This window comes from Caulobacter sp. GW821-FHT09B08 (assembly GCF_059418225.1).
The window spans coordinates 1,059,840-1,113,520 of record NZ_JBWKPL010000001.1 but is presented as its reverse complement, the minus strand read 5'-3'; the positions used below and the strand labels follow the sequence as shown (position 1 = coordinate 1,113,520).

Below are 53,681 nucleotides of genomic sequence, written 5' to 3'. Positions count from 1 at the left end.
TCCCGCTGGCCGCCCTGGTCGGCGCGCCGCTGTGCAAGGAAGACGCGATCGGCGCCCAGACCCTGAACCAGGACGCCGTCGAGGCCCTGGTCAAGCGTTCGAGCGGCGACCAGCGGATCGTCTATCCCACCACCAATTCCGGCTACGGCGTCGGCGAGGCCGGGAAGTTCTGCACCGAGGAAACCCCGCTGAACCCGATCTCGCTGTACGGCGTGACCAAGTGCGAGGCCGAGAAGGCCGTGCTGGGTTCGGGCCGCGGCGTGACCGTGCGCCTGGCCACCGTGTTCGGCATGGCCCCGCGCATGCGCATCGACCTGCTGGTCAACGACTTCACCTACCGCGCCCTGAACGACCGCGCCGTGCTGATCTTCGAAGGCCACTTCAAGCGCAACTTCATCCACATCCGCGACGTGGCCAAGGGCTTCATCCACGCCATCGACAACTTCGACGCCATGCGCGGCGAGGCCTACAACATGGGCCTGTCGTCGGCGAACCTGTCGAAGCTGGAGCTGTGCGAGCGCATCCAGCGCCAGCTGCCCAACTTCGTCTATGTCGAGGCCCCGATCGGCGAGGATCCGGACAAGCGCGACTACATCGTCTCGAACGAGAAGTTGGAAGCGACCGGCTGGTCGCCGGACTGGACCCTGGACGCCGGCATCGCCGAGCTGATCAAGGGCTACACCATGCTGCGCAACTCGCGCTTCGCCAACGTCTAGACCGGTCATGGGCGCGCCGGGTCTCCTGTCGGCCGCCGCCAGTCTCTGGCGCCGCGCCGCGCCCGACGCGCTTCGCCGCCCCGCGGCCCGATGGATGCAGGCCCGCAAGGCCAAGGCCATCGGCCGGGGGCGCGCCGCCCGCCCCGGCGGTCCGGTCCGGACCGTCGAGGTGGCCGGCCTGCTCAGCCAGATCATCGGCGTGGGGGAGGGGGCCAGGTTGGCCGCCGCCGCCCTCGAGGACGCCGGCTACGCGGTGATCCGCACCGATCTGGCGCCGCTGTTCGGGCGCGAGCCCCAGCTGGACGTCCCACCTGGCGCCTCGGGCGCGCCCGACGTCACGATCTTTCACCTGAACGGTCCCGAGCTGCTGCACCTGGCGGTGACCCAGGGCGAGGCGCCGTTCGCCGCCCCTTGGACCATCGGCTACTGGGCCTGGGAGCTGGAGGCTCTGCCGGCCGCCTGGGATCCGGCCTTCCACCTGCTGGACGAGGTCTGGTGCCCGTCGGAGTTCACCGCCCGGGCCGTGCGGGCCCGCGCCCCGGCCCGCGTGCGCGTGCGGGTGGCGCCCCATCCGGTGCACGAGCTAGCCGTGGCCCCGCCCGACCGCGCCCGCTTCGACCTGCCGCAAGACGCGGTGGTGGTGCTGACCAGCTTCGACGTCGGCTCGACCTTCGCCCGCAAGAACCCCGACGAGGCCTTGGAAGCGTTCCGCCTGGCTGCGGCTCAGGACGGCCCGGAAAGCCTGATGGTCTGCAAGGTGGTGGGCGGCGGGCGCGATCCGGCGGCCTTGGCCGCGCTGCGGGCCCGGGCGCCGGCCAATGTGCGGCTGCTGGAGGCGTCGCTGAGCGATGCGGAGATGTCTGGCCTGATCGCCAGCGCCGACATCGTCCTGTCCCTGCACCGGGCCGAGGGCTTCGGCCTGCTGCTGGCCCGCGCCATGCTGGCCGGCAAGCCCGTGGTGGCCACCGGCTGGTCGGGCAATCTGGATTTCATGACCGACGAGACCTCGGTCCTGGTGCCCTACGACCTGCGGCCGACTCGCGATCCCCAGGGGCTCTACAAGGGCGGGCGCTGGGCCTGGCCCCGGGTCGAGCCGGCGGCGGCGGCGCTGGCCGCCCTGATCGCCGACGCCGAGCACCGCACGACCCTTGGCGCGCGGGCGCGGACCCGGGCCGAGACGCTGTTTGGCCCTGAGGCCTATCGCGGCCTGCTGCACGGCCTGCTGGGGACCCCGAGGGATCCCCAGCCCTAGGCGGGGATCAGCCGGCGGCGGCCGCCACGGCCTCGGCGGTGATGCCGAACTCCTTGTAGAGGCGCTCGTACGGGGCGCTGGCGCCGAAGTGGGTCATGCCCACGAACTTGCCGTCCTCACCGATGAAGCGCTCCCAGCCCATGCGGACGGCGGCCTCGACGGCGATGCGGACCGGGGCCTTGCCGATGACCGAGGCCTTGTAGGCGTCGCTCTGCAGCTCGAAGAGGTCCCAGCACGGGGTGGAGACCACGCGGGTCGGCTTGCCCTGGGCTTGCAGGATGTCGCGGGCGGCCACGGCCACCGAGACTTCCGTGCCCGACGAGAAGATCGTCACCTGGGCCTCGCCGCCCTCGGCGGCCAGCAGCTCGTAGGCGCCCTTGGCCGACAGGTTCTCCGAGGCGCTGCCCCGCACGGCCGGCACCTTCTGGCGCGACAGGCACATGACCGACGGCTGGGCGTCGTGTTCCAGGGCGATCTTCCAGCACTCGGCCACTTCCACGGCGTCGGCCGGACGGAAGACCAGGAGGTTGGGCATGGCGCGCAGGGACGCGACCTGCTCGACCGGCTGGTGGGTGGGGCCGTCTTCGCCCAGGCCGATGGAGTCGTGGGTCATCACGTGGATGACGCGCGCCTGCATCAGGGCGCCCAGGCGGATGGCCGGACGGCTGTAGTCGGCGAAGGCCAGGAAGGTGCCCGAATAGGGGATCACGCCGCCGTGCAGGGACATGCCGTTCATGGCCGCGGCCATGCCGAACTCGCGCACGCCGTAGTGGACGTAGCGGCCGGCGTAGTCGGGGGTGTCGAACGCGCCCATGCCCTTGACCAAGGTGTTGTTCGAGCCGGTCAGGTCGGCCGAGCCGCCGATCATTTCCGGGATGGCCGGGATCAGCTGGTCCAGGGCCGCGCCGGAGTGGACGCGGGTGGCGTTGTTCGGCTTGGCCTCGGCGGCCGAGGCCGTGTAGGCGGTCAGCTTGTCGAAGGCGCCGGTGGGCAGCTTGCCGGCCATGGCGCGCTCGAACTCGGCGGCGTTGGCGTTGGTCTTCAGTGCCGCGTCCCAGGCCTTGCGCACGCGGGCGCCGCGACGGCCGACGGCCTTCCAGGCCTTGGCGATGTCGTCGGGCACGGTGAACGGCGCGGCGTCCCAGCCCATGGCGACCCGGGCGTCGGCGATTTCCTTGTCGAACAGGGTGTAGCCGTGGCTGTGGTGGTCGCCTTCCTTGGGACCCGCGCCCTTGGAGATCAGGGTCTTGCAGGCGATCAGGGTCGGGCGGTCCTGCTTGGTGGCCCAGCGCAGGGCCGCGGCGATCTTGGCGTGGTCGTGGCCGTCGACGGCCTTGACCGCCCAGCCGGCGGCCTTGAAGCGCAGCAGCTGGTCGCCGGTCTCGGCGATGGTGGCCTCGCCGTCGATGGTGGTGTCGTTGTCGTCGAACAGGACGGTCAGCTTCGAAAGCTTCAGGCGGCCGGCCAGGCTGATGGCCTCGTGGCTGACGCCCTCCATCAGGCAGCCGTCGCCGGCGATCACCCAGGTGCGGTGGTCGACGATGTCCTTGCCGAAGCGCGAGGCCAAGTGAGCCTCGGCCATGGCCATGCCGACGGCGGTGGCCAGGCCCTGGCCCAGCGGACCGGTGGTGGTCTCCACGCCCGGGGTGTGGTGCACTTCGGGGTGGCCGGGGGTCAGCGAACCCCACTGACGGAAGTTCTCGATCTGCGCCATCGTCATGGCCTTGAAGCCGGTCAGGTGCAGCAGGGAATAGAGCAGCATCGAGCCGTGGCCGGCCGACAGCACGAAGCGGTCGCGGTCGGCCCAGTCGGGCTTGGCGGCGTCGAACTTCAGGAACTTGCCCCACAGAACCGTCGCCACGTCGGCCATGCCCATCGGCATGCCCTGGTGTCCGGACTTGGCCTTGTGGACCGCGTCCATCGAAAGGACGCGGATCGCGTCGGCCATCTTGATGGGCGAAACGGGCATGGGATTTCCGTCTTGTTCTAATGTTTTGCGGGGCTGCGCGAGGCGGCAGGTCGCACGATGCCCCCCGTGGGTCAACCCGGCAGGCGGGCCTGCGGTTCTACCGGGCGCGCCGCGTGGGCGCTATGCAACAACGTCCGGAGGCGTTATAGCTGAAGACAGACTTATGCTCACTTTTAGCATAACCTCGAAAGGCCGGGTCTCTTGAGTTCTCCGTCGTTCTTCTCGCCTTATCGTCATGGGTTCGTTCGGGTCGCCACAGCGGTCCCGAAGGTCAGGCTGGCCGACCCGGCGGCCAATGCGCAGAGCGTCCTGGCCCTGGCGCGCGAGGCCCATGCGGCGGGGGTGGCGGTGCTTGTCCTGCCCGAGCTGGGCCTGACCGGCTACACCATCGACGACCTCTTGCAACAGGACGCCCTGCTGGACGCCGTCGAGGCGGCGATCACGACCCTGGCGGAGGCCAGCGCCGATCTTGCGCCCCTACTGGTGGTCGGCGCGCCGCTGCGCGACGGCGGCCGGCTCTACAATACCGCGGTCGCGATCCAGGGCGGCCGGGTGCTGGGCGTGGTCCCCAAGAGCTTCCTGCCCAACTATCGCGAGTTCTACGAGCGCCGCTGGTTCACGCCGGGCGCGGGCGTCGTCGGCCGCACCCTGGACCTGGCCGGCCAGACGGTGCCGTTCGGGACGGACGTCCTGTTCCGGGGTAACGGCCCGACGGCCTTCACCGTCGGCGTCGAGATCTGCGAGGACGTCTGGACGCCCACCCCGCCCAGCACCGCCCAGGCCCTGGCCGGGGCCGAGATCCTGCTGAACCTGTCGGCCAGCAACATCACCATCGGCAAGTCCGAGACCCGCCGCCTGCTGTGCGCCAGCCAGTCGGCCCGGGCCATCGCGGCCTATGTCTATTCGGCGGCCGGGGCGGGCGAGAGCTCGACGGACCTGGCCTGGGACGGCCATGTCGACATCCACGAGCTGGGCGAGCTGCTGGCCGAAAGCCCGCGCTTCGCCACGGGACCGGTGATGGCCATGGCCGACGTCGATGTCGGCCGCATCCGCCAGGAGCGCATGCGGGTGGTCAGCTTCGGCGACGCCGCGGCCTTGGCCCCGCCCGCTGCGCCGTTCCGGATCGCGACCTTCGACTTCACGCCGCCCGCCGGCGACCTGGCCCTCAAGCGCAAGATCGAGCGCTTCCCCTTCACCCCGTCAGACCCGGCCAAGCTGGCCGAGAACTGCTACGAGGCCTACAACATCCAGGTCCAGGGCCTGGCTCGGCGCCTCGAGGCCTCGGGCCTGAAGAAGCTGGTGATCGGCGTCTCGGGCGGCCTCGACTCGACCCACGCCCTGATCGTCGCCGCCAAGGCCATGGACCAGTTGGGCCTGCCGCGCGGCAATATCCTGGCCTACACCCTGCCGGGCTTCGCCACCTCCGACCGCACCAAGTCCAACGCCTGGTCATTGATGAAGGCCATGGGCGCTGGCGCCGACGAGATCGACATCCGCCCCGCCGCCCTGCAGATGCTGAAGGACCTGGACCACCCCTATTCGCGGGGCGAGCCGGTCTATGACGTCACTTTCGAGAACGTCCAGGCGGGGCTGCGCACCGACTATCTGTTCCGCCTGGCCAACCACAACGGCGCCCTGGTGGTGGGCACCGGCGACCTGTCGGAACTGGCCCTGGGCTGGTGCACCTACGGCGTCGGCGACCAGATGAGCCACTACAACCCCAACAGCGGCGTGCCCAAGACCCTGATCCAGCACCTGATCCGCTTCGTGGCCGCCTCGGGCGACGTGGACGAAGCCACGGGCGATCTGCTGGAAGACATCCTGGCCACCGAGATCTCGCCGGAACTGGTGCCGGGCGAGCAGGTGCAGGCCACCGAGAGCTTCGTGGGCCCCTACGCCCTGCAGGACTTCAACCTCTATTACATGACCCGCTACGGCATGGCGCCGTCCAAGATCGCCTTCCTGGCCTGGAGCGCCTGGCACGACGCGGCGGCCGGCGCCTGGCCGGTCGGCACGCCGGAGACGGCGCGGCGGGCCTATGACCTGGCCGAGATCAAGCGCTGGCTGGAGCTGTTCCTCAAGCGGTTCTTCGCCAACCAGTTCAAGCGCTCGGCCATCCCCAACGGGCCGAAGATCTCGTCGGGCGGGGCCCTGTCGCCGCGCGGCGACTGGCGCATGCCGTCCGACGCCTCGGCCGACACCTGGCTGGCGGAACTGCGCGCCGGAACCCCGACTTGAGTTTTTACGCAACTTCAGTTTTAACGCAACTTTCGTAGGCCCACGGGCGATCTCGAGGTTTGTTGTGCTCGAAACAGGCATGATGGCGTTCAGCGACGCCCCGGCGCGGGAAATCTCGTGACCGCCATCTTCCCCGTCATCCTGTGCGGCGGCTCCGGCGCCCGCCTGTGGCCCGCCTCGCGGCCCGACCGTCCCAAGCAGTTCCTGCGGCTGCTGGGCGCCTATTCCAGCTTCCAGGAGACCCTGCTGCGGGTGCGCGACCTGGCCGGGACGCGCGACATCGTCGTGGTCACCGGCGCGGCCATGGTCGAGATGGTCCGCCAGCAGGCCGAGGAGGTCGAGGCGGCGATCACGGTGCTGGTCGAGCCCCAGGCCCGCAATTCGGCGCCCGCCGTGGCCGCCGCCGCCGTCCATGTCGAGCGGCTGGACCCGGACGGCGTGATGCTGATGCTGGCCGCCGACCACCATGTCGGCGAGCCCGAGGCTTTCCGCCAGGCGGCCCGGGTGGCGGCCACCGCCGCCGAGCAGGGCCTGATCGTCACCTTCGGCGTCCAGCCCACCGGTCCGGCCACGGGCTTCGGCTACATCCGCCCCGGCAAGCCGGCGGGCGCGGGGGTGTTCCAGGTCGCCGCCTTCGTCGAGAAGCCCGACCTGGAGACCGCCCGCCGCTATGTGGCCGAGGGCTATCTGTGGAACAGCGGCAATTTCGCCTTCAAGGCCGCGACCCTGCTGAGCGAGCTGGAACGCCTGGAGCCCAGCGTGGCCGAAGGGGTCCGCGCGGCCTTCGCCGACGCCGTCGCCGAGCCGGGCCTGACGCGGCTGGACGCGGCGGGTTTCGCCCGCGCCGCCAGCATCTCGATCGACTATGCGGTGATGGAGCGCACCGACAAGGCGGCGGTCGTGCCGGCGGCCTTCGACTGGTCCGACCTGGGGGCCTGGGACGCCATCTGGGGCGCCTCGCCCCAGGACGGGGCCGGCAACGCCGCCCAGGGCGACGTGACCCTGGTGGAGACCACCGGCGTCCTGGCCCGTTCGACGGGTCCCTTCGTCGGGGCCATCGGCGTGCACGACCTGATGATCGTGGCCGAGCCAGACGCGGTGCTGGTCTGCCGCCGCGACGACGCCCAGTCGGTCAAGGCGCTGGTCGACGGCCTGAAGGCCCGGGGCCGGGACCTGGCCCACCGTCACCCGACCACCATCGCCGGCGGCGTCGAGCGCCAGCCGGTGGCCCAGACCGATCAGGCCGGGGTCGAGCTCTGGCGCCTGGCCGCCGGGGCGACGGCCACCCTGCCGGTCGCCAGCGTGCAGGTGCTGGGCGGCGCCCTGCGGGGCGATGACCGGACCTGGGCCGTCGGCGAGCGCCTGGAGCCGGCCGCGCCGATCCTCGTCACGGCCGCGACGGCCGCGACCCTCCTGGTCACGACGTGGCGTTGACCGCCTGGTCCAGCTCCAGGATGGCGCAGACGATGTGGTAGAACGAGCTGGCCGGGGCGGCTTCGTCGACGAAGCTTCCATCGGCCTGCAGCTTATCGCGCCACAGCCCCTTCACCGGGGTGTCGAAATACTTCAGCAGAGCCTCGGCGCCGTCGGCGGCGGTGGTCCACCAGCGCGGATCGCCGGTGACCCGGGCGGCCTGGACGCCGGCCTTGATCTGCTCGGTCTGGGCCCACAGGCGCGCGATGTCGTCATGCACGCTCATGTCGTCCAGCAGGGCGAAGATCGCCACGCCGCGCTTGGGGTCCACGCCCGGACCCTGGCCGATCTCGATCATCTGTAGCGCCGCCGAAGTGGCGTCGTCGCGCCCGGCCAGCTTGCCCCAGCGCAGCAGCAGCCAGGCCCATTCGAACTGGTGGCCGGGCTCGAGGATCCGACCCTGGACGCCCGGCGCCGGGTTCCAGTCGCCGTCGTAATATTCCCGCAGGCCGCCGGTCACGGGGTCGATGAACTTGGTGAGAGCCAACTGCGCGATCTCGTCGGCCAGGGTGCGCCAGCCCGCGTCGCCGCCCGCTTCGATCCAGGCCAAGCTGGCCTCGAACAGGTGCATGTGCGGGTTGGAGAGCAGCGGCAGGCTGCGCGGGACGCTTTCCTCGAAACCCGCGACAGGGTGCTTCAGCGTGGCGTACAGAGCCGCGCGCAGGTCCGTGGCCAGGCTGGTCACGTCTTCGCGCTCGGGCAGCACCGAATGGGCCATGGCCAGGCCGAACAGGCCGAACGCCTGGTCGTAGAGATCGACCTTGTCGTCCAGCGGCGCGCCGTCGCTGGCCACCAGGGTGCGCATGAAGCCGTCGGGGCGGCGGTACTTGCTCAGATAGAAGTCCAGCCCGTGCTCCAGGGCCTGCTTCCACGGCCCTTGCCAGCCCAGCAGGCCCGCGGCGGCGTAGGAATAGATCTGCCGGGGCTGCACCCGCGCCCGGCGCGGCGCCTCGACCGGCGTTCCGTCCAGGGCGATCTTCTCGAAGAAGCCGCCATTGACCTTGTCGGCCCCGACCTCCCACCACAGCGGGAAGGCGTGGTCCAGCGCCCAGGCCTTGAGCGTGTCGCGCAGGCGGACGAGGCGGGCGAAGTCGTCGGTCATGGTATCGGTCCCTTGGAGACGGCCGGGCCGTTCTAGGCGGTCGCGGCGTGCTTCGCCAAGCCTTGGCCCCAAACCAATGCCCGAGCGGGTCGGGACTTTTCCCGACTTGGCTCCGAAGCCCCGGGCGGATAAATGACCTGCCCCCGAAATTCTAGCGAAGCACAGCGCCATGCAGATCTTCCTCGACAGCACCGACACCAAGGTCATCGCCGACCTGGCCTCCACGGGCCTCGTGGACGGGGTGACCACCAACCCGACCCTGATCGCCAAGTCGGGCCGCCCGATGCTCGAGGTGATCGCCGAGATCTGCGACCTGGTGCCCGGCCCGATCAGCGCCGAAGTGGCCGCCACCACCCACGAGGCCATGGTCGCCGAGGGCAAGAAGCTGGCCTCGATCGCCCCCAACGTGGTGGTGAAGATCCCCCTGACCCGCGACGGCCTGATCGCCTGCGCCGCCTTCGCCGGCGAGGGCATCTCGACCAACGTCACCCTGTGCTTCTCGCCGACCCAGGCCCTGCTGGCCGCCAAGGCCGGCGCGACCTACGTCTCGCCGTTCATCGGCCGCTTGGACGACTACGGCTTCGACGGCATGGACCTGATCCGCGACATCCGCGCGATCTACGACAACTACGGCTACGAGACCGAGATCCTGGCCGCCTCGATCCGCAACGCCACCCACGTCAAGGAAGCCGCCATCGTCGGCGCCGACGTGGTGACCATCCCGCCGGCCACCTTCTCCGACCTCTTCAAGCACCCGCTGACCGACAAGGGCCTGGAGCAGTTCCTGAAGGATTGGGCCGGCACGGGGCAGTCGATCCTCTAGGAAGGCGAAGCCTCTTCATTTCCTGCGCGGCCCCGGAGCAATCCGGGGCCGTTTGCATTTTGCACCTGCTAAGTTTGTTCGCATTTGCGAACTGGCGCGTTAAGCTCCCAGTATCCTTGTGGAGCGCGCCCATGAAAGCCGCCGACATCGCCGTCGAGATCTGCATCGCTTCCGCCGAGGAGGCCCTGCGCTTCTCGGTCTTCGTGCGGGAATTCCTGGCCCGCAACGGCTTCCCGTTCGTGATGATCCACAACGACCCGGACGTCGCGCCGGAACAGCCCGGCGAGCGGCGCAAGGTGGTGTTCGAGGACGCGGTGGTCAGCCGCAAGTTCGCCCGCGAATGGAGTCTGGGCGCCGCCGCGGCCTAGCTGGCGTAACGGCGTTTGCGCTTTCACAAAACCGGCCTAGATAGGGAGATCGTTTCTCTCCGTCGCCGAGTTGCGCCATGAACGACCCCAAATCCGCCCTTCCTCCGGTTGCCGCTTCCGCGCTCGACCTGATCGGCCGCACGCCGATGATGGAGGTCCGCAACCTCGACACGGGGCCGTGCCGACTGTTCCTGAAGCTGGAGAACCAGAACCCCGGCGGCTCGATCAAGGACCGGGTGGCGCGCTCGATGATCGAGGCGGCCGAGGCGGACGGCAGCCTCAAGCCGGGCGGCACGATCATCGAAGCCACCGCCGGCAATACGGGCCTGGGCCTGGCCCAGGTGGCCACCCTGAAGGGCTATAAGCTGATCCTGATCGTGCCCGACAAGATGGCGCGCGAGAAGATCCTGCACCTGCGGGCCATGGGCGTGGACGTGCGCCTGACCCGCAGCGACGTCGGCAAGGGCCATCCGGAATACTACCAGGACATGGCCCAGACCCTGGCCCAGTCGATCCCCGGCGCGCTCTACGCCAACCAGTTCGAGAACCCGGCCAATCCGCTGGCCCACGAGACCACGACCGGTCCCGAGATTTTCGAGCAGATGGGCGGCGACATCGACGCGGTGGTCGTGGGCGTCGGCTCGGGCGGCACCTTGACCGGCATCGGTCGGTTTATGGCCAAGCACTCGCCGAAGACGGAGATGGTGCTGGCCGACCCGGTCGGCTCGATCCTCTGCGACTACGTGGCGACCGGGACCTATGGCGAGGCCGGGTCGTGGATCGTCGAGGGCATCGGCGAGGATTTCATCCCGGTCAACGCCCAGATGGACTTCGTGAAGAAGGCCTATTCGATCAGCGACCGCGAGAGCGTCGACACCGCCCGCCTGCTGCTGCGCAAGGAAGGCGTGCTGGCCGGCTCGTCCTCGGGCACCCTGCTGGCGGCGGCCCTGCGCTACTGCCAGGCCCAGACCGAGCCGAAGCGGGTGGTGACCCTGGTCTGCGACACGGGCGCCAAGTACCTGACCAAGATGTTCAACGACATGTGGCTGGCCGCCCATGGCTTCGACCAGCGCGAGCTGCACGGCGACCTGCGCGACCTGATCGCCAAGCGCTACGCCGACGGCGGGGTGGTGGCCATCGGGCCCGACGATACCCTGCTGACCGCCTACAACCGCATGCGCTCGTCCGACATCAGCCAGTTGCCGGTGGTCGACCACGGCAAGCTGGTGGGCATTCTCGATGAGAGCGACATCCTGGCCGCCGTCGAGGGCGTGGAGGACGACGATCGCGGTCCCAAGTTCAAGACCCTGGTCGGGGCGGCCATGACCAAGGCGCTCAACACCCTGCAGTCGACCCAGGGCGTCGACGCCCTGCCCGACGTCTTCGACCGCGACGAGGTGGCCCTGGTCTGCGACGGCGAGGAATTCGTGGGGGTGATCACGCGGGTGGACCTGATCAACCACTTGCGGCTGAGCGCGTAGGTGTTGCGGATTTGTTCTCGCGGAGTCATGCTGTGGGCGTCGACGATACAGCCGAGGGTCGTGTGATCATGAAAGTCGAATTGACGCCCGCGCTTGAAGCCTTCGTCCAAGACAGCATCGCCGACGGCCGTTATCGCGACGCCAGCGAGGTCGTGAGTTCTGGCCTTCAGCTTCTTCAGGATCAGGACGCTCGCAAGGCGGCGTTCATGGCGATGCTGAAGGAGGCCGAAGAGGAGGCCGAACGCGACGGCTATTTCACAATCGAAGAGGTCGTGGCCGAAATGGACGCGATCATCGATGCGGTCGAGGCAGAGAAAGCCAAGGCCGCAGCCGAATAGATGCCGCCCGCCATCCTGGCCTCAGGCGCGCGACGCGACATGCGAAACGCCGTGCGCGTCATCGCTCAGGACAATGTTTCGGCCGCTCGCCGCTTTCCCAGAGCAGTGGAGGCGATCGCCCGACGGATCGGAGAATTTCCGGAGATCGGCGTCGAGCGCCTGGAACTGGCTTCGCCGCCCTATAGGTTCGTGGTTGTCTCCGGCTTCTCGTACGTCGCGGTCTATGATGCGTCCCAACGGCCGCCGGCTATCTTGCGTATCCTTCACGGCGCGCGGGATCTCCAAGACATCCTGAGGGATCTCCCTCACAACAGAACCTGAATCCTCGCCTGAAAGCCGTCCGCATGACCGACATCCCTGGCAAGAACCGCCTGGCCTTCGCCACCCGCACGATCCATGGCGGCCAGTTTCCCGACCCGACGACGGGGGCGGTGATGGTGCCGATCTACGCGACCTCGACCTACGTCCAGTCCAGTCCCGGCGAGCACAAGGGCTTCGAGTACAGCCGCAGCCATAACCCGACGCGGTTCGCCTTCGAGCGGTCCATCGCGGATCTGGAGAGCGGCACGGCTGGTTTCGCCTTCGCCTCGGGCCTGGCGGCGGCCTCGACGATCCTGGAAATCCTCGACAGCGGCGCCCACGTGATCGCCAGCGACGACCTCTACGGCGGCTCGTTCCGGCTGTTCGACAAGGTGCGCAAGCGCTCGGCCGGCCTGACCTTCAGCTTCGTCGACATGGGCGATCTGGCGGCCATCGAGGCGGCCATCACGCCGCAGACGAAGATGATCTGGGTGGAGACCCCGACCAATCCGATGCTGCGTCTGGCCGACCTGTCGGGGATCGCGGCCCTGGCCAAGAAGCACGGCCTGATCACCGTGGCCGACAACACCTTCGCCAGCCCCTATGTCCAGCGGCCGCTGGAGCTGGGTTTCGACGTGGTGATGCATTCGGCCACCAAGTACCTGAACGGCCACTCCGACGTGGTGGCCGGCGTGGCGGTGGTCGGCGAGAACGCCGAGATCGCCGACAAGCTGAAGTTCCTGCAGAACGCCGTGGGCGGGGTGCTGGGGCCGTTCGACAGCTTCCTGGCCCTGCGCGGCGTCAAGACCCTGGCCCTGCGCATGCAGCGAGCCTGCGACAGCGCCCTGGCCATCGCCAAGTGGCTGTCGACCCGCAAGGACGTCGAGCGGGTGATCTATCCGGGCCTGCCCAGCCATCCGCAGCACGAGCTGGCCAAGCGCCAGATGCACGGCGGTTTCGGCGGCATCATCTCGGTGGAGCTGAAGGGCGATGTGAACACCGCCAAGCGGATGCTGGAGCGCACGCGCCTGTTCACGCTCGCGGAAAGCCTGGGCGGGGTGGAGAGCCTGATCGAGCATCCGGCCATCATGACCCACGCCTCGATCCCGGCCGATCAGCGCGCGGCGCTGGGCATCTCCGATACGCTCATTCGGCTTTCGGTGGGGATTGAGGACTGCGACGACCTGATCGCCGACCTGTCCGAGGCTTTGGGAGTCTGAACAGGTGATGGTCCTTGTCGCCCGGCATGGCCGGCGACGGGTCCGGGGCCTTGGACTTGCGCGGCGGCGGCAGCTCCCGCGTCGGGTCCTCGGCCCACAGGTGGGCGGCCAGCATCAGGTCGGTCTTCACCGGGCCGTAGTCCTCCTTGGCCGTCCAGACGCGGATGGCGGCCTGGGCGAAGGCTTCGGAGAGATCGACGACCTCGATCATCACCGCCGGTTCCTTGCGCACCCGCGGATCGCCCTCGGCCCGCTCGCGCATCTTCTGCAGCACGGCCACCAGGTCGGTCTTCAGCGGCACCTTGAACACCACGTCGGCCCGTCGCGTGCGGTGGGTGGAGTAGTTGAGGATGACGTCGCCGAACACCTTGCTGTTGGGGATCATCACCTTGACGTTGTCGGGCGTGGCGATCTCGGTGAACAGCAGGTCCAGCGATTTGACCGTGCCGTTGCGGGTCGAGGTCTCGATCACGTCGCCCACCTTGTAGGGACGGAACAGCAGGATCATCACCCCCGCCGCCACGTTCGACAGGGCGCCCTGTAGGGCCAGGCCAATAGCCAGCGAGGCCGCGCCCAGCACCGCGATGATCGAGGTGGCCTGCACGCCCAGCTGCTGCAGCACCGCCACCAGGCCCACGGCCACCACGGCGTAGCGCACCAGGGACGACAGGAAGCTCTCCAGCGTCGGGTCGGGGTTCTTGCGATGGACGCGGCCCAGCGCCCGCCTGGCCACCCCCGCCAGCTTGCCCGCCACCCAGAAGGTGAAGGCCAGGATCAGGGCGGCGACCACCAGGTTCACCGCCACCTTGCCCAGCCAGTCGAGGAAATGCCCGAACATGGTCTCGTCGGCTTTCACGTTGGCGAGCGAGGGAAGGGTGATGTCGGACGGTACGGCGTTCGGCTTGGTCTGCATGCGTCTCTCGATGGCGCCCCCGCGCCAAGCCGTCAACGAACCAGCTTCCGCGCCGTTCCTTGGACGGCCACGCTTCGTTCCGGAGAAACACTCGGTTACATCAATTGGCTCGAAACCGTCGCAAACCGCCTCTAAGAGCGCCGCCCATGAGCATGTCCTTCATCGACCTCGCCGCGCAGCAGCGCCGGATCCGCGACAAGATCGACACGGCGATCGCCGCCGTGCTCGACAGCGGCGCCTATGTGATGGGCCCGCAGGTGCGCGAGTTCGAGGCCAAGCTGGCCGCGTTCGGCCAGGCCGAGCTGGCTCTCTCGTGCGCCAACGGCACCGACGCCATCGCCCTGCCGCTGATGGCCTGGGGCGTGGGTCCCGGCGACGCGGTGTTCTGCCCGTCCTTCACCTTCGCGGCGACGCCCGAAGTCGTGCCGTGGGTCGGCGCCACGCCGGTATTCGTCGATGTGCTCTCCGACACCTTCAACCTCGACCCCGCCAGGCTGGAAGCGGCCATCGCCGGCGTAAAGGCCGAGGGCAAGCTGACGCCCAAGGTGGTGATCGCCGTCGACCTGTTCGGTCAGCCGGCCGACTATCCGGCCATCAAGGCCATCTGCGACCGCGAAGGCCTGAAGCTGATATCCGACAGCGCCCAGGGCTTCGGCTGCACCCTGGACGGCAAGCACCCGCTGCACTGGGCGGACGTCGCCACCACCAGCTTCTTCCCGGCCAAGCCGCTGGGCTGCTACGGCGACGGCGGGGCGGTGCTGACCAACGACCAGACCCTGTGGGACCTGATGGACAGCTACCGGGTGCACGGCAAGGCCGTAACGCCCGACCTAGTGGGCCGCACCTTCGACCACGACACCAAGTACCTGAACACCCGCATCGGCATGAATTCGCGGCTGGACACGATCCAGGCCGCGATCCTGATCGAGAAGCTGGCCATCTTCCAGGAAGAGATCGACCTGCGGCAGGTCGTGGCGAACCGCTACGCCGAGGGCCTGGAGGGCGCGGTGATCGCCACGCCCAAGGTCATCGACGGCGGCGTCTCGGTCTGGGCCCAGTACGTGATCGAGCACGACAACCGCGACGGTCTGGCCGCCCACCTGAAGACGCAAGGCATCCCCACGGCCGTCTACTACCCCGTGCCCATGCACGTGCAGGCGCCCTATGCCGCCTTCCCGCGCGGCGCCGGCGGCCTGCCGGTCACCGAGGCCAAGGCCGAGACCGTGCTGGCCCTGCCGATGCACCCCTATCTGGCGCGGGACGACCAGCAGCGGATCATCGACGCGATCCGGGCGTTCAACGGCTGAGCCCGCCGCATTCCCGCCTCACCGGACGGTATGGTGAGGCGCGCGCGGCTTAGAAGGTTCAGATGCACGATCCAGTGACGTCGTTCGTGGTGGCGGTGTTCAGCATGCCTGGCGCCGCCCTGATGATGGCCGGCGCCATCCTGGTCTTCGCCATCGGACTGATCGTCCAGTCGGGCCACTTCGAATACGCCTCCCTGCGCGAGGACCTGACCCGCCGCGCCGAGATGCTGGACGGGCTGAGCGGCGACCGCCAGGCGGCCTTCGCCGAGAACTTCACGGCCATCGACAAGCGCCTCGGCGACGTCGCCCACCCCGCGCTGGAGCTGGGCTGGGCCCATTATCGCAGCCAGCTGACGCCCACCGAGGACGGACGCCTGGCGGCCTCGGTCCACGCGGCCGATGTCTTCGACCATGCCGACACGCCGGCCCGGACCCTGGAGTGGTGGGCCAACCTGATGGTGGCCATCGGCCTGGTCATCACCTTCATGGGCATCGTGGCGGCCCTGACCGAGGCCACCGCCGCCATGGCCCCCGACGCGGCCGGTTCGGGCGGCGCGGCCATGCAGGGCGCGCTGGTCCATCTGCTGACCATCGCCGCCACAAAGTTCTGGACCTCGATCGCCGGGGTGCTGGCCTCGATCATCCTGCGCCTGGCCGCGCGCCGCCGCCGCCAGGTCATCGAGGGGCTGGAGGCCCACTTCTTCGCCCTGCTGGACGCCTGCGTTCGCTTTGCCCCGCCCGAGAAGGTGATGCTGGAGCAGCTGGCGGTGCTGGGCCGGATCGAGGCGGCCCTGGCCGGGCGGCCCGCCCCGGCTCCGCGCGCGGCGGATGTGGCCTGATGCGACGCAGGCGCGGTCGCGCGGCCGACGTCGAGGAGGGCGAAAGCTACTACGTCTCGATGACCGACATGATGGTGGGGGTGATCTTCATCTTCATCATCATGCTCAGCTATTTCGCCTTCGAGTTCCGCGCCTCCACCGTCCGACTGAAGACGGCCAAACAGCCGGAGACCGCCGTCCTGCTGACCCAGGCCGCCGCGCTGCAGCCGCGCAACGCCGACATCCAGGTCGACTACAAGGCCAGGGTGCTGTGCGTGCCCGAGGCCGTGCTCAGCGAGAGCGGCGACGGCGCCCCGGGCGAGCGGCGCTGCTTCTCGTTCTCGCCGCCGGCCAAGTCGCCCGCCGCCCAGACCGTCTCGGCCGGCGACGCCCAGCGCCTGCTGCTGGAGTCGCTGGAGGCCGACCTGCGCGACGCCAAGGCCCCGCTCGCCGGCCCCGCCTCGAACGACACCCTGGCCTTCAAGGCCGGCCAGATCTTCCTGCCGGGCACGGCCACCCTGTCGCCCGACGGCCAGAGGATCGCCGGCCAGGTGGCGCAGACCCTGGCGCGCCGCCTGCCTTGCCTGGGCTACGGCGCTCCGGCCTCGGCGGCTTGCGAGCCGGGCGGCGCCAAGCTGGCGGTGGTCAATGTGGTCGGCCAGACGGCCCTGGACGCCTTCACCCCCGAGGGCCAGCAGGCCGCCGCCCTGGCCCTGCAGCGCGCGGTGGCCTTCCATCGCGGCCTGACCGCCGCCCAGCCGATGCTGGCCACCCTGCGCAACGTCCCGGCCGGCGAGACCGGATCCCAGCCCCTGTTGCGGGTCGCCAGCGTGGGCCAGTCGCAGGAAGCGGCCGCCAAGGTCGGGGATGACCAGATCGTGAGCATCCAGTTCCGGATGGCCGCCGACTAGGCGCGGGAGCCATTGGGGGTTTGGCGAGCGGGCGGCCTCGTCCTATATGCCCCCATCGCGTCTCGCGCCCGCCGGCGCTTCGGCGTTTCCGGCCCAGTGGAGAGCGTCATGTCGTCCAGTCCAGAAGCCGTCGCCCGGCCCCATGCCGGCATGGGGTTCGGCCAGTTCGTCGCCCTGATCGCGGCAATGATGGCCACCAACGCCCTGGCCATCGACTCCATGCTGCCGGCCATGCCGCAGATCGGCGAGGCCCTGGGCATCGCCTCGGCCAACGAGCGCCAGTGGATCCTGACCGCCTATCTGCTGGGCTTCGGCGTGGCCCAGATCGCCTACGGCCCCCTGGCCGACCGCTATGGGCGCAAGCCCGTGCTGATGGTCGGGCTGGGGCTCTATGTGGTGTTCGCCGCGGCTTGCGCCTTCGCCACCTCGTTCGAGATGCTGCTGGCGGCGCGGGCCCTGTGCGGCGTCGGGGCGGCGGCCACGCGGGTGCTGTCGGTGTCGATCGTGCGCGACTGCTACAGCGGCCGGCAGATGGCGCGGGTGATGTCGCTGTCGTTCATCGTCTTCCTGGGCGTGCCGATCATCGCCCCGTCGGTGGGCCAGGCCATCCTGCTGGTCGCGCCCTGGCCGTGGGTGTTCGGGGTGCTGTCGCTGTTCGGCCTGGCGGTGATCGCCTGGGCGGCGCTGAAGCTGCCCGAGACCCTGCATCCGGAAGACCGCGTGCCCCTGGCCGCTGGTCCGGTGCTGGCGGCGTTCAAGGACTGCCTGACCGACCGGATCGCCGTGGGCTACACCCTGGCCGCCACCCTGGTGCTGGGCGGGCTGTTCGGGTTCCTCAACTCGGCCCAGCAGGTATTTGTCGACGTGCTGGGCGCGGGCCGGTCTTTCCCGCTGATCTTCGCGGCCATCGCCGGCGGCATCGCGGTCTCGTCCCTGCTCAATTCCCACATCGTCGAGAAGCTGGGCATGCGGCTGGTCTCGCACACGGCCCTCGTGGCCTATATCGCCTTCGCGGTGGTCCACGCCTTCGTCGCCGTCAGCGGCCACGAGACCCTGTGGACCTTTTCGCTGCTGCAGGCGGGGATGATGTTCTGTTTCGGCCTGGTGATGGGCAATTTCGGCTCGATCGCCATGGAGCCCCTGGGCCATCTGGCGGGCACGGCGGCCTCGGTGCAGGGCTTCATCACCACCATCGGCGGGGCCCTGTTCGGCTTCTGCATCGGCCAGCTGTTCGACGGCACCACCGTGCCCCTGACCCTGGGCTTCGCGGGCTTCGGCATCGCCGGCCTGATCGCCGTGCTGATCACCGAGAAGGGCCGCATGTTCCACCCCGGCTCGGGCTCCCCGGCGGCCGAGGGGGCCGGGTTCCACTAATCCAGCATCCGCTCCAGGGTCTCGAGTTCGTCCGCCTCCCGTGAAGGCTTGTCCCAGCGGATGCGGCTGATGCGCGGAAAGCGCATGGCCACGCCCGACTTGTGGCGGGTCGAGCGTTGCAGGCCCTCGAAGGCCACCTCGAACACCAGGCCGAAGTCCTGGTCGGCGCGCACCGAGCGCACCGGCCCGAACCGCTCGACGGTGTGGTCGCGCACGAACTTGTCGATCTGCTTCAGCTCCTCGTCGGTGAAGCCGAAATAGGCCTTGCCCACGGGGGTCAGATGGCGCGCCCCGGTCTCGTCCTCGCGCCAGACCCCGAAGGTGTAGTCGGAATAGAAGCTGGAGCGCTTGCCGTGGCCGCGCTGGGCGTACATCAGCACCGCGTCGATCAGGCGGGGATCGCGCTTCCACTTGAACCACGGGCCCTTGGGACGGCCCGGCTCGTAGACGCTGTCCCAGCGCTTGAGCATCAGCCCCTCGGCGATGGCCGGGTCGCCGTCGGGCGGATCGGCGCGCAGGGCGGCCAGGCCCTCCCAGGTGTCGAACGGCTGGATCGGCGACAGGTCGACGCGGGGGCTGGCCGCTTTCGCCACGAAGGCCTCCAGCCGCTCGCGCCGCTCTCTGAACGACAGACCCCGCAGGTCGGTCTCGCCGTCCAGCAAGAGGTCGTAGGCGCGGATGCCCGCCGGGAAGTCCCGCAGCTGCCTGGCGTCCACCGTCTTGCGGTTCAGCCGCTGCTGCAGATCGCCGAAACTGGCCACGGCGCCGTCGCGCATCACCAGCAGCTCACCGTCGATGGCGCCTTCGAAGGTCAGGGCCTCCAGCACGTCGGGAAACGTAGCCGAGATGTCGTCGCCGGTGCGGGTGTAGAGCCGCCTTTCGCCGCGCTCGCTGACCGCCTGGACGCGGATGCCGTCCCACTTCCATTCGGCGGCGTAGTCGGCCGGGTTCAGCTTGCCGAAATCCACCGCCTCGTCGATCGCCTGCGCCAGCATCACCGGCCGGAAGCGTCCCGGCGCGTCAGGCGAGGGGCGCTCGGACCGGCCTTCCAGCCACGCGAAGAGGTCGCCATAGGGCGGGGCCATGGCGTGCCAGACTTCCTCGACCGCCCCGATCTCGACCCCGCCGAGATCGGCGCAGGCCTGCTTGGCCAGGCGCGCCGAGACCCCCACCCGCAGGCCGCCGGTCATCAGTTTCAGCAGCGCCCAGCGGCCGTCGGCGTCCAGCGCGTCCAGCCACCCCTCGATCAACCGCTGGACCTCGGCGCGCGAGGCGGTGCGCAAGGCTTCGACCACCTCCGAAAGGTCCGGTTCGCGATTGGCGCCGGGCCGCTCCGGCCAGGCCAGCGCGACGGTCTCGGCCAGGTCCCCGACATAGTCGTAGGACCAGGCGAACAGCTGGGCGTCCATCCGGCTCTCGACGGCCTTCCTGATGAAGGCCGGCTTGGCGGCGTTGAACGACAGCGCCCCGGTCAGGGCCGCCAGCACCCAGCCGCGCTCCGGATCGGGCGTCTGGCGCAGGAAATCCTTGATCAGGGTCAGCTTGGCGTTGCGCGAGGCGGTCAGGGACAGCCGGTCGAGAAGATGGGCGAAGGCGCGCATGGTCGCCATTCAACGCGCGAAACGGCCTTGGCGCTACGGGAGCGGTGTTTCCTCGGGCGGAGGCTTGCGGGGCAGGCGGGGCAGGCGCTTGCGCAGCACCCAGACCGCCAGGCCCAGCACCAGGAGCCAGGGCGCGGCCCAGGCGACGAACAGCACCAGGGCCGCCAGGGACCGCGCCAGGATCGAGGCGATGTCGGCCAGGGCCTGGGCCAGCGGCGCCCAGGCGCCGGTCGGGCGGGTCACCGCGCCGGATTCGTAGCGCAGGGTCAGGGCCGAGGTGGCGACCCGGGTCTTCATCACCGCCAGGGTCGACTGGGCGGAATCGATCTCGCCCTGCACCCGCGCCAGCTCCTGTTCGACCTCCAGCAGCTCCGAAAGCTTGCCGGGGCGGTCGGCCAGCAGGGCCTGCAGGCGGTCGCGCAGGGTGGTCTGGGCGCGCAGCCGGGCCTCGCCGTCGACGATGGAGCGAGTGAGGTCTTCGCTGGTGACCTGGGAGTCGGTGACCCGGCCGCCCACCGCCTTGGCGTCGGCGTCCAGTCCGCCCCTCAGCCTGGCGATCCAGGCCGGCGAGGCCCGCAGCGACAGCGTCGCCTCCGTCACCCCGCCTTCCGCGCCGCCGCGGCTGGAGGCGATCACTTGGCAGTCGGCCGTTCCGGCCGCGACGCAGGCCTTCTGGTGGGCGTCCATCAGCGGCTTGATGCGGCCGGCGGGCGCCCAGATCGTGTCGGCATAGTCGTAGGCGATCATCGGGCCGGCGGCGGTCGGCGTCTTGGCGGCCTCGGCGGCTTGCCGCGCCGAACCGGCCACCGGCGACGGCGCCTCCATCATCACGGCCGCGTCGGAATAAGACTTGTCGGCCGGGATCTGGCGGCCGCACCCTGCCAGGACGAGGCTTGCGGTCAGCAGGACGGCGAGGCGCATGGCGGATCCCCTACGAGGTCGATGCGGCCACGCTAGCAGGTCGCGCGACGCACGCCAGCATAAAATTGACAGACGTAATTTTAAAGCGTCAGCCCGCCCGCGTCTCGTCCAGCTGGCCCAGGATCATGATCTTCTGCCAAATCTTGCGGCCCAGGTCCGAGGTCAGGGTCTCGATGTCGTTGACCGCGGCGATCACCGTCGGGTCGTCGCTCTCGCCGGCATAGAGGGCGGCCAGCTTGGCGACCAGGGCCAGCATCTCGGCGCAGTAGTCCAGGTAGCGGGCCAGTTCGAAGCGGCTCATCTCGCGGGCCGGCGAGGAGCGCGTGCGCGGGCCCAGCACCAGGGTCGGGTCCTTGGTCAGCTGGTGCATGTCGATCACGTGGGCGAACGACCGCAGCTCGTGCAGGGCCTTCTGGACACGCGAGCGCTTCCACCGCGACTCCAGCGAGACCAGGAACCAGATGGCCGCCGCCGACAGCAGCAGCAGGTTGATCACCGGCTCCAGTCCCTGGGCCAGGTTCAGGGTGTCGGCCTTGCGCAGGCTGTCCAGCCAGTCCAGGCGCCCGACCAGCATGGCCTCCAGCCCGACCGCCGTCAGGGCGATGGCGGCGACCAGGGTCCGCAGCCCCAGATACGGCCGCGACAGGCGATGGGCGCGCTGGGCGGTGACCCGGGCCGTCGCCGCCAGCTGGCCGCAGACCTCGGCCAGACCCGAGTCCGGAAACCGTTCGGCCACGCGGGCCGTCAGGTGGTCCAGCGTCTGCACCACCTTGTCGGCGTTCAGCTTCAAGACGCCGTTGCGCTTGGCCATGCGGGTCCCCCGATCCGAGAGACGAGGCTAACACGGCCGCGAGGCTGGACGTCAATTCAAACGTCTGTTTAAATCCTCGCATCCGGCTTCAGGAGGACGACATGACGTTCCAGCCGCCCGAGCCCTTCGCACCCCACCCGCGCACGAGTCCGCTGACCGCGCCGTGGGAACCGATCTTCGCCGACATCCGCGAGGACCGCTGGGTGCTGGCCGTGCAGGTGCGCGAGCCCCACACCAATTCGCGCGGCAATCCCCACGGCGGCCTGATCGCGGCCCTGGCCGACAACGCCATGGGCCTGTCGTGCGGGGTGATGCTGGGCCGGCTGAAGATCCCCAGCCGGGGCCTGGTGACCATGTCCCTGGGCCTGGACTACCTGGCCGCTGCCCAGATGGGCCAGTGGCTGGCCTTCGACACCGACTTCATCAAGCCCGGCAAGTCGATCTGCTACGCCGAGGCCACTGTGCGCGCCGACGACAAGCCGGTGGCTCGGGCGCGAGCGACGTTCAAGGTGGTGTAGGGGCAACGCCGTTCATACGTTGCGCCTTCAAGGTGAAGAAGACTCTTCGCTATCTCGCGGCTCAATCAGTCTCCATGCGGTCCGCTTCCGCGCTGAATTCCCGCATCACCTCGTCAGGATGACGATGAGTGAACATATAGTCGATGGAGTTTCGCCAGAGAGTCATGTTCAGCACAGCCGGATCATCCTCCTCCTGATCGTAGTAGGCGCCATCCGGCTCGTCGTGCTCATTATCGAGCCTTAGGACACGTGTTGGGCTTAGTGGAAGTAACACTACGGTGCCAGGGTCGGAGATGCCACGAAACGTCCCCGATGGATGGGCGATAGCTACCGGATTGTCCGTTGTTATAAATAGTGGCTGCCGCATGGTAAGCATCGAGTAACGCATATCGAGAAGTTTTGGCGCTATATCGCCAGCGTTGGCGATATATGCATTCCACGAAGCCTTCATTTCCTCTTCACCGGCGTTTTGAAAAGTGGGCCAATCGCTCGGATCGACTCCCCGTCTCACGCCACCGATGGTGATGTGAGTGGGCAATTCATCGAAAGCAGAAATCTGATCCACCATCTGGCGGTGCGTTTTTTTCCACCGGTCGAATTGAAGCGGGTTGCGCACGTAAGTGGTGGCCACGATCAAGGCCAGCATCTTGCGCAGTGGTTTCCAGTTCAAATCAACTGTTTCGTTACAGAGCAAGCGCCACATGCGTTGGCCGAACCATTGCTCTAGATCACCAAGTTTTTTCTCAAGAGAATCATCACGTTTCCCATCTGTACCCAGCGGTGCGTATAGGTGATGCTTCACTGCGACTTTGTCGATCCGTTTGAGCTCTGGATCGCCGCTAGTTTTGCTGAATCGCCAAATACGATTGCGATCCCCCTCGACGCTAAACGTGCGAAGGTAAGATTGCGAAACCCAGTGGCATCGTTTTGTAGTTTGCGCCGCCATTCGTCCTACTCCCCCTCCTCCTCGTCATAGCCCACCAGCCGCAGCGCCCGCGCGGGGATGCCTTCCAGCTCGCACCAGCGCTCCAGGGCCTCTTCGCGGCCGTGGGTGATCCACACCTCGCCGGGGCGCAGTTCGTCGAGGGTGGCGGTCAGCTCGTCCCAGTCGGCGTGGTCGGAGATGACCAGCGGAAGTTCGACGCCGCGCTGGCGCGCTCTTGCCCGCACCCGCATCCAGCCCGAGGCGAAGCAGTCGACCGGGTCGGGGAAGCGCCGCGACCAGCGGTCGGCCAGGGCCGAGGGCGGGGCGACGATGATCGCGCCCTCGAAGTCCTTCTTCCTGGTGTCGGTGGTGGCCGGGGCCAGCGGTCCGAGATCCACGCCGTGGCGCTCGTAAAGGCGGTTGAGCCGGTCCATGGCCCCGTGCACATGGATGGTCCGGTCCCAGCCCGCTTCGCGCAGCAGGCGGATCACCCGCTGGGCCTTGCCCAGGGCGTAGGCGCCGACGATGTGGCTGCGCTCGGGGAACTGCTCGACCGACCGCAGCAGGGCCGCGACCTCGCCCCGGTCGTCGGGATGGCGGAACACCGGCAGGCCGAAGGTCGCCTCGGTCACGAAGACGTCGCAGGGCACCGGCTCGAAGGCCGGGCAGGTGGGGTCGCGGCGGCGCTTGTAATCGCCGGAGACGACGATGGTCATGCCCTTCCAGCGCACCACGGCCTGGGCCGAGCCCAGCACGTGGCCGGCGGGGACCAGCCCCACCTCGACGCCGTTGTGGGTGATGGTCTGGCCATAGGCCACCGGCTGGCGGCGGACGGCGAAGTCCTCGCCATAGCGCTCGGCCATGATCGCCAGGGTCTCGGGGGTGGCGGCCACCGTCCCGTGGCCCGAGCGGGCGTGGTCGGCGTGGCCATGGGTGATCACGGCCCGGCCCACGGGACGGACCGGGTCGATATAGAAGTCCCCGGGCGGGCAGTAGAGCCCGTCGGGCCTTGGACAGATCAGGTCTTGCGGCTTCATCACGGTGGATATGGGAACGCGGGCGGCTATAACCGTATCCCGATGACCGACGAAGAACACCGCGCCATAGCCCAGGCGATGAACGAGGGCAGCCCCCAGGCCAAGGCGCTGGGCCTCCAGACCCTGGAGATCGGCCACGCGGTGGCGATCCTGAAAATGCCCTATCGGCCCGAGATCGTCGGCGATCCCGAGACCGGCGTCATCGCCGGCGGGGTGATGACCACCCTCTTGGACCACACCTGTGGCCAGGCCGTGCACGCGGCGCAGTCGGAATGGGGCTTCATCGCCACCCTGGACCTGCGCATCGACTACATGCGGCCCGCCGAGCCCGGTCGCGACATCCTGGCCCGGGCCCACTGCTACAAGCTGACCCGCTCGGTCGCCTTCGTGCGGGCCGTGGCCTACGAGGACGATCCGGACAACCCGGTGGCCGCCGCCCAGGCCGCCTTCATGCTGGACTCCAGCGCCGGCCGGAAGCCGGGCGCCAATTTCAAGCCGCCGCGTGGAAGCTCCCCGACCGGCGCCTCGGGAGACATGGCATGAGCGACGCTCAGGACAAGCTGAACGCCGTCCTCGCCTCGATCCCCTATGCCCGCTTCATCGGGGTGCGGGCCGAACTGGCCGGCGACGAGATGACGGCCGTCCTGCCGTTCTCCGACACCATCGTCGGCAATCCGATCCTGCCGGCCATCCACGGCGGGGTTCTGGGCGCCTTCATGGAGATGACGGCCCTGGCCCAGCTGTCGATCCTGGAACCGTTGAAGCGCCAGCCGCGCACCATCGACGTGTCGATCGAATATCTGCGCTCGGGCCGTCCTCTGACCACCTATGCCCGCGCCAAGATCAACAAGGTCGGCCGGCGGATCGCCAACGTCCATGTCGAGGCCTGGCAGGAACAGCGCGCCGCCCCCATCGCCGCCCTGCGCGGCCATTTCCTGGTGACCTCGGCGGAAGACTGACCCGGCCCCCTGGCGGTCCATATCGACCACCGATATGCGCCGAACGCCGGTCTTCCGAGGTAAAATATTGCTAAGTGAAGCTCGATAATAGCTACATTACACTCGTGTAATGCGAGTTTCTTGCGTCAACGTTTCTTAAAAAGGCTTCATGAAGCAAAGGTAACGGGTGTTCACCATCCGCCGGGCCTATACCCCTGATCACCGGACGCGGTCGTCGCGCCGGACTTTCAGGGAACCAAGACAATGACCTTCTCCAACAACGCCTTCGCCGGTTTCGCCAGCATCGTCCTGGCCATGCTGCCCCTCGTCGTGATCGCCGGTTCGCTCGTCACGAGCTTCTAAGTGATCGCCGCGTAACTCCGCCGGATAGCGACCCTTTAGGCTTCGAGAGCCTTGCGGGCCGCCCGGTGGAGAAGGGCGTGACGATGCGCCAATCGATCGATGTCGGGGTCGTATCCGCCGCCGATCACCCCGGTCACCGGGATATTCCTTTCCAGACACGAGCCCAGGACGAACGCCTCGCGCCGCGCCAGGCCCTCGTCGCTCAGACCAAGACGCCCCAGTTTGTCGTCCGCATGCGGATCGACCCCGGCGTTGAAGAACACCAGGTCCGGCGCCGTCCGCGCCAGAAGGTCCGGCAGGATCGCCTCCAGCTTCTCCAGATAGGCCGCGTCGCCCGTGCCGTCGGCCAGGTCGATATCCAGGTCGCTGACCGCCTTGCGGGCCGGAAAGTTCTTCTCGGCATGCATCGAGAAGGTGAAGACCGCCGGCTCGTCCTCGAAGATGCGCGCCGTGCCGTCGCCCTGGTGAACGTCCAGGTCCACCACCAGCACCTTGCTCACCGCGCCTTCCGCCAGCAGCCGCCGGGCCGCCACGGCCACGTCGTTGAAGACGCAGAAGCCGGCCCCGCCTTCGGCCGAAGCATGATGGCTGCCGCCGGCGGTGTTGCAGGCGATGCCGTGCGCCAGGGCCAGGCGCGCGGCCGCCAGGGTGCCGCCCACCGCCGCCTGGGCGCGCCTGGCCACCGACTCGGTGTTGGGCAGGCCCACCCGCCGCGCCACGTCGGCCGGCAGGGTCAGGTCGATCACCCCGCGCACATAGGCCTCGTCGTGGACCAGCAACAGGCTTTCCAGGTCGATGGGCTCAGGCAGGACGAAACCGGCCGGTCCTGCCACGCCCTCGGCCTCCAGCACTGCGGCCAGGCGCGAGAACTTGTCCATCGGAAAGCGATGGCCCGGCGGCATCTCGGCGCGGAAGGCGGGGTGGTGGATGATCGGCGGGAAGCGGTCGGCCATGACCCCACGATGGGAAGCCGGACGATCTGACGCAAGGTCATGTCTTGCCCGGCTGGTCCCACAAGACTAACCAGCGATCATGCGTACCCCCGAAGACCTCGCCGAAATCCTCGACCTCGAAGCCATCGAGGTGAATCTGTTCCGGGGGACCAGCCCCAACGACGGCCCGCCCCGCATCTTCGGCGGCCTGGTCATCGCCCAGGCCCTGATGGCGGCCTACAAGACGGTGCCCGAGCGGATCTGCCATTCGCTGCACGCCTATTTCATCCGTCCCGGCGACGTGAACGCCCCGGTGCTCTACGAGGTCGAGCGGGCCCGCGACGGCGGCACCTTCACCACCCGCCGCGTCGCCGCCATCCAGCACGGCGAGCAGATCTTCAACCTGGCCGCCTCGTTCCAGACCCCGGAGGAGGGGCTGGAGCACCAGGCGACCATGCCCGCGACGGCCGATCCGGAGACCCTGCCGACCGACCTGGAATACGCTCGTTCTCTGGGCGACGAGGCGCCGCGCGCCTTCGTGCGGTTCGCCGAGTCGCCGCGCCCGATCGACCTGCGCTGGGTCGACCCGCAGCATCCGGGCAAGCCGGTGCCCAAGTCGGGCAACAAGGAGGTCTGGATGCGGGCCAAGGCGCCGATCGGCGACAATGTGCGCCTGCAGCAGTGCGCCCTGGCCTATGCGTCCGACATGGCCTTCATGGAAAGCGCCCTGCGCCCGCACGGCCTGATCTGGACCTCGCCGGGCCTGCAGGCCGCGAGCCTCGACCACGCCATGTGGTTCCACCACGGCTTCGACTTCAATGACTGGATCCTGTTCTCGCAGGACAGCCCCTCCGCCTCGCAGGGCCGGGGCCTGGTGCGCGGCCAGATGTTCAGCCGCGACGGCAAGCTGGTGGCCTCGGTGGCCCAGGAATGCCTGATGCGGGTGCGCACGAAGGACTAGGCGGATCCGAGGCGTTCCAGGACGCCGATGAACCGGTCCAGGTCGCCGCCGGTCATGGCGCGCTCGGCCTCGATCACCAGCTGAAGCTTGCGGGCCAGCAGCCGCAGCTCGATCTCGCCGGCTTCGGCCTGGGTCTTGGCGGCCGTCGCCTTGCTGGCCTCGGCCTCCGCCAGCAGCTTCGTCGCCCGGGCGGCCAGGGCCTCGTTCTCCAGACCGGTGCGCGACAGGCGATCCTTCAGGTGTTCGATGGAGCGGGTGAGCAGGTCCTGGGCCTCGTCGCGCACGGTGGTCCGCCGGTTGTGATCGACGACGGAGTCGAGCACCGCCGCGAGGGCCTGGGTCAGCTTGGGGACCAGGCTGTTGCCGACGGTCGGCAGGGCGGGCTCGTGCGAGCGACGCCGGGTGGCGACGAACACGTCGATGACCAGCTTCATCGCGGCGATCGCGGAATCCGACTTCAGGACTGTCGCCGCCATCACGACGCCATGCTCGGTGAACACCCAGGGCGTCTTGCGCCGCCCGCCCCAACTTGATGTCGCATTTTGCGACATCAAGTTCGTCGCCTCGTCCGGAGTGAGCTGGAAGGCGTAGCCTTCGAACCGGCCGGCGTTGCGGCGCACCTGTTCGTTCAACCGCCGGGTCTCGACGCCGAAGAGCGCGGCGATGGCGTCGTCGAGCACGACGCTCTCTCCGCGAACCCTATGGATCTGCGCTTGAATCGGCGGGATCGGGACGATTGTCGACATGGCGTACGCGCGAGCTATTTTGAGAACAAAATAGCAACCTTATCGCGACCGGTGTCAATCCTCAGTCGTAGTGGCGCTCGACGTCGTCTTCCTGGTCCGGCGTTTCAGGGCCTTCCGGCTCGCCCACCAGCGCCGGCGGGTCGGCCAGGACGACGCCTTCGGCGATCTTCACTTCCGGCACGGCGGCCCGGGTGAAGGGCAGGTACCAGGTCTGGCCGCCCAGGGCGGGCGTGATCTCGAGCAGGTCGTCGGCGCCGAAGTTCTGGACGCTCTTGATCTTGCCCAGCAGGGCGTCGGTGGCGACGTGGCGCACCGGCAGGCCGATCAGGTCGGCCAGGTAGAATTCGTCTTCCTCGGGCTCGGGCAGGGCCGAGCGGGGAACATAGAGCCGCAGGCCGCGCAGGGCGTCGGCGGCCTCCTTGGTGTCGATCCCGACGCAGCGGGCCACGACGCCGTCCTTGGCTACGCGGGCGCTGGTCACGGTCAGGCCGGGCGAGCCGTCCTGGCGGGTCAGCACCTTGAACCGGGTCAAGGTCAGGGGGTCTTCGGTGAAGGTGGCGATCCGCACCTCGCCGCGCACGCCGAAGCCGCCGGCGACGCGGCCGACCAGGATCAGGTTGTGCGAGGGCGTAGGGGCCATGGGGGACCGCGCAAAAGAAAACGCCGCCGCCAGACGGATGTCCGGCGGCGGCGCGTCCGAAAGCCTTAGCCTTCGGTGGTTTCTTCCGAAGCCGGGGCTTCTTCAGCGGCGGCTTCAGCGGCAGGAGCCTCTTCGGCGACCACTTCCGGCTCCGGCTCCGGAGCCGGAGCAGCGGCGGCCTCGGCAGCGGCGGCGGCGGCGGCTTCAGCGGCGGCCTTGGCGTCTTCCTTGGCCTGGGCTTCGGCGGCGGCGCGCTCTTCTTCGCGCTGGGCGCGTTCGGCGATGCGCTCTTGAGCCTTCTTGCCCGGGGCGCCCTTCTGCGGGTTGTTGCCGTGGGTCCAGGCGCCGATGCCTTGGGCGGCCAGGAAGCGGGCGACGCGGTCGGTGGGCTGGGCGCCCTTCTTGAGCCACTCCTGGATGGACTCGACCTTCAGGGTCACGCGCGCGGCGTCGTCCTTCTTGAGCAGCGGGTTGTAGGTGCCGACCTTCTCGATGAAGCGGCCATCGCGCGGCGAGTGGCTGTCGGCGATGACGATCGAGTAGTAGGGGCGCTTCTTGGCGCCGCCACGGGCGAGACGGATCTTCAGCATTGTCGTAGTCCTTGGTCTAAAGTTCTATTTCTTGAACGGGTTGAAGCCGGGCAGGCCCAGGCCGGAAAGGGGATTGGGCTTGTCGCCGCCGCCCCCCGAGAGACCCGGCAGGCCGGGCAGCCCCGAGAGGCCTTGGCCTCCCGCTGCATTGGGATCGGGCTGGGCGATCTTGCCCCCGCCCATGGATTTCAGTCGGGCCATGTCGCCGCCGCCCATCATGGCGGCCATGCGGGCCATGCCCTTGCCGCCGTCCTTGGACATGGCCTTGAACATGTCGGCCATCTGGCGGTGCTGCTTGAGCAGGCGGTTGACCTCGGCGACGTCGACGCCGGCGCCGGCCGCGATGCGGCGCTTGCGCGAGGCGGCCAGCACGTCGGGCTTCTTGCGCTCCAGCTTGGTCATCGAGCTGATGATCGCCTGCTGGCGGCGGAAGATGCTGTCGTCGATGCCGCTCTCGGCGATCTGCTTTTTGACCTTCTGGACGCCGGGCAGCAGGCCCATGATGCCCTGCATGCCGCCCATCTTCTGCATCTGGTTCAGCTGGGCCGACAGGTCGTTGAGGTCGAACTGGCCCTTGGCCAGCTTCTTGGCCATGCGCTCGGCTTCGGCCACGTCGAGGTCTTGCGCGGCCTTCTCGACCAGGGCGACGACGTCGCCCTGACCCAGGATCCGGCCGGCCACGCGGCGGGCGTCGAAGACGTCGAGCGCGTCGATCTTCTCGCCGGCGCCGAGGAACTTGATCGGCAGGCCGGTGACGTGGCGCATCGACAGGGCCGCGCCGCCCCGGCCGTCGCCGTCGGCGCGGGTCAGGATCAGGCCGGTCAGCGGCAGGCGCTCGTGGAAGGCTTTCGCGGTGCGCACCGCGTCCTGGCCGGTCAGGCTGTCGGCGACCAGGATGGTCTCGGACGGGGTGGCGATGCGGGCGATTTCCGCCGCCTCGCTCATCATCGCCTCGTCCAGGGTGGTGCGGCCGGCGGTGTCGAGGATCAGGACGTCGTAGCCGCCCAGCTTGGCGGCGGTCAGGGCGCGCTTGGCGATGTCGGCGGCGCTCTGGCCCGCGACGATCGGCAGGCTCTCGACCTCGACCTGCTTGGCCAGCATGGCCAGCTGTTCCATGGCGGCCGGGCGGCGGGTGTCGAGCGAGGCGACAAGCACCTTCTTCCGCTCGATCTTGTTCAGCCGCAGGGCCAGCTTGCCGGTGGTGGTGGTCTTGCCCGAGCCCTGCAGGCCGGCCATCAGGATCACCGACGGCGGGTTCAGGGCCAGGTTCAGGCCGGTGGGGACCTCGCCGCCCAGCATGTCGACCAGGCCGTCATAGACGATCTTGACCACCTGGTCGGCCGGCTTGACCGACCGGATGACCGCCTCGCCCGAGGCGGCTTCCTTGGCCTTGCTGATGAAGTCCTTGACCACCGGCAGGGCGACGTCGGCTTCCAGCAGGGCGACGCGGACTTCGCGCAGCGCCTCGTCGATGTCCTTCTCGGACAGCACGCCGCGACCGCCGAGGCGGTCGAAGACCCCTGAAAGTCGCTCTGTAAGGCCGTCGAACATGCGGAACCCACGTCAAGAATAGTGACCAAACGCAATCAGCCCCCGTGGACGATCACGTCGACGGGGGTCCTCGCCGTCCTCGTCCGGATGGATCCTGCGCTAACAGGCCGGGGTCGTGACGGTGGAGGCGCTGCTGATAAAGCGCCGGAAGGGCGCGCTTATGCACGAAAGGCGGCGGGGAGTCAAAGCGCCCGCCGCCCCGCGCGGCCCTAGAGCAGCCAGTTGCCGGTCGACAGGCCCTGGCCCGTGACCAGCACGGCGAAGTCGCTGGTGGCGTCGCCGTCCAGGTCGCCCCAGATCACCGAGGCCTGGCCGAAAAGGCCGCCCAGGCCGAACGCGCCCACGTCCACCCCGCCCAGCGCCCCGATGGCGGTGAACAGGCTGGCATAGGTGACCACCATCAGCTGGCCGCCGCCGGTGGCGCTCAGGCTGGAGACCAGGGCGAAGGCCTGGTCTCCATCGACGTCGGCGTCGCCGTCCAGGGCGCTGAAGTCGAAGAGGTCGCTGCGGTTGTAGTCGCTGACATAGTCGATCGAGAAGTCGTCGTCGAACGAGGCGCCGTCGAAGGCGAAGACGTCGTTTCCGCCGCCGCCCACCAGGATGTCGAAGTCCGCGCCGCCGTTCAGGCGGTCGGCGCCCGCCCCGCCCAGCAGAATATCCTTGCCGCCGGCTCCGTACAGGCTGTCGTTCCCGCCGTCGCCGGTCAGCAGGTTGGAGACGTCGTTACCCTCGATAGTGTTGTTGAGGCTGTTGCCGGTGCCGAGCGCGGCGTCGCCGGTCAGCTTCAGGTTCTCAAGGTTTGAGCCCAGGCTGTAGCTGATCGAACTCCAGACCGTGTCGGTCCCGCCGCCCGAGGTCTCGACCACCGTGTCGCGCCAGTTGTCGACCACGTAGCGGTCGTCGCCCGCTCCGCCGGTCATCTTGTCGACGCCCGTCCCGCCGTCCAGCACGTCGTTTCCGAGGCCGCCGACCAGGATGTCGTTCCCGTCGCGGCCCTCCAGGGTGTCGTTGCCGGCGTTGCCGGTCAGGGTGTTGGCGGCGGTGTTGCCGATCAGGCGGTCCGAGCCGCTGCCGCCCACGCCGTTCTCGATCGTTGCGCCGTAGGCGATGCCGACATTGTCGGTCAGCCGCCCGACCACCGGATTGGCGGCCAGCAGGGCCATGTTGGAATTGTAGGTCGCCAGCGACACCGGGGCGTAGCCGGCCGCGGCCCGGTTGGCGTTGACCTGCTCGAACGAGGGCGCCGTGTCGTAGGTCACCCCGCCGATGCTGCTGAGCGAGCCGGGGGTCAGGTCGATGATCTGGTCGGTGGCGTAGCCCGAGGCGTCCAGCGTATCGATGCCGCCGGCGTCCCAGATGGCCATGACCGGGGCGGGGGTCTTGGTGAAATCGTAGCTGTCGCGCCCGGCGTTGCTGTTGAAGCCGTAGGTGGTGTTGCCCGTCCGGGTGGTCATGTCGGCGCCGTAGATCGCCTGGATGGCGGCGATGTCGTGCACCAGCGGGGTCGAGGCATAGACCGTGGTGGAGATGTTGAAGTCGAAGTGCCGCGCGCCCGTCTCCGAGGCCGAGAAGTAGGACATGATGCTGTAGGCGCGGCTGTCCTGGTAATATTCGGCGTTGGCGGCGTAGGTGATGCTGACGCCGGGGGCGGCGTTGTAGTCGCCCGGATGCTCCAGCCCCAGGGCGTGGCCGCTCTCGTGGGTCAGGGTGTGGATGCCGTAGAGGCCCTCGTCCAATTGGAAGTTGGACGGCTGGTTGGCGCTGACCCAGATGTCGCCGGCGATCAGGTCGAACTGGTCGGGCGTGTAGTCATACGGCAGGTAGGCGTAGGCCTGGGTGCCCGGCTGGTTGGTGTAGTTGGCGAAGGTGATGTCGGCCTCTTCGGGCGCGGTCTCGACCAGGGTGGGGGCGATCAGGTCGTCCCAGCTGGTCATGGCCTCGCGGGCGGCGGCCTTCTGGGCCTCGGTGAACGGGGCGAAGCCGAAATATTCGGTCAGGCCGTAGAGCTCTCCGTCCTCCTCGTAGACATAGGGCTCGGCGAACATGCTCTCGGCGGTATGGAAGCCGTAGTTCAGCACGGTGACGTCGCCGTCGCGCGGCACGGCGTGGTCGACATTGCCGGGCGTCCAGCCCGCCCCGCCGCGATTGAGCTGCTCGATCACCTGCTCGATCGTGAACACCGGCTTGTCGCGGATCGTGCCGCCCTGGCCGTCCACCGAGGCCGCGACCGGCTGCAGCGAGACGTCCAGAGCCGGGGTCACCGTGTCGGTCGGTCCCTGGAACACCGGATAGCTGGTCTCGCGATGGAGGTCCTGGTCGAGGCTTTCGTCGTGGAGGCGCATCGGTTCTTCCCGGGTCTGGAGGTTTCAGGGGCGAGGGTTAGGGCAGTCGCGGCTGGCGCCACGGCAGGGCTTCGGCGAGCGCCGCGTTCAGCGCCGTGTCGAACGGGGGACTTCCGCCGGCCGCCGGCAGGGCCACGACGCGCGGCGCGGGGCCGAACAGCTCCGAAGGCGCGGCGGTGGCGCGGAAGACGCGCAGGGAAAAGACCAGCAGCGATCCACGCCCCTCGGGGCCGGGCTGCACATGGCCGTGGAACAGCAGGACGGCGGTGTCGGCGGCGATCAGGCGTGGATCGCCCGGCGCCAGCACCACGACCGGGATCGGGGCCTTGTCGGCGGCCAGGCCCCGCACCCGCTCGCAGAGGCCGGCCTGCAGTCGGCGGCGGTCGGGCAGGGTGTCGGGCGCGACCAGGCACTGCACGCCCAGGCGCTTGGCGCCGTCCCAGGACAGGCTCGGCGTCGAAGCCTTGGCCGATGCGCCGCAAATCATGGCCCCGATCAGGGGAAGGGCGCAGGCCCATGCCAGGATTTGTCGGGTTCGCGACATGGATTTCCCGCTGTCGGCCGCTGAAGGGTCTCTTCGTCCCCGTGAGATTTGCGAGAAACTTTGTTACATGCAAGCAATACGTGCATAGTGAAGCTTACATATTTCCGCGTGTGGTCACGCTTGATGCGGCAAGCGGGCCAGGCGCCGCCTAGTCGGTCGGCGAGGTGACCGTGGCGCCGGAGGCCTTCAGGCGGTCGAGCACGCCGTTGGCCGGCAGCAGGAAGGCCAGGTCCACGACCGCCACCGTGACGCCGGGACGGCCCAGGGCCTCGTTCAAGGCGTTGGCCGACTGGCCGATCTGGTCGGCCAGCAGGCCGGGGCCGCCGGGCGCCCGCATCAGGCAGCGCTGGGCCGCCGAGGACGAGTAGCGGGCCCGAACGCTGGCCAGGTCGCCGTTGGCCCAATCGGTTCCGATGGTGGTGGCGTGGGCCGCGTCGTAGTCGATCTCCGACAGGGCGTCGCGCAGGCAGGCCAGCTGGCCCTCGTCCGACAGCTTGCCGACCACGCCCAGCACCGGCCCCAGCCGGTACTGGCTCATGGCCTTGACCTTGACGCCCTTGGCCTTGGCCATCCGCTCGATGGTGCTGACCGGCTTGGCTTCGGAGATGCCGGCGGCCTGGCGGAAGTCCGACATCACGATGAAACCCGCCACGGCCGGCTTCCAGTCCTTGTAGGGCACGGCGGTGCGGCCGGCCTGTTCGCGCACGTTGATGAAGCGCGCCTTCACGTCGGGCGGCAGGGTGTTTTCCAGCTTCTTGCCGAACGGCTGGCGCAGGCCGCCGCCGCCGGTGAGCACGAACTTGGTCATCTGCAGGGGACCGACCGAGGCCTCGGGCGGGACGAGGACCAGCGAGGCCTGGTCGAGCGCCCGGTTCAGGCGCGGGCTGTCCCATTTCAGCTGATGGTTCAGGGGCGGGGCCGAGCCGACGACATAGAGCTTGGCGCCGCCCTTCTCGACCAGCCACAGGGCGGGGCCGGGCGGCCGGGCCACGATCAGCAACTCCTCGACCACGGCGCTGCCGGGATCCTGCGGGAAGAGCTCGACGGTCCGGGGCGGTTCGGCGGGAGTCTGGGCCTGGGCGGCCAGGGGGCCGAACGCCAAGGCCAGGACTGGGCCGATCATCGCCAAAATGCGTCCCGCCATGGCCGTCCTCCCGCGCGCTACCCTTTAACTGGCCAGATGGGTATCGGAATGCCGTGGCGAAAGCGCGGCGGGCGGCAGGTCGCGCAGGGTCTGGGCCAGCAGCCGTCCTTCGGCCCCCCGGCTAGAGCCGTTGCGCCAGGCCACGACGATCTCGCGGCTGGGATGGTCGGCGTTCAGCGGGCGGATAGTGACCGGCGTGTTCTGGGTCAGGCCCGCGGCCACGGCCATGGACGGCAGGAACGACACGCCCAGGCCCGAGCCGATCATCTGCACCAGGGTGGGCAGGGAGGTGGCCGCGAAGCTCTCCTCGTCGCCGGCGGCCGAGTGGCGCGGCGGCTCCAGGCCGCAGGCGGCCAGGGCGTGGTCGCGCAGGCAGTGGCCGTCTTCCAGCAGGATCATGTCGTCGCCGCTGAGGCTGGCGGGGTCCACCCGGTCGAAGGCGGCCATGCGGTGGTTGGCTGGACCGGCGGCCAGCAGCTCGTCGTCCTCGACATGGGCCCAGTCCAGGCCCGTCATGTCGTAGGGCAGGGCGATCAGGGCCGCGTCCAGGGCGCCGGACTTCAGGGCCGCGATCAGCCGGTGGGTCAGGTCCTCGCGCAGATAGAGCCGCAGCTTGGGGAACTGGTCGCGCAGGGCCGGCAAGGCGCGGGGCAGCAGATAGGGGGCGACGGTGGGGATCACGCCCAGGCGGAACCGCCCGGCCAGGGGCTGGCCGGCGCCGCGCGCGGCCTGCACCAGATCCTCTGCTTGAGCGAGGATCGCCTCGGCCCGGCGCACGGCTTCCTGGCCGGCGGCGGTCAGGATCACGCCCGAGCGGGCGCGGTCGACAACGGGCGCGCCCAGGATCTTCTCCAGTTCCTGGATGCCGGCCGACAGGGTGGGCTGGGTGACGTGGCAGGCCTCGGCCGCCCGGCTGAACGAGCCGTGCTCGGACAGGAGCTTCAGATATTGCAGCTGGCGCAGGGTGGGGAGCATGGGGTGAATATAGGGACGATCTATCGTGAAATGAAAGTAGATCGAGAAAATCCTATGCGGCGACCGTTTGCCCCCACCTGACGGCTTCGCCGTCTGTCCGCCCCCGTAGGGGGCGGAGGACTTAAACGCGGCGTCCTCTCCCCCTGTGGGGGAAGGAGGGCCGAAGGCCCGAAGGGGGCAAGTGAGCGCCCCGCCTCAGCTCAGCGCGATGTCACCGACGCCAACGCCTTGGCGATCTGGTGCACGTTGTACGGTTTCCTCACGATCGGGGCGTCGAAGCCCATCGGGGCGGCCTTGTCGGCATAGCCGGTGGCGAACACGAAGGGGCGGCCCTCGCGGCGCAGGACTTCGGCCACCGGGGCCACCGACTGGCCGTTGAGGTCGGCGTCCAGCACCGCGGCGTCGAAGGTCAGCTCCAGCATCTGCAGCGCCTCGGCCAGCTCGGCCGCGCAGCCCACCACCTCGACGCCGGAATCCTCCAGCCCCGCCTCCAGCTCCATGGCCAGCAGCAGGGAGTCCTCGACGATCAGCACCTTAAGCCCCGCGATGTCGCCGGCCTTGAAGCTGTCCTCACCGCCGCCGAAGGTCTCGACGATGCGGGCGTCGGGCGCGGCTTCCGGTTCCGGTTCGGGCTCGTCGACCAGGGCGTCGGCGGCGGCGTGGATCAGGGCGGTCACGCCGCTGCGCTTGTATTCGATGGTGGCCCGCCCGCCGAGTTCGCGGCCGACCACGTCCTCGATCAGGGTCACGCCGAAGCCGCGCACCTCGGGTGGCGTGGTCATGGGACCGCCGGTCTCCAGCCATTCCAGATTGAAGCCGCCGCCAGGGGCCACGCGCCAGACCACCTCGACCCGGCCGCTCTCCACCGACAGCGAGCCGAATTTCACCGCGTTGACGGCCAGCTCGTGCAGGGTCAGCGACAGGGCTGCCGCCGCCTTGGGGGTCAGGAACAGTTCGGGCCCGTCCCAGCGCGTCTGGTTGGGGGCCACCCCGCCCAGCTCGGCGGCGGCGATGCGGGCCAGGGTGGCGCCGCGCCAGCGGGCGGCGCTGAGCAGGTCGTGGGCCGAGCTCATCGACTTGAGCCGGCCGTTGAAGGCCTTCAGGAAGCCGTCCAGCGACGAGGCCTTGCGGGCCGACTGGCCGGCCACCGACTGCACCACGGCCAGGATGTTCTTGATGCGGTGGTCCAGCTCGGTGACCAGGTTCTCGCGCTGGTCGTCGGCGTCGCGGCGCTCGGTGACGTCCTGGACCACACCGATCAGCCGCAGGGGCTGCTTGTCGCCGTCCAGCACCAGCAGGCCCGCCACCCGGGTCCAGACCACGCGGTCGGGCTCGGCGGTCACGCGGCGGAACTCCACCTCGTAGCGGCCCTGGGCCTTCAGCTGCTCCTCGACCTCGGCGCGGATGAGGTCGCGGTCGATGGGGTGGACGAAGCTGTAGAGCGCCTCGCCGCCCTCGGCCGGGGCCAGGCCCTCGGGGATCTCGGTGATGCGGGCCATGCGCGGGCTGACCCGCACGGTGTCGGCGGCGATGTCCCAGACAAACTCGCCCAGATTGGCCGCGCGCAGGGCGAGAGCAATGCGCTCGCTGTCCAGGGTGCGCTCGGCGACGTTGCGGGCGGTCTCGGCGTCGTGCAGCAGCTCTTCCATGGCCAGGGCGGCCAGATCCGCCAGGGCCTCGGCCAGGCCGGGATCGATGGCCGCGCGGGGCTTGGCGTCCTCGACGGTCAGCAGGCCGACGATCTCGCCGCCGGCGGTCTTGAGCGGGGCGCAGGCGAAGAAGCGGCTGTCGGCGCACCAGGGCCGCAGGGGCTGGTTCGGGTCGTTGTCGAGGTCGGGGCTGGAGACCACCCCGCATTCGCGCAGCCGGTCGGACAGGCCGGTGGGGCGGGGCTCGCTCAAATGGTCGAAGCCGACCTTGGCCTTCAGCCAGACCTGGTCCTTGCCGATCAGCCGGATCGCCGCCCGGGGGGCGTCGAACAGGCGCGAGGCCAATCGAACGATCCGGTCGAATCGGGGGTCGGCCGGGTCGCCCTCCAGGGCGTGCAGGGCGTCGAGCGCGCGCAGTCGCCGCGCCTCGTAGTCATCCGCCAGCGATCCGCTCGCATCATCCATGGTCCGACCATAGACCGGGTTCGCGCGTCGCGCGAGATCGATAAAGCCGAGGTTCGTTCGATCCCCTGTGGTGAAGCTCCAACCTTGACGCTACAATGGAACTTGTCGCCTCGGCCCGGCGTTGTGCGGGCGCAGCTTCGCTGCTGTCGCCCCCCACAAGCCGCCCTCTACAGGCCCGAGCCGCGAACCGGAGATCATCATGCCCGACAACGCCCTGAACCCCGCCCTGAAGGAAGCCGACAAGGCGGCGTCGAACGCCGGCGCGGCGCTGGATCACGCCGAGCGCAGCTTCGGCGAAGCCGCCAGCGCGGCCAAGGCCAACCTCGGCGAGGCCGCCGCCAGCGCCAAGGCCAACCTGTCCGAAGCCGCCAAGCGCATCGAGGCGTCCCTGACCCAGGGCCTGGAAACTCTCCGCGCCCAGACCCGCACCTATACCGACACCGCCGGCCAGCAGGTCGATGAGGCCAGCCGCTATGTCAGCGAGCGGGTCCGCGAGCGTCCGATCACCGCCACCCTGGCCGGCCTCGGCGTCGGCGTCCTCCTGGGCCTGCTGCTGGCCGGAAACCGTAGCGGCCGCGACAAGTGATCTTCGGAAAGACTCTGACGACCTTGGCAGCGGCCGCGGCGATCGCCGCGGCCGCTGCCGTGAGCGTGTTCGCCGCCGCCTTCGCCCTGTTCGCGGTGCTGCAGCCCCATCTCGGCGCGGCCGGTTCGGCGGCGGTGGTCGCGGCCGTGGCCGCCCTGATCGTCGGGTTCGCCGGCCTGCTGGCCGCGCTGAAGGCCGAGGACAAGTCGCATCACCACCACCATCAGCCCGCCGGGCCGGACGGTTTCGCCTTCGCCGAGAAGGCCATCGAAATGGTCAAGGAGCGCCCGATCCTGACGGTCAGCGCCGGCCTGGCGGCGGGGATCATCGCCTTCCGAAATCCGGCCCTGGCGGCGGTCGTCGCCAAGGCTTTGCTGGACGCTGGTAAACCGCCGCCGCGTTAAGGCCGGCTATTCCGGACTCTCGTCTTTCCCGCCTCTGGTTTTCTGGGTCTTCCCGCCCATGTGCCAGGGGCGTTTTACTTGGAGCGATCTGATGTTTACCCTCCCCGAACTGCCCTACCCCTATGAAGCCCTGGAGCCGACCATCTCGGCCAACACGCTTCATTTCCATCACGACAAGCACCACGCGGCCTATGTGAACGCCCTGAACGGCCTGCTGCCGGAAGGCGACACGCGTCCGCTGGAAACGGTCATCAAGGAAGCCGGCCCCGGCAAGGTGTTCAACAACGCCGCCCAGATCTGGAACCACCAGTTCTTCTGGGACTGCATGAGCGCCGACAAGACCGGTCCGGGCGCCGAGCTGTCGGCCGCCATCGACGAAGCCTTCGGCGGCCTGGCCGGCCTGAAGGAAAAGTTCGTCGCCGAGGGCATCGGCCACTTCGGTTCGGGCTGGGTGTGGCTGGCCGTCCAGGGCGGCAAGCTGGTGGTCCTGTCCACCCACGACGCCGACGACACCCTGACCAAGGACGGCATCGTCCCGCTGCTGGTCTGCGACGTGTGGGAGCACGCCTACTATCTGGACCACCAGAACAATCGGAAGGGCTTCCTGGAAGCCTGGTTCGACATCCTGCCCAACTGGGCCTTCGCCGACGGCCAGTTCGCCGCGGCCAAGGGCCAGGGTGCGGTCTGGACCTTCCCCCAGGCCTGATCCTTTCCGGATCTAGATCTGAAGCGGCGCGACCTCGGTCGCGCCGTTTTCTTTTGGAACGCAGCGGCGCGGCACCGACCAGGTGCGGAAGGTCACGAACTGGGTCCGCTCGAAGGCCAGGGCCGTGATGCGGATGTCGAGGTCGTCGATCTCGATGACGTTGAAGCTGGGCGGCACGCCGCGCTCGCGCACCGACAGGGTGCCCGACCCCACCGCCTGGGTGCAGCCGTCCGAGAACGGGTAGGGATGCACGAACGGTGCGTGGATGTGGCCGGTCAGGACCAGGTCCACCCCGGCGTGGGCGAAGGCCTGGGCCGCCGCCGTGCCGCCGCGCACCTTGGCGGTCATCGGCCCGCCCAGCATCTCGATCAGCGGATGGTGGCAGACCACGATCTTCATCGCCCCGGGGGCGGCGTCCTTCAGGTCGGCGCAGACCTCGCGCACCTGGCGGCGGGAGACCGCGCCCTTGGACCAGTTCAGCCGCAGCTGGAAGGCGCGGGCCGAGTTGAGGCTGGCGATGGTGGCGCGCGGATCGTCCCAGTCGCCGTTCATCCGCGCGCCGAACCGCCGCTCGTAGCGCCGCCAGGGGGCGACGATGCGGGTCAGGATCTCGCGCGGTCCGACGAACGGGGTATCGTGATTGCCGGGGGTGACCAGCTGGGGCCGAGGCAGGCGGGCCAGCCACGCCTGGGCGGCGTCGAACTCTTCTTCCTTGCCGTCCTTGGTCAGGTCGCCGGCGGCGATCACCAGGTCGGGCGCCTCGGCGTGGATGCGCTCGACGGCCGCCTCGACGGCTTCTTTATGCTCGCCGCCGAAATGGATGTCGGAGACCTGGACCAGCTTCAGCGGCTTCATGCGTCGGAAACCGCGGCGAGGGGCACCATGGCGCGGAAGGCCTTGGGGCGGAAGCGGATGCTGACGCTGTCGTCCAGCCGCACCGGCTCGCCGTCCAGGATCGCGGGGATGCGCCCGCCGGCCCAGACCTTGCCGATCCGGCAGCGGCCCACCACCACCGACGGATCGTCGCGCCAGTTGCCGGTTACGGCGCTGACCCCCAGGCGGAAGATGTCCAGCGCGCTGGCCGGATCCAGGGCCGCGGCCTCCAGCGCCCGCTCGTCCTCGTGCAGCTGTGTCGAGACCAGGGGGCACAGCAGGCTCAGGGCCTCGGTCTTGCCCTTGGGCCGACCGTCCAGCACGTAGCGCAGGCGGCTGGAGAAGGCCCGGCGCAGGGCCCGCTGGGCGCGCATCAGGGCCAGGTCCGCGCGGCCCGCCCGGGCGGCCTCGCGCGCCTCGGCCCACAGGGCCGGGCTGCCCAGTATGGCGGCCACGAAGAACACCCGGCCGTTGATCTCGCCACCCGAGATCATCTTGGTGTCCCAGCCCTTCAGGCAGTTGGCCATGGCCTCGGGCCAGGGGATCGCGCCGTAGAGGGCGTGGGGCAGCATGTTCATGGTGCCGCCGGGCAGGGGCGCGATGGGCGGACCGTCGGGGCCGGCCATCTCGGCCGCGGCGCGGGCGGTGCCGTCGCCGGCCACCACCATCACCGCGTCCGGGGCGGAATCGATGGCGTCGCGCAGGCAGGCCGTCAGCTCGCCCTCGCCGGGCGCGTGGACGCGTCCGGTGACGCCGTGCTCGGCCAGGATCGCCTCGGCCTGGGCCGGCGCGGTCTTGCCCACCGAGCCGGAGGCGATGTTGGTGATCACTTCCACGCGCATGCGAAATCCATTTCCCCGAGATGATGACCCGCCCCCGCAGGCCAAACGGCGGCGCTTGGTCCGGGTTCCCGGAACCGTTGGCGTGGCGTGGCCGTTTGCCTGCCTGGGACATGCTCGGAGGAGAGCCACGATGAACAAGACCTTGATCGCCCTCTTGGGCGTCGGCGTGCTGGCCACGGCCTGCACCGCCACCGGCAATACCGAACGCAACGCCGCCGGCGGCGCGGCCCTGGGCGCCCTGGCCGGCGCGGTGATCGGCAACAACGTGGGCAGCGGCAGCGCCGGCACCGGCGCCCTCGTGGGCGCGGCCATCGGCGGCACGGCCGGCGCGGTCAAGGGCTGTCGCGAAGACGGCGGCTGCGGCGCCACCAACGTCAATCGCCGTCAGTACTATGACGAGCGCGCCGGACGGTATTACTACTACGACTCGCGCAGCGGTCGTTACTACTGGGAAGACGGCAGCCCCCGTTAAGTCGGGCGGCGCTGAAACACCGGGAAAGGCGGTCGGCTCGCGTCGGCCGCCTTTCGCGCGCCGGGACCTTAGAGGGCAGAGGGCAAGCGATGAACAAGGTGGGACGGGCCGCGATCGGCCTCTTGGCGCTGGGCGGCTTGCTGGCGGGGTGCGCCTCGAGCAGCCCCTGGCCCAAGTCGCGGTCGCAGATCGTGAAGATGGCGCCGGCCTGCGAGGACTTCTCGGTGCAGATCTATTTCGAAAGCCAGTCCGCGGCCCTGACCAAGGAAGCCCGGTCGGTGCTCAAGAGCGCCGAGGCCATGGCCACCGGCTGCAAGGTGGCCTCGGTGCGCGTGGTCGGCCTGGCCGACGCCGTGGGCCAGCCGGACGCGAACCTGGCTCTGTCCAAGCAGCGCGCCGACACCGTGACCCGGGCCCTGACCAAGGCCGGCTTCGGCAAGGTGGACTTCGAGGTCGGGGCGGCGGGCGACGCCGGAGCGACCAACAGCGCCGGCGAGGCGCGACCCCTGCGCCGCCGGGCCGACATCCGCTTCGACCTGGACGGCCGCCTGAAGTAGGGGGGCGGATTCTTTTGAAATTGTCATCCCGGGCGTAGCGCAGCGAAGACCCGGGACCGACGCCTGAGCTCGGCGCTTCGGGTCGGTCCCGGATCGGCGCGCTACGCGCTTGTCCGGGATGACAGCGATCTTTGCGCTCACGAACTGTGAGCCCCGCCACCCATACAGAAAGGGCGGGCCGCGAGGGTCCGCCCGAAGGGCTAAAGAGGGGGTGCGGAGGCAGCAGGCCAGCTATCGCCAGCCTTCAAGTCGGGGGGGCGTCGCCGCCTCCGCAATTCGAAAACGTGGCGCCCGCCGACCGGTTCCCGCCGCGCGAAAATTTTTTCGCGCATGCCGCGATTATTTTTCACCGACGTCCCGCAGGCCTTTGCCGCCCCCACCCCAAGGGAACGTCGCCGGGGACGGAACGTTGATTTCCCGAAGGCCAAGAGGGCCTTGCACTGGGGAGCGACGACGGTGATCCGCACCTATCAAGCCGAACACGGTGGCCTGGTCTTCGACACGGCGCTGACGCGTCGACAGAAGGTCCGGCGCAATCGGATCGTGGCCCTGGCGGTGATCTCCGCCGTGGCGGCCTCGGCGGGGCTCCTCCAGCGTTTCCACGACAATCCCGCCTCGGGCGTTCCGACGATGTTGGACGCCGGGGGCTATTCCGCCGCCCGATAAGGAGGCCCGACACATGCCCGCCGATCTCGAACATCACGGACCCGTCCTGAACGCCACCCGCGCCCGCCAGGGCCGCTGGGGCCGTCACGTCTTCTGGGTGCTGATCATCTCGACCGTCCTGGCCGCCGCCGCCCTGTTCGGCGCCTGGGGCATGCGCTCGGGCGACCTGGCCGGCGCCGAACGCAACAACGGCGCCAGCACGCCGGCCGAGGCCCAGCACTATTCCAGCGAACAGAGCAAGTCCGGCACGACCCCCAACGGGTGACGCGGCCGGCCTATCCGCTACGACGGCGTGGCGCGCATGAAAAAGGCCCCGGCGGTTTCCCGCCGGGGCCTTGATCGTTTTAGGCCCGAAGGATCAGGCCGCCTTCTGGGTCCGGCGCGGATGGAAGAACAGCGCCTGGCCGATCGCCGCCTTCACCGTTTCCGGCTGGAAGGGCTTGGTGATCAGGAAGGTGGGTTCCGGGCGCTCGCCGGTCAGCAGGCGCTCGGGGAAGGCGGTGATGAAGATCACCGGCACGTCCAGGCGCGCCAGGATGTCCTTGACCGCGTCGATGCCCGACGAGCCGTCGGCCAGCTGGATGTCGGCCAGGACCAGGCCCGGGGTGCGGCGCGCCACCGCGTCCACGGCTTCGCCGCGGGTGGCGGCGATGTCGATGACGTCATGACCCAGCTCGCGAACCAGGGCTTCGATGTCGGCGGCGATCACCGGCTCGTCCTCGATGATCAGGACCTCGGTGGCCAGCTCGGCGTCGATCTCGCTCTGGGCCTCGGAGATCAGGCGCTCGACCTCGGCGAAGTCGCAGTCGAGGATCTGCGCGGCCTCGGTGGGCGTGAAGCCTTCCAGGGCGGTCAGCAGGAACGCCTGGCGCGAACGCGGGGCGATGCGCATCAGACGCTGCGAAGCGTCGTCGCTCAGGCTGACGGTGTCGTCACGGCGCGCTTCGAGCTGAGCGCCCGAGGACAGCCAGATGGCGTGGAACACGCGATAAAGGGCGACGCGTGGCGACAGATTGGCGTCCAGCGACCGCTCGCCGGCCGCCAGGGCCTCGAGCGCGACGCGCACATAGTGGTCGCCGGTGGTCTGGTCGCCGGTCAGCGCGCGGGCGTAGCGACGAACATAAGGCAAGTGCGGCGCCAGCCGGGCAAGAAGACTCATGACCCCTCCCGTTAGAGTGTCTTCGGAACAAAAAAGCCTCCGGTGCGGTGAAGCTGCGCCGTTCGGCTATCCGAACATAAACGCGGGTTCCCCGCCCCGGTTCCGTTCCCGGTTCCGAAGGGCGAATAATTTTGCCATCATATGCCCAAGCTTGTGGAACCCCATACGGAATCCGACGTTGTCATCCGGCGTACACTCATTCGGCCAAAGGGGGCGGGCGCCGCGCTTTGTCGGCGTCGAGGACATGATCGAACACGTACCCATGGAAGATCACCGTAAAGGCGCCGCCGCTCTCGACGAAGCCCGGCTCCGCCAGCAGGCCATCGGCGTCAAGCTTCGCCAGATGTTCGACGAAGTCGTGAACGAGCCCGTGCCGGACGAGTTCCTCGACATCCTGCGCAAGGCCGAGAAGCCCGCGGGAGAGCGTTGAGCATGAGCGAAGCTCAGGTCGGCCGCTCCCCCTTCGATCCGGCGCGTGACAACACGTTCAAGAAAGAACTGGTCACGCTGATCCCCCATCTGCGCGCCTTCGCCCGGACCCTGACCGGCGATCCCACCGCGGCCGACGATCTGGCGCAGGACGCCATGATGAAGGCCTGGGACGCCCGCGCCAGCTTCCAGCTGGGCACCAACATGAAGGCCTGGACCTTCATGATCCTGCGCAACCAGTTCTATTCCGAGAAGCGCCGCTCGTGGCGCCAGAGCCAGCTGGACCAGGAGGCGGCCGAACGCACCCTGGTGGCGGTAGACGATCCCGAGGCCCCGGTGGCCCTGGACGAGCTGCGGATGAGCCTGGCCATGCTGCCGCCCGAACAGCGCGAAGCGTTGATCCTGGTCGGCGCCGGCGGCTTCGCCTACGAGGAGGCGGCCGAGATCTGCGGCTGCGCCGTGGGCACGGTGAAGAGCCGGGTCAGCCGCGCGCGGCGGGCCCTGCAGGCGATCCTGGAGTCCGGCGCCTATGACCGCGACGGCGCCGCCGCCGGCGACGCGATGTACGCCATCCTGGCCGACGCGGAGAGACTGAGCACTCTGCGGTGAAATCGTTTCTCGGGCGAGGGGGCGACGCGGCGGGGTCCATCCGGGTCCGTCTGGCCGGCGCGCTGTTCCTCGCGCTTCTGCCCGTTCTGATCCTGGGGGTCCTGCAGTCGGTCTTCGCCTTCAAGGCGGAGGCGGACTCGCGGCGTCAGAGCCTGGACCTGGCCGCCGGCCGCAGCGCCGCGATCGCCCATGCTCGCATCGAGTCGGCCGGGGTCCTGCTGGAGGCCCTGGGTCCCGGCTCGGTGGGGCTGGAGTGCGTCCAGCGCCTGGACACGGTCAAGCAGCGCCTGCACGGCTATTCCAACCTGATCCGGTTCGACGAATACGGGCGGGTGTCCTGCGCGTCCGGCACCGTGCCGCCCGATCCCCAGCGCGCCGACCGGCCCTGGTTCAAGCGCCTGGAAAACGGCGCCGACATGGTGGTGGCCAGCGCGCCGGGCGCGGCCTATGCCGACGAGCCGGCCATTCTGGCGGCCGTGCGGGCCAAGCGGCGTGACGGGACCTTCGACGGCGCCATGGCCGCGGTGCTGACTCTCTCCAGCCTCCAGCCCGAGACCGCCAACCGCTACCTGCCCGGCGGGGCCGAGGTGGCCCTGGCCGATTCCGAGGGCCACATCTTCGCCGCCACCAATCCCAAGGCGTTCGGCGCGCCGCCGAGCGACTGGCGGGCCCTGGCCGCCCGCAACGGCTCGGCCCTGTGGTCGGGCCGCGACGCCGACCATCGCCACCGCGACTTCTCGGCCGCGCCCCTGGTGGGCCAGGAGGTGTTCGTCATCCTGTCGGCCAAGGCCCCGGGCATCGCCTCGTGGGCCTGGCTGAATCCCATGCTGCGCCTGCTGGCCCCGATCCTGGCCTTCGTCCTGGCCCTGGCGGCGGTGCTGTACGCCACCGAGCAGGCGGTGATCCGCTGGATCGTCTATCTGCGCCGGGTGGCGGCCATCTACGCCCGGGGCCGGTTCACCGTGCGGCCGCTGCAGGCCGAGCGGGCGCCGCCGGAGATCCGCGAGCTGGCCGCCACGCTGGACGACATGGCCGCCGGGATCGTCGCCCGCGACGCCTCGCTGCGCGACAGCCTGGGCGAGAAGGACGCGCTGATGCGCGAGATCCATCACCGGGTGAAGAACAATCTGCAGATCATCTCGTCCCTGCTGAACATGCAGCAGCGGGCCTTGACCGATCCGGCCGCCCGCACCGCCCTGAACGACACCCGCCAGCGGATCACCGCCCTGGCCCAGATCTATCGCGCCCTCTACCAGGGACCGGACCTGAAGCGGGTGGACCTGCGGCCGTTCCTGGAGGAGCTGACGGCGCTGTTGCTGGCCGGCGACATGTCGACCGGCGGGCCGATCCGCACCGAGGTCCACGCCGATCCCCTGGTCATCGATCCCGACCGCCTGGCGCCCCTGGCCCTGTTTGCGGTCGAGGCCATCACCAACGCCCAGAAGCACGCCCTGGCCGACAACGGCGGCACGCTCACGGTCGACTTCTTCGTGCGTGGCGAGGAGGCGGAGCTGGCCATCGGCGACGACGGCCCCGGCGCGCCCAAGGGGCCGGTCGAGGGGGTGGGGCGCACCCTGATGACCGCCTTCGCCCGCCAGCTGCGCGGCAAGCTGGTGTTCGACACTTCGCCCGCCGGCGGCCTGCTGGTGCGGCTGATCTTCCCCACGCCGCTGGTTCCGGCGGACGAGGTCGCGCACGCCGGAACTTAGCTGGGCCGCTTACGTTCAAGTGGGGCAACGCCTTGTAGACGCCCGGTCTGGGCGATCACCCCGGAGAAAAACCCATGCGTAAGCTCGTCATCCTGGCCGCCCTGGCCGCCAGCCTCACCGTCGCCGCCTGCAACACCGTGGAAGGCGCCGGCAAGGACGTCTCGTCGGTCGGCGGCGCCGTCAGCGACACCGCCAAGGACGCCAAGTAAGTCCAGCGACGTCTTCGAGACCGGCTCCGCCGGCCCTCGCTTCGAGCCCGCCGATTCCGATCGGCGGGCTTTGTCGTTTCGGCTCCAGATTGCGTTTCGCAAATGCAATTGGACGACGAATTCGACACCTTTTCGCCGGCTTCGTGACAAACCCCCGCCCGGCGTAGCTTGCGGGTTACAAACCCGGTCCAAAGCCGAGGACGAGCGATATCCGCCTGGAAAGCTTGAGCGTCAGCCTGGAAGCCTCGCTTCAAGGGCTTTCCCGACTTGTCGTCTTCCGCTTCCTCCGCCCCGCCTGTCTTCGTCCATAGCGGCTGGCGCTGCTCCAGCACCTATGTCTGGCAGAAATTCCGCGCCGCGCCGGGGGCCATGGCCTTCTACGAGCCCTGGCACGAACAGCTGGCGCGGCTGACGCCCGAGACCATCGAACTGGAGCGCCCCGACAACAGCGGCCTGCGCCATCCCGGCGAAAGCCGGCCCTATCTGTCGGAGTTCCGCGACCTGCTGCACGGCCAGGCCGGGGTGGCCGGCTACGAGTCCCGCTTCGCCCTGGACGACTATTTCCTGGAGGCGGACGCCGAGGATCCCGCCCAGGCGGACTATGTCGGCAATCTGATCACAGCGGCCCGGGCCCGGGGCCGCGCGCCGGTCCTGGCCTGCTGTCGCACCCTGGGCCGGATCGGCTGGCTGCGGCGGCGGTTCGGCGGGACGCACATCGTGCTGATCCGCGATCCGGTGCAGCAGTGGCGCTCGTTCTACTCGCTGCGCAAGCGGCCCCGGCCGACCTATTTCGAACAGTGCCAGTACGTGATCCTGTCCGAGGCCGTCCAAGGGTCGGGGGCCGCGCGGCGGCTGGGGCTGAAGCCCGGCGAGGGCGACCTGGCCGCGCGGATCAAGGCGGTCCGCGACCGGTTCAAGCGCGCCCCGGCCAGGACGTCGTTCGCCGCCTTCCTGGCCGTCTACGTGCTGTCCTACCTGGCGGCCCTGCCCCAGGCGGACCTGGTGATCGACATCGACCGGCTGGGCGCCGAGCCCGACTACGCCCGCGAGACGGCCCAGCGAGTGGCGGCTCTGACGGGCCTGGCGGTCGATTTTTCAGACTGTCGCGCGCCCACGCCCCACGTGGAGCCGGCGGGGCTGGACTATCGGGAAGAGGCCATCGCCATGATCAACGCCCTGGACGCCGGCGCGGCGTTGCGGGCCAAGGGGCCGACCCAGGCGCTCTACGCCAAGCTGCTGGCGGCCCTGCCCGAACCGGCGGCCCGGCCCTCGCCGTGGCGGCGTCTGCTGGAAAAGCCGCGCCTGGCCTGGGCCCGCGCCTAGGCGGCCGCGCTGAAGCTGGGATCGCGGGTGAACAGGCCGGGGCGCCCGGCCACGGCCCGCACCGCGTCGGTGACGCCCGACACGGTCTCGCCGCCGCCCAGCAGCAGCACCCCGTCGTCCTCCAGCCGCGCGGCCAGGCTCTCGATCACCCGGCCGTGCACGCCCGGGTCCAGGCCCGGCAGGACGTTGCGCAGCAGGATGGCGTCGAACTTGCCCATCGACGACAGGTCGGCCAGCAGGTTGATCCGCCGCCAGCGCACGGCCTGGCGGATGCGCGGGCTGATCGCCCACATCTCGTCCTGGTTCTCGAAGTGCTTGACCAGCAGGCGGATCGGCAGGCCGCGCTGGACCTCGAACTGGGTGTAGAGCCCGCTCTGGGCCTTTTCCAGGCAGCGGTCCGACAGGTCCGAGCCGAAGAACTCGAACCGCGCGCCGGCCGCGATGTCGCGCGACTCCGCCGCCGTCATGGCCAAGGAATAGACCTCCTGGCCGGTCGAGCAGGCCGCGCTCCAGATGCGGATCGGGCGGTCGCGACCCAGCTTGGACAGGGCCGGCAGCAGCTCGTCGCGCAGGTGGGCGAACACCTCGCGGTCGCGGAAGAAGGTGGTCTCGTTCAGGGTCAGGGCCTCGACGACCGCCCAGATCAGCCGGTCCTCGCGATGGGTCCGCAGGGCCGCGACCATGGCGTCGATCGACTCGAAACCCTCGCGCCGCGCCAGCGGGTTCAGCCGGCTCTCGACCAGATAGGCCTTGTCGCTCTCGATGCGCAGGCCGGCGCGCTGGCGGGCCAGGGCGGCCAGCAGGTCCATGTCCTCGGGGCTCACAGCAGACCGGCCTCGGCGAACTTCGCCGCGATGATGTCGCCGTCGAACGGCTTCATGATGTATTCGTCGGCCCCGGCGTCCAGGGCCTCGCGGATGGCGTCGATCTTGTTCTCGACCGTGCAGAAGACCACGGTCGGCCCTTCGCCGCCCGGCTCCTTGCGCAGATGACGCAGGAACTCGATGCCGTTCATCACGGGCATGTTCCAGTCCAGGAGGACGGCGTCGGGCATGGCCGCCCGGCACCAGGCCAGGGCTTCCATTCCGTCGGCGGCCTCGGCGATCTCGAAGCCAATGTCCTCCAGGACGCGTCGGGCGACTTTGCGGATCACCCGGCTGTCGTCGACGACGAGGCAGGTCTTCACGGCACGCTCCACTTCAACGCCGCCAATCTGGCGCGAAGGGGGTTAAGGAGCGGTGACGGTAAGCGCGACGTTCAGGGTTTTATCGTCGCAGGGGGCGACCGCCCCTAGCCGGCCGGGACCCAGGCCGCCAGGCTGACCTGGTCTTCGCCCAGCTCGACGCCCACCTGGCCGCCAGCCGCCTTGACCAGCGAATGCAGATAGGCCGCCTGCACCCAGGGGCCGCCCAGGCCCTCGGCCAGGGGCTCGCCCTTCAGCCCGGCCAGGATTTCGGGACGCAGGCGCGCGCGCGGACCGGCGGCGTCGGCGGTGATCGCCACGCGGTCATCCAGCACCACGGCCCGCAGGGTGGCCTTGCCGCCGGCCGGCAGGGCGCTGGCGGCGATCTGGGCGATGTTGAGGATGGCCCGGGCGCTGGCCTTGTTCAGGGTGCAGGGCGGGATGGCCCAGTCCAGGGTCGGGCGCACGTGGGCGAACACGCCCTGGGCCAGTTTCTCCAGCTCGCGGCTGTCAAAGTTCTCGGCCGAGGCCGAGGCGCCGAACGCCACGCGGGTGAACTGGAGCAGGTCGGCCAGCTTGCGGGCGCTGGATGAGATCAGGCTCATGGCGTCCTCGCGCATGTCCTGGGCGGAGGGATCTTCCAGCAGGTCCAGGCCCGAGACGATGGCGCTGGCCGGGCTGATGAAGTCGTGACACAGCCGCGCGGCCACCAGCGAGGCGAACTGGGGACCGTTCACGTCCAGCTCGGGAGCGGGAGACGGGGCGGCGGGCGTGGGGGCGGCGTCGGTCATGGCGCGATCTTTGGCGTGATTTGAGACTTTGGCAAACGCTCCTGAGCGCCTATCAGAGCCCCTCATGGATCCGTTCATCGAGCCGGGCGTCCTGGTGCGCCATCCCGACCAGCCCGACTGGGGCCTGGGCCAGGTGCAGTCGGTGATCGCCCACCGCGTCACCGTCAATTTCGAGGACGCCGGCAAGCAGACCATCGACGCCAACCGCGTGCGCCTGATCTTCGTCGGCGACGACCCGAGGGGAGGCTGAGCATGACCCCCGAGACTCTCGCGGACATCGGCCGCGACCTGGCGGTCATCGTCGAGGAGGCCGCCGCGCTCATCCTGCCCTTCTGGCGCACGGAGCTGGACGTGGTGCGCAAGGCCGACGAGAGCCCCGTCACCGAGGCCGACCGGGCCGGCGAGCGGCTGATCCTGGCCCGCCTCTTCGAACGCTTCCCCGACATCCCTGTCGTTTCCGAAGAGCACGCCAGCGAGTTCGGCGCGCCCGAGGCCATCGGCCCGCGCTTCTTTCTGGTCGATCCGGTGGACGGCACCAAGGCCTTCGTGCGCGGCGATCCCAACTTCACGGTCAATATCGGCCTGATCGACCAGGGCCTGCCGGTGGCCGGCGCGATCTGCGCCCCGGCGACCGGCGAGACGTGGTTCACCACGGGCGGCGGCGTGCTCAAGCGCGAGGGGCCGAGCGGGGCCGAGGTTGGTGTAAGCGTCCGCCCGTGGCCGGAGGGCCAGGCCCTGGCCCTGCTCAGCCACACCATGAAGGAAGAGCGGATGGCCCAACTGGCGGCCCAGTACGGCTTTTCCCTGCGCGCCCCGATGGACAGCTCCATCAAGCTGGTCCGCCTGGCCGAGGGCGCGGCCGACATCTATCCTCGCCACGGCCCGACCATGGAATGGGACACCGCCGCCGGCCACGCCATCCTGCTGGCCGCCGGAGGAAGTTTCGAGGCGCTGGACGGCGGTGTGTTCACCTACGGCAAGGCCGACAGGGGCTTTCGCAACGAAGGCTTCGTGGCGCGCGGGGGTTAGGGCGGATTCGGGGACATGCACTCACGGCCGTGCGTCGGCCGGTTGGCAGGGCGTTCGAGGTGAGTGCGTGTCCCTAAAGTCGTCCGCCGAGCTTGAAGACGCCGCAGCCGAAGGTGGGGACACGCACTCGCCCTACGGCCGAGAGTCCCCTCGAAGGGCCCTGCCGCGAGTGCATGTCCCCGGCGATTCAGCGGTCACGGCTGGGGACACACGCATGCGTGTGTCCCCATCAGCAGGCGCTCTATCCCTAGCACATAGCGAATGAACTTCAGTGATTTCAATCGCTTGAAATTTCTCGGCCTAACTTATCCCCATCCCCCGGACCCGCCGTATCCTGTCCTCACCTCGACGCGGGAAAGGGCGCATGGCCAGCGACCGATGCGGCGGCGGGGGGCGATCGAGCGGGAAGCTCTGTCGGTGGTCTTCTTCGGAGGACCAACCCCATCCATCTGGTGCCGGCCGGGCCTCGAAAATAAACGGCGTTGGATAGGGGCCGATAGAACAGCAGGCGAGCCGTGACAGGCTCGCGGTCCGGGTTGGATATCGTTGGTCCAGCCCGCCCGTCGGAGGCTTCAAGGCGGCGAGGCCCTAACAAGGCTCAGCGTCGCGGGCTTCCGGCAAAACGAGCGCGCGGAGCGATCAGGCTTCGTCGAAACGGTACACACAATAAGCACTCCGGACGATGTCCGGCGCTCCGCGTCCCTTTCCGATAGCTCAGCGGATCCCCGTGTGAGACCGATAGATCGCGCCTATCGATCCGCCTCGGGATTAATAGGAAATTCCTATCCCGAAAAATGAAACAATCGATTGGCCCTATCGATTTTCACCCTTTATGGGTGCTCTCGCATTTCTTGCAGGAGAATTTCATGTCCGTGATCAACACCCAGATCAAACCCTTCACCGCCCAGGCCTATAAGGGCGGCAAGTTCGTCGAAGTCAGCGACGCCGACCTGAAGGGCAAGTGGTCCGTCGTGTTCTTCTACCCGGCCGACTTCACCTTCGTCTGCCCGACGGAACTGGAAGACCTGGCCGACAACTACGCGACGTTCCAGCGCCTGGGCGTGGAGATCTATTCGGTGTCGACCGACACCCACTTCTCGCACAAGGCCTGGCACGACAGCTCGCCGGCCATCGGCAAGATCGAATACACCATGGTCGGCGACCCGTCGGGCACGATCACCAACAACTTCGAAGTGATGCGTCCGGGCGTCGGCCTGGCCGACCGCGGCACCTTCCTGATCGACCCGGAAGGCGTGATCCAGTTCATGGAAATCACCGCCGAAGGCATCGGCCGCAACGCCATCGAGCTGCTGCGCAAGGTCAAGGCCGCCCAGTACGTGGCCAGCCACCCCGGCGAAGTCTGCCCGGCCAAGTGGGAAGAGGGTGAAAAGACCCTGGCCCCGTCGCTCGACCTGGTCGGCAAGATCTAAGCCTACGAAGTTCGTCGCGGCCCTCGGGTCGCGACGACAGGCTCGCCGCCGGTTTCGTCAGCCCACGAAGCCGGCGGCGACGCCCACGATGTCTCGACATTCTCTAGAATCCGGCGCGCCCTTCCCCCTCCCCCCTAGGGAACCGCGCGCCCAACAGTCGGAGCCCCGTCATGTTGGAAGATGGTCTGAAGACCCAGCTGAAAGCCTATCTGCAGAACCTGCGCCAGCCCATCGAGCTGGTCGCTTCGCTCGGCGAGGGCCAGGGTTCCAAGGACATGCTGGCGTTGCTCGAAGACGTCGCCGGCTGCTCGGACAAGGTCAGCCTGAACCTCTCGGGCGACGACGCCCGCAAGCCCTCATTCGCCATCGCCCGCGCCGACGGCAGCGCCGACGTCCGCTTCGCCGGCCTGCCCCTGGGCCACGAATTCACCTCGCTGGTGCTGGCCCT

At 69.2% G+C, this 53,681-nt stretch carries 58 protein-coding genes (2 of these 58 cut by a window edge); 34 read left to right on the top strand and 24 right to left on the bottom strand.

Annotation, left to right across the window (positions count from 1 at the left end):
* Positions 1-716, top strand: partial view of an NAD-dependent epimerase/dehydratase family protein gene (locus AC07OA_RS05265; RefSeq protein ID WP_494662706.1) — the 3' portion only. The gene continues 217 nt to the left of window position 1, outside the view; 716 of the gene's 933 nt are visible here — the last part of the coding sequence; the start codon falls outside the window, past its left edge; the stop codon is at positions 714-716.
* 7 nt (positions 717-723) lie between these two features.
* Positions 724-1,968, top strand: coding sequence for a glycosyltransferase (locus AC07OA_RS05260; RefSeq protein ID WP_494662705.1), 1,245 nt, complete (start codon positions 724-726; stop codon positions 1,966-1,968).
* A gap of 7 nt (positions 1,969-1,975) precedes the next feature.
* On the opposite strand, the gene tkt is transcribed toward AC07OA_RS05260, so the two are convergent.
* Positions 1,976-3,937, bottom strand: a complete 1,962-nt coding sequence (gene tkt / locus AC07OA_RS05255) for a transketolase (protein ID WP_494662704.1) — start codon at positions 3,935-3,937, stop codon at positions 1,976-1,978.
* A 201-nt stretch (positions 3,938-4,138) separates the two neighbouring features.
* Between tkt and AC07OA_RS05250 the strand changes: the two genes are divergently transcribed.
* Positions 4,139-6,175, top strand: coding sequence for an NAD(+) synthase (locus AC07OA_RS05250; RefSeq protein WP_494662703.1), 2,037 nt, complete (start codon positions 4,139-4,141; stop codon positions 6,173-6,175).
* 117 nt (positions 6,176-6,292) lie between these two features.
* Positions 6,293-7,609 (top strand): mannose-1-phosphate guanylyltransferase/mannose-6-phosphate isomerase, encoded by a 1,317-nt coding sequence (locus AC07OA_RS05245; protein WP_494662702.1) that lies wholly within the window; start codon positions 6,293-6,295, stop codon positions 7,607-7,609.
* Here AC07OA_RS05245 and AC07OA_RS05240 read toward each other — a convergent pair.
* Positions 7,593-8,750: an AGE family epimerase/isomerase gene (locus AC07OA_RS05240; RefSeq protein ID WP_494662701.1), complete on the bottom strand. Its 1,158-nt coding sequence runs from the start codon at positions 8,748-8,750 to the stop codon at positions 7,593-7,595. The genes AC07OA_RS05245 and AC07OA_RS05240 overlap by 17 nt on opposite strands.
* 169 nt (positions 8,751-8,919) lie before the next feature.
* On the opposite strand from AC07OA_RS05240, the gene fsa reads away from it, so the two are divergent.
* The 6 genes from fsa to AC07OA_RS05210 all read left to right on the top strand — a co-directional run bounded on the left by fsa (position 8,920) and on the right by AC07OA_RS05210 (position 13,280).
* The gene (gene fsa / locus AC07OA_RS05235) at positions 8,920-9,573 is read left to right on the top strand and encodes a fructose-6-phosphate aldolase (protein ID WP_494662700.1); all 654 of its coding nucleotides are present in this window, start codon (positions 8,920-8,922) and stop codon (positions 9,571-9,573) included.
* A 131-nt stretch (positions 9,574-9,704) separates the two neighbouring features.
* Positions 9,705-9,941, top strand: a complete 237-nt coding sequence (locus tag AC07OA_RS05230; protein ID WP_494662699.1) for a hypothetical protein — start codon at positions 9,705-9,707, stop codon at positions 9,939-9,941.
* A 77-nt stretch (positions 9,942-10,018) separates the two neighbouring features.
* Entirely contained in the window at positions 10,019-11,422 is a 1,404-nt protein-coding gene (locus AC07OA_RS05225) for a pyridoxal-phosphate dependent enzyme (protein ID WP_494662698.1), read from the top strand.
* 32 nt (positions 11,423-11,454) lie between these two features.
* Positions 11,455-11,760, top strand: coding sequence for a type II toxin-antitoxin system ParD family antitoxin (locus tag AC07OA_RS05220; protein ID WP_494662697.1), 306 nt, complete (start codon positions 11,455-11,457; stop codon positions 11,758-11,760).
* Positions 11,761-12,081 (top strand): type II toxin-antitoxin system RelE/ParE family toxin, encoded by a 321-nt coding sequence (locus AC07OA_RS05215; protein ID WP_494662696.1) that lies wholly within the window; start codon positions 11,761-11,763, stop codon positions 12,079-12,081. It begins immediately after the preceding gene.
* Between the two features lie 23 nt (positions 12,082-12,104).
* Positions 12,105-13,280, top strand: coding sequence for a trans-sulfuration enzyme family protein (locus tag AC07OA_RS05210; RefSeq protein WP_494662695.1), 1,176 nt, complete (start codon positions 12,105-12,107; stop codon positions 13,278-13,280).
* Here the strand turns inward: AC07OA_RS05210 and AC07OA_RS05205 are convergent.
* Positions 13,207-14,193, bottom strand: a complete 987-nt coding sequence (locus tag AC07OA_RS05205; RefSeq protein ID WP_494662694.1) for a mechanosensitive ion channel family protein — start codon at positions 14,191-14,193, stop codon at positions 13,207-13,209. The two genes, AC07OA_RS05210 and AC07OA_RS05205, sit on opposite strands and share 74 nt — an antisense overlap.
* A 146-nt stretch (positions 14,194-14,339) precedes the next feature.
* On the opposite strand from AC07OA_RS05205, the gene AC07OA_RS05200 reads away from it, so the two are divergent.
* The 4 genes from AC07OA_RS05200 (at position 14,340) to AC07OA_RS05185 (ending at position 18,603) form a co-directional block, all read left to right on the top strand.
* Positions 14,340-15,500 carry a DegT/DnrJ/EryC1/StrS family aminotransferase gene (locus tag AC07OA_RS05200; protein ID WP_494662693.1) on the top strand — a complete coding sequence of 387 codons (1,161 nt, stop codon included), beginning with the start codon at positions 14,340-14,342 and terminating at the stop codon, positions 15,498-15,500.
* A gap of 62 nt (positions 15,501-15,562) precedes the next feature.
* A complete protein-coding gene (locus tag AC07OA_RS05195; protein WP_494662692.1) occupies positions 15,563-16,339 on the top strand; it encodes a hypothetical protein in 777 nt (258 codons plus the stop codon).
* Positions 16,339-17,229, top strand: coding sequence for a hypothetical protein (locus AC07OA_RS05190; RefSeq protein ID WP_494662691.1), 891 nt, complete (start codon positions 16,339-16,341; stop codon positions 17,227-17,229). The genes AC07OA_RS05195 and AC07OA_RS05190 overlap by 1 nt, the downstream gene beginning before the upstream one ends.
* A 150-nt stretch (positions 17,230-17,379) precedes the next feature.
* A complete protein-coding gene (locus AC07OA_RS05185) occupies positions 17,380-18,603 on the top strand; it encodes a multidrug effflux MFS transporter (RefSeq protein WP_494662924.1) in 1,224 nt (407 codons plus the stop codon).
* Here the strand turns inward: AC07OA_RS05185 and AC07OA_RS05180 are convergent.
* The 3 genes from AC07OA_RS05180 to AC07OA_RS05170 form a co-directional block, all read right to left on the bottom strand.
* On the bottom strand, positions 18,600-20,213 hold the full coding sequence (locus tag AC07OA_RS05180; protein WP_494662690.1) for a cisplatin damage response ATP-dependent DNA ligase: 1,614 nt from the start codon (positions 20,211-20,213) through the stop codon (positions 18,600-18,602). The two genes, AC07OA_RS05185 and AC07OA_RS05180, sit on opposite strands and share 4 nt — an antisense overlap.
* A gap of 24 nt (positions 20,214-20,237) precedes the next feature.
* Positions 20,238-21,125, bottom strand: a complete 888-nt coding sequence (locus AC07OA_RS05175; protein ID WP_494662689.1) for a DUF4349 domain-containing protein — start codon at positions 21,123-21,125, stop codon at positions 20,238-20,240.
* A gap of 88 nt (positions 21,126-21,213) precedes the next feature.
* A complete protein-coding gene (locus AC07OA_RS05170; protein WP_494662688.1) occupies positions 21,214-21,936 on the bottom strand; it encodes a hypothetical protein in 723 nt (240 codons plus the stop codon).
* 101 nt (positions 21,937-22,037) lie between these two features.
* Here AC07OA_RS05170 and AC07OA_RS05165 point away from each other — a divergent pair, with 101 nt between their 5' ends.
* Positions 22,038-22,454 (top strand): PaaI family thioesterase, encoded by a 417-nt coding sequence (locus AC07OA_RS05165; RefSeq protein ID WP_494662687.1) that lies wholly within the window; start codon positions 22,038-22,040, stop codon positions 22,452-22,454.
* A 61-nt stretch (positions 22,455-22,515) separates the two neighbouring features.
* Here AC07OA_RS05165 and AC07OA_RS05160 read toward each other — a convergent pair whose 3' ends face one another.
* Together AC07OA_RS05160 and AC07OA_RS05155 are read right to left on the bottom strand one after the other, a co-directional pair.
* Positions 22,516-23,400 carry a DUF4238 domain-containing protein gene (locus AC07OA_RS05160; RefSeq protein WP_494662686.1) on the bottom strand — a complete coding sequence of 295 codons (885 nt, stop codon included), beginning with the start codon at positions 23,398-23,400 and terminating at the stop codon, positions 22,516-22,518.
* A gap of 5 nt (positions 23,401-23,405) precedes the next feature.
* Entirely contained in the window at positions 23,406-24,416 is a 1,011-nt protein-coding gene (locus tag AC07OA_RS05155) for a ligase-associated DNA damage response exonuclease (RefSeq protein WP_494662685.1), read from the bottom strand.
* A gap of 42 nt (positions 24,417-24,458) precedes the next feature.
* Here AC07OA_RS05155 and AC07OA_RS05150 point away from each other — a divergent pair, with 42 nt between their 5' ends.
* Both AC07OA_RS05150 and AC07OA_RS05145 read left to right on the top strand, forming a co-directional pair.
* Positions 24,459-24,959 (top strand): PaaI family thioesterase, encoded by a 501-nt coding sequence (locus tag AC07OA_RS05150; RefSeq protein WP_494662684.1) that lies wholly within the window; start codon positions 24,459-24,461, stop codon positions 24,957-24,959.
* The gene (locus tag AC07OA_RS05145; RefSeq protein WP_494662683.1) at positions 24,956-25,375 is read left to right on the top strand and encodes a PaaI family thioesterase; all 420 of its coding nucleotides are present in this window, start codon (positions 24,956-24,958) and stop codon (positions 25,373-25,375) included. The genes AC07OA_RS05150 and AC07OA_RS05145 overlap by 4 nt, the downstream gene beginning before the upstream one ends.
* Positions 25,376-25,752: 377 nt before the next feature.
* Here the strand turns inward: AC07OA_RS05145 and AC07OA_RS05140 are convergent, their stop codons facing one another.
* On the bottom strand, positions 25,753-26,670 hold the full coding sequence (locus AC07OA_RS05140) for a histone deacetylase family protein (protein ID WP_494662682.1): 918 nt from the start codon (positions 26,668-26,670) through the stop codon (positions 25,753-25,755).
* Positions 26,671-26,749: 79 nt separating this feature from the next.
* On the opposite strand from AC07OA_RS05140, the gene AC07OA_RS05135 reads away from it, so the two are divergent.
* A complete protein-coding gene (locus AC07OA_RS05135) occupies positions 26,750-27,610 on the top strand; it encodes an acyl-CoA thioesterase (protein WP_494662681.1) in 861 nt (286 codons plus the stop codon).
* Here the strand turns inward: AC07OA_RS05135 and AC07OA_RS05130 are convergent.
* The 9 genes from AC07OA_RS05130 to AC07OA_RS05090 all read right to left on the bottom strand — a co-directional run bounded on the left by AC07OA_RS05130 (position 27,607) and on the right by AC07OA_RS05090 (position 38,256).
* Positions 27,607-28,356 carry an ORF6N domain-containing protein gene (locus AC07OA_RS05130; RefSeq protein ID WP_494662680.1) on the bottom strand — a complete coding sequence of 250 codons (750 nt, stop codon included), beginning with the start codon at positions 28,354-28,356 and terminating at the stop codon, positions 27,607-27,609. The two genes, AC07OA_RS05135 and AC07OA_RS05130, sit on opposite strands and share 4 nt — an antisense overlap.
* Positions 28,357-28,417: 61 nt before the next feature.
* Positions 28,418-28,996 carry a ribosome maturation factor RimM gene (gene rimM / locus AC07OA_RS05125; RefSeq protein ID WP_494662679.1) on the bottom strand — a complete coding sequence of 193 codons (579 nt, stop codon included), beginning with the start codon at positions 28,994-28,996 and terminating at the stop codon, positions 28,418-28,420.
* Positions 28,997-29,061: 65 nt separating this feature from the next.
* Positions 29,062-29,586, bottom strand: a complete 525-nt coding sequence (gene rpsP, locus AC07OA_RS05120; protein ID WP_494662678.1) for a 30S ribosomal protein S16 — start codon at positions 29,584-29,586, stop codon at positions 29,062-29,064.
* 24 nt (positions 29,587-29,610) lie between these two features.
* Positions 29,611-31,137 carry a signal recognition particle protein gene (gene ffh, locus AC07OA_RS05115; RefSeq protein ID WP_494662677.1) on the bottom strand — a complete coding sequence of 509 codons (1,527 nt, stop codon included), beginning with the start codon at positions 31,135-31,137 and terminating at the stop codon, positions 29,611-29,613.
* 209 nt (positions 31,138-31,346) lie between these two features.
* Positions 31,347-33,479 carry a M10 family metallopeptidase C-terminal domain-containing protein gene (locus tag AC07OA_RS05110; protein ID WP_494662676.1) on the bottom strand — a complete coding sequence of 711 codons (2,133 nt, stop codon included), beginning with the start codon at positions 33,477-33,479 and terminating at the stop codon, positions 31,347-31,349.
* Positions 33,480-33,516: 37 nt separating this feature from the next.
* Entirely contained in the window at positions 33,517-33,966 is a 450-nt protein-coding gene (locus tag AC07OA_RS05105) for a hypothetical protein (protein ID WP_494662675.1), read from the bottom strand.
* Between the two features lie 205 nt (positions 33,967-34,171).
* Positions 34,172-35,167 carry a TraB/GumN family protein gene (locus tag AC07OA_RS05100; RefSeq protein ID WP_494662674.1) on the bottom strand — a complete coding sequence of 332 codons (996 nt, stop codon included), beginning with the start codon at positions 35,165-35,167 and terminating at the stop codon, positions 34,172-34,174.
* A 24-nt stretch (positions 35,168-35,191) separates the two neighbouring features.
* Positions 35,192-36,142 (bottom strand): hydrogen peroxide-inducible genes activator, encoded by a 951-nt coding sequence (locus AC07OA_RS05095; protein WP_494662673.1) that lies wholly within the window; start codon positions 36,140-36,142, stop codon positions 35,192-35,194.
* Between the two features lie 200 nt (positions 36,143-36,342).
* The gene (locus AC07OA_RS05090; protein ID WP_494662672.1) at positions 36,343-38,256 is read right to left on the bottom strand and encodes an HWE histidine kinase domain-containing protein; all 1,914 of its coding nucleotides are present in this window, start codon (positions 38,254-38,256) and stop codon (positions 36,343-36,345) included.
* 199 nt (positions 38,257-38,455) lie between these two features.
* Here AC07OA_RS05090 and AC07OA_RS05085 point away from each other — a divergent pair, with 199 nt between their 5' ends.
* The 3 genes from AC07OA_RS05085 (at position 38,456) to AC07OA_RS05075 (ending at position 39,952) form a co-directional block, all read left to right on the top strand.
* Entirely contained in the window at positions 38,456-38,842 is a 387-nt protein-coding gene (locus tag AC07OA_RS05085; RefSeq protein WP_494662671.1) for a hypothetical protein, read from the top strand.
* Between the two features lie 59 nt (positions 38,843-38,901).
* Positions 38,902-39,246: a hypothetical protein gene (locus AC07OA_RS05080; RefSeq protein WP_494662670.1), complete on the top strand. Its 345-nt coding sequence runs from the start codon at positions 38,902-38,904 to the stop codon at positions 39,244-39,246.
* 91 nt (positions 39,247-39,337) lie between these two features.
* A complete protein-coding gene (locus tag AC07OA_RS05075) occupies positions 39,338-39,952 on the top strand; it encodes a superoxide dismutase (RefSeq protein WP_494662669.1) in 615 nt (204 codons plus the stop codon).
* A 12-nt stretch (positions 39,953-39,964) separates the two neighbouring features.
* On the opposite strand, the gene AC07OA_RS05070 is transcribed toward AC07OA_RS05075, so the two are convergent.
* Positions 39,965-40,807, bottom strand: a complete 843-nt coding sequence (locus AC07OA_RS05070; protein WP_494662668.1) for a metallophosphoesterase family protein — start codon at positions 40,805-40,807, stop codon at positions 39,965-39,967.
* Positions 40,804-41,667, bottom strand: coding sequence for a diacylglycerol/lipid kinase family protein (locus AC07OA_RS05065; protein ID WP_494662667.1), 864 nt, complete (start codon positions 41,665-41,667; stop codon positions 40,804-40,806). Before AC07OA_RS05065 ends, AC07OA_RS05070 begins: the two co-directional genes overlap by 4 nt.
* A gap of 130 nt (positions 41,668-41,797) precedes the next feature.
* Here AC07OA_RS05065 and AC07OA_RS05060 point away from each other — a divergent pair, with 130 nt between their 5' ends.
* The 4 genes from AC07OA_RS05060 (at position 41,798) to AC07OA_RS05045 (ending at position 43,627) form a co-directional block, all read left to right on the top strand.
* On the top strand, positions 41,798-42,139 hold the full coding sequence (locus AC07OA_RS05060) for a YMGG-like glycine zipper-containing protein (RefSeq protein ID WP_494662666.1): 342 nt from the start codon (positions 41,798-41,800) through the stop codon (positions 42,137-42,139).
* An 89-nt stretch (positions 42,140-42,228) separates the two neighbouring features.
* The gene (locus AC07OA_RS05055) at positions 42,229-42,696 is read left to right on the top strand and encodes an OmpA family protein (protein WP_494662665.1); all 468 of its coding nucleotides are present in this window, start codon (positions 42,229-42,231) and stop codon (positions 42,694-42,696) included.
* Between the two features lie 456 nt (positions 42,697-43,152).
* Positions 43,153-43,362 carry a hypothetical protein gene (locus tag AC07OA_RS05050; RefSeq protein ID WP_494662664.1) on the top strand — a complete coding sequence of 70 codons (210 nt, stop codon included), beginning with the start codon at positions 43,153-43,155 and terminating at the stop codon, positions 43,360-43,362.
* 13 nt (positions 43,363-43,375) lie between these two features.
* Positions 43,376-43,627, top strand: coding sequence for a hypothetical protein (locus AC07OA_RS05045; protein WP_494662663.1), 252 nt, complete (start codon positions 43,376-43,378; stop codon positions 43,625-43,627).
* 93 nt (positions 43,628-43,720) lie between these two features.
* On the opposite strand, the gene phyR is transcribed toward AC07OA_RS05045, so the two are convergent.
* On the bottom strand, positions 43,721-44,521 hold the full coding sequence (phyR, locus tag AC07OA_RS05040) for an anti-anti sigma factor/receiver protein PhyR (protein WP_494662662.1): 801 nt from the start codon (positions 44,519-44,521) through the stop codon (positions 43,721-43,723).
* A 244-nt stretch (positions 44,522-44,765) separates the two neighbouring features.
* On the opposite strand from phyR, the gene nepR reads away from it, so the two are divergent.
* The 5 genes from nepR to AC07OA_RS05015 all read left to right on the top strand — a co-directional run bounded on the left by nepR (position 44,766) and on the right by AC07OA_RS05015 (position 48,800).
* Entirely contained in the window at positions 44,766-44,951 is a 186-nt protein-coding gene (gene nepR / locus AC07OA_RS05035) for an anti-sigma T factor NepR (RefSeq protein ID WP_494662661.1), read from the top strand.
* Between the two features lie 2 nt (positions 44,952-44,953).
* Positions 44,954-45,559 (top strand): sigma-70 family RNA polymerase sigma factor, encoded by a 606-nt coding sequence (locus tag AC07OA_RS05030; RefSeq protein ID WP_494662660.1) that lies wholly within the window; start codon positions 44,954-44,956, stop codon positions 45,557-45,559.
* Positions 45,556-47,268, top strand: a complete 1,713-nt coding sequence (gene phyK, locus AC07OA_RS05025; RefSeq protein WP_494662659.1) for a sensor histidine kinase PhyK — start codon at positions 45,556-45,558, stop codon at positions 47,266-47,268. The genes AC07OA_RS05030 and phyK overlap by 4 nt, the downstream gene beginning before the upstream one ends.
* A gap of 74 nt (positions 47,269-47,342) precedes the next feature.
* Complete coding sequence (locus tag AC07OA_RS05020; RefSeq protein ID WP_494662658.1) at positions 47,343-47,477, top strand: entericidin A/B family lipoprotein; 135 nt, start codon at positions 47,343-47,345, stop codon at positions 47,475-47,477.
* Between the two features lie 267 nt (positions 47,478-47,744).
* Positions 47,745-48,800: a hypothetical protein gene (locus AC07OA_RS05015; protein ID WP_494662657.1), complete on the top strand. Its 1,056-nt coding sequence runs from the start codon at positions 47,745-47,747 to the stop codon at positions 48,798-48,800.
* On the opposite strand, the gene AC07OA_RS05010 is transcribed toward AC07OA_RS05015, so the two are convergent.
* The 3 genes from AC07OA_RS05010 to chpT all read right to left on the bottom strand — a co-directional run bounded on the left by AC07OA_RS05010 (position 48,797) and on the right by chpT (position 50,774).
* Complete coding sequence (locus tag AC07OA_RS05010) at positions 48,797-49,624, bottom strand: CheR family methyltransferase (protein ID WP_494662656.1); 828 nt, start codon at positions 49,622-49,624, stop codon at positions 48,797-48,799. The genes AC07OA_RS05015 and AC07OA_RS05010 overlap by 4 nt on opposite strands.
* On the bottom strand, positions 49,621-49,998 hold the full coding sequence (locus tag AC07OA_RS05005) for a response regulator (protein ID WP_494662655.1): 378 nt from the start codon (positions 49,996-49,998) through the stop codon (positions 49,621-49,623). The genes AC07OA_RS05010 and AC07OA_RS05005 overlap by 4 nt, the downstream gene beginning before the upstream one ends.
* Positions 49,999-50,090: 92 nt before the next feature.
* On the bottom strand, positions 50,091-50,774 hold the full coding sequence (chpT, locus tag AC07OA_RS05000) for a histidine phosphotransferase ChpT (protein WP_494662654.1): 684 nt from the start codon (positions 50,772-50,774) through the stop codon (positions 50,091-50,093).
* Positions 50,775-50,838: 64 nt separating this feature from the next.
* On the opposite strand from chpT, the gene AC07OA_RS04995 reads away from it, so the two are divergent.
* The 4 genes from AC07OA_RS04995 to ahpF all read left to right on the top strand — a co-directional run.
* Positions 50,839-51,024, top strand: coding sequence for a DUF3553 domain-containing protein (locus AC07OA_RS04995; protein ID WP_494662653.1), 186 nt, complete (start codon positions 50,839-50,841; stop codon positions 51,022-51,024).
* A gap of 2 nt (positions 51,025-51,026) precedes the next feature.
* On the top strand, positions 51,027-51,803 hold the full coding sequence (gene cysQ / locus AC07OA_RS04990; protein WP_494662652.1) for a 3'(2'),5'-bisphosphate nucleotidase CysQ: 777 nt from the start codon (positions 51,027-51,029) through the stop codon (positions 51,801-51,803).
* 866 nt (positions 51,804-52,669) lie between these two features.
* Positions 52,670-53,233, top strand: coding sequence for an alkyl hydroperoxide reductase subunit C (gene ahpC / locus AC07OA_RS04985; protein ID WP_494662651.1), 564 nt, complete (start codon positions 52,670-52,672; stop codon positions 53,231-53,233).
* Positions 53,234-53,403: 170 nt separating this feature from the next.
* Positions 53,404-53,681: the 5' end (the start) of an alkyl hydroperoxide reductase subunit F gene (gene ahpF / locus AC07OA_RS04980; RefSeq protein WP_494662650.1), read on the top strand. It continues 1,312 nt past the right edge of the window; the window shows 278 of its 1,590 coding nt (coding positions 1-278); its start codon is at positions 53,404-53,406; its stop codon lies off the right edge, out of view.

What these genes read in the sequence shown, in the direction of transcription:
- AC07OA_RS05185 (WP_494662924.1), top strand. Translation starts at nt 17,380, where the DNA reads ATGGGGTTCGGCCAGTTCGTCGCCCTGATCGCGGCAATGATGGCCACC.
- AC07OA_RS05105 (WP_494662675.1), bottom strand. Translation starts at nt 33,966, where the DNA reads ATGATTTGCGGCGCATCGGCCAAGGCTTCGACGCCGAGCCTGTCCTGG.
- AC07OA_RS05110 (WP_494662676.1), bottom strand. Translation starts at nt 33,479, where the DNA reads ATGCGCCTCCACGACGAAAGCCTCGACCAGGACCTCCATCGCGAGACC.
- AC07OA_RS04995 (WP_494662653.1), top strand. Translation starts at nt 50,839, where the DNA reads ATGGATCCGTTCATCGAGCCGGGCGTCCTGGTGCGCCATCCCGACCAG.
- AC07OA_RS05170 (WP_494662688.1), bottom strand. Translation starts at nt 21,936, where the DNA reads ATGGCCAAGCGCAACGGCGTCTTGAAGCTGAACGCCGACAAGGTGGTG.
- AC07OA_RS05060 (WP_494662666.1), top strand. Translation starts at nt 41,798, where the DNA reads ATGAACAAGACCTTGATCGCCCTCTTGGGCGTCGGCGTGCTGGCCACG.
- AC07OA_RS05175 (WP_494662689.1), bottom strand. Translation starts at nt 21,125, where the DNA reads ATGCGCCTCGCCGTCCTGCTGACCGCAAGCCTCGTCCTGGCAGGGTGC.
- AC07OA_RS05055 (WP_494662665.1), top strand. Translation starts at nt 42,229, where the DNA reads ATGAACAAGGTGGGACGGGCCGCGATCGGCCTCTTGGCGCTGGGCGGC.
- AC07OA_RS05180 (WP_494662690.1), bottom strand. Translation starts at nt 20,213, where the DNA reads ATGGCGACCATGCGCGCCTTCGCCCATCTTCTCGACCGGCTGTCCCTG.
- AC07OA_RS05090 (WP_494662672.1), bottom strand. Translation starts at nt 38,256, where the DNA reads ATGGATGATGCGAGCGGATCGCTGGCGGATGACTACGAGGCGCGGCGA.
- AC07OA_RS05045 (WP_494662663.1), top strand. Translation starts at nt 43,376, where the DNA reads ATGCCCGCCGATCTCGAACATCACGGACCCGTCCTGAACGCCACCCGC.
- phyR (WP_494662662.1), bottom strand. Translation starts at nt 44,521, where the DNA reads ATGAGTCTTCTTGCCCGGCTGGCGCCGCACTTGCCTTATGTTCGTCGC.
- tkt (WP_494662704.1), bottom strand. Translation starts at nt 3,937, where the DNA reads ATGCCCGTTTCGCCCATCAAGATGGCCGACGCGATCCGCGTCCTTTCG.
- AC07OA_RS05070 (WP_494662668.1), bottom strand. Translation starts at nt 40,807, where the DNA reads ATGAAGCCGCTGAAGCTGGTCCAGGTCTCCGACATCCATTTCGGCGGC.
- AC07OA_RS05135 (WP_494662681.1), top strand. Translation starts at nt 26,750, where the DNA reads ATGCGTACCCCCGAAGACCTCGCCGAAATCCTCGACCTCGAAGCCATC.
- ahpC (WP_494662651.1), top strand. Translation starts at nt 52,670, where the DNA reads ATGTCCGTGATCAACACCCAGATCAAACCCTTCACCGCCCAGGCCTAT.
- AC07OA_RS05165 (WP_494662687.1), top strand. Translation starts at nt 22,038, where the DNA reads ATGACGTTCCAGCCGCCCGAGCCCTTCGCACCCCACCCGCGCACGAGT.
- AC07OA_RS05215 (WP_494662696.1), top strand. Translation starts at nt 11,761, where the DNA reads ATGCCGCCCGCCATCCTGGCCTCAGGCGCGCGACGCGACATGCGAAAC.
- AC07OA_RS05210 (WP_494662695.1), top strand. Translation starts at nt 12,105, where the DNA reads ATGACCGACATCCCTGGCAAGAACCGCCTGGCCTTCGCCACCCGCACG.
- AC07OA_RS05095 (WP_494662673.1), bottom strand. Translation starts at nt 36,142, where the DNA reads ATGCTCCCCACCCTGCGCCAGCTGCAATATCTGAAGCTCCTGTCCGAG.
- AC07OA_RS05140 (WP_494662682.1), bottom strand. Translation starts at nt 26,670, where the DNA reads ATGGCCGACCGCTTCCCGCCGATCATCCACCACCCCGCCTTCCGCGCC.
- ffh (WP_494662677.1), bottom strand. Translation starts at nt 31,137, where the DNA reads ATGTTCGACGGCCTTACAGAGCGACTTTCAGGGGTCTTCGACCGCCTC.
- chpT (WP_494662654.1), bottom strand. Translation starts at nt 50,774, where the DNA reads ATGACCGACGCCGCCCCCACGCCCGCCGCCCCGTCTCCCGCTCCCGAG.
- AC07OA_RS05160 (WP_494662686.1), bottom strand. Translation starts at nt 23,400, where the DNA reads ATGGCGGCGCAAACTACAAAACGATGCCACTGGGTTTCGCAATCTTAC.
- AC07OA_RS05150 (WP_494662684.1), top strand. Translation starts at nt 24,459, where the DNA reads ATGACCGACGAAGAACACCGCGCCATAGCCCAGGCGATGAACGAGGGC.
- AC07OA_RS05230 (WP_494662699.1), top strand. Translation starts at nt 9,705, where the DNA reads ATGAAAGCCGCCGACATCGCCGTCGAGATCTGCATCGCTTCCGCCGAG.
- AC07OA_RS05020 (WP_494662658.1), top strand. Translation starts at nt 47,343, where the DNA reads ATGCGTAAGCTCGTCATCCTGGCCGCCCTGGCCGCCAGCCTCACCGTC.
- fsa (WP_494662700.1), top strand. Translation starts at nt 8,920, where the DNA reads ATGCAGATCTTCCTCGACAGCACCGACACCAAGGTCATCGCCGACCTG.
- rpsP (WP_494662678.1), bottom strand. Translation starts at nt 29,586, where the DNA reads ATGCTGAAGATCCGTCTCGCCCGTGGCGGCGCCAAGAAGCGCCCCTAC.
- rimM (WP_494662679.1), bottom strand. Translation starts at nt 28,996, where the DNA reads ATGGCCCCTACGCCCTCGCACAACCTGATCCTGGTCGGCCGCGTCGCC.
- cysQ (WP_494662652.1), top strand. Translation starts at nt 51,027, where the DNA reads ATGACCCCCGAGACTCTCGCGGACATCGGCCGCGACCTGGCGGTCATC.
- AC07OA_RS05065 (WP_494662667.1), bottom strand. Translation starts at nt 41,667, where the DNA reads ATGCGCGTGGAAGTGATCACCAACATCGCCTCCGGCTCGGTGGGCAAG.
- AC07OA_RS05100 (WP_494662674.1), bottom strand. Translation starts at nt 35,167, where the DNA reads ATGGCGGGACGCATTTTGGCGATGATCGGCCCAGTCCTGGCCTTGGCG.
- AC07OA_RS05195 (WP_494662692.1), top strand. Translation starts at nt 15,563, where the DNA reads ATGCACGATCCAGTGACGTCGTTCGTGGTGGCGGTGTTCAGCATGCCT.
- AC07OA_RS05190 (WP_494662691.1), top strand. Translation starts at nt 16,339, where the DNA reads ATGCGACGCAGGCGCGGTCGCGCGGCCGACGTCGAGGAGGGCGAAAGC.
- AC07OA_RS05145 (WP_494662683.1), top strand. Translation starts at nt 24,956, where the DNA reads ATGAGCGACGCTCAGGACAAGCTGAACGCCGTCCTCGCCTCGATCCCC.
- AC07OA_RS05075 (WP_494662669.1), top strand. Translation starts at nt 39,338, where the DNA reads ATGTTTACCCTCCCCGAACTGCCCTACCCCTATGAAGCCCTGGAGCCG.
- AC07OA_RS05155 (WP_494662685.1), bottom strand. Translation starts at nt 24,416, where the DNA reads ATGAAGCCGCAAGACCTGATCTGTCCAAGGCCCGACGGGCTCTACTGC.
- AC07OA_RS05030 (WP_494662660.1), top strand. Translation starts at nt 44,954, where the DNA reads ATGAGCGAAGCTCAGGTCGGCCGCTCCCCCTTCGATCCGGCGCGTGAC.
- AC07OA_RS05205 (WP_494662694.1), bottom strand. Translation starts at nt 14,193, where the DNA reads ATGCAGACCAAGCCGAACGCCGTACCGTCCGACATCACCCTTCCCTCG.
- AC07OA_RS05240 (WP_494662701.1), bottom strand. Translation starts at nt 8,750, where the DNA reads ATGACCGACGACTTCGCCCGCCTCGTCCGCCTGCGCGACACGCTCAAG.
- AC07OA_RS05260 (WP_494662705.1), top strand. Translation starts at nt 724, where the DNA reads ATGGGCGCGCCGGGTCTCCTGTCGGCCGCCGCCAGTCTCTGGCGCCGC.
- AC07OA_RS05130 (WP_494662680.1), bottom strand. Translation starts at nt 28,356, where the DNA reads ATGTCGACAATCGTCCCGATCCCGCCGATTCAAGCGCAGATCCATAGG.
- AC07OA_RS05200 (WP_494662693.1), top strand. Translation starts at nt 14,340, where the DNA reads ATGAGCATGTCCTTCATCGACCTCGCCGCGCAGCAGCGCCGGATCCGC.
- nepR (WP_494662661.1), top strand. Translation starts at nt 44,766, where the DNA reads ATGATCGAACACGTACCCATGGAAGATCACCGTAAAGGCGCCGCCGCT.
- AC07OA_RS05085 (WP_494662671.1), top strand. Translation starts at nt 38,456, where the DNA reads ATGCCCGACAACGCCCTGAACCCCGCCCTGAAGGAAGCCGACAAGGCG.
- AC07OA_RS05225 (WP_494662698.1), top strand. Translation starts at nt 10,019, where the DNA reads ATGAACGACCCCAAATCCGCCCTTCCTCCGGTTGCCGCTTCCGCGCTC.